Annotated in this window: 59 protein-coding genes and 1 tRNA gene; 42 read left to right on the top strand and 18 right to left on the bottom strand. The window is 66.4% G+C overall.

The window, feature by feature from the left end; genetic code table 11:
- Positions 1 to 93: 93 nt before the first annotated feature.
- From AX672_RS12340 to AX672_RS12315, 8 genes are all read right to left on the bottom strand, one after another.
- A complete protein-coding gene (locus tag AX672_RS12340) occupies positions 94 to 279 on the bottom strand; it encodes a hypothetical protein (RefSeq protein WP_066651788.1) in 186 nt (61 codons plus the stop codon).
- Positions 276 to 476 (bottom strand): hypothetical protein, encoded by a 201-nt coding sequence (locus AX672_RS12335; RefSeq protein ID WP_066651786.1) that lies wholly within the window; start codon positions 474 to 476, stop codon positions 276 to 278. Before AX672_RS12335 ends, AX672_RS12340 begins: the two co-directional genes overlap by 4 nt.
- Positions 476 to 715: a DUF2312 domain-containing protein gene (locus AX672_RS12330; RefSeq protein ID WP_066651782.1), complete on the bottom strand. Its 240-nt coding sequence runs from the start codon at positions 713 to 715 to the stop codon at positions 476 to 478. Before AX672_RS12330 ends, AX672_RS12335 begins: the two co-directional genes overlap by 1 nt.
- Positions 712 to 987, bottom strand: coding sequence for a hypothetical protein (locus tag AX672_RS18645; protein ID WP_168727465.1), 276 nt, complete (start codon positions 985 to 987; stop codon positions 712 to 714). Before AX672_RS18645 ends, AX672_RS12330 begins: the two co-directional genes overlap by 4 nt.
- Positions 984 to 1,175 carry a hypothetical protein gene (locus AX672_RS12325; RefSeq protein ID WP_066651781.1) on the bottom strand — a complete coding sequence of 64 codons (192 nt, stop codon included), beginning with the start codon at positions 1,173 to 1,175 and terminating at the stop codon, positions 984 to 986. Before AX672_RS12325 ends, AX672_RS18645 begins: the two co-directional genes overlap by 4 nt.
- Positions 1,172 to 1,732, bottom strand: coding sequence for a helix-turn-helix domain-containing protein (locus tag AX672_RS12320; protein ID WP_168727464.1), 561 nt, complete (start codon positions 1,730 to 1,732; stop codon positions 1,172 to 1,174). Before AX672_RS12320 ends, AX672_RS12325 begins: the two co-directional genes overlap by 4 nt.
- Before the next feature lie 98 nt (positions 1,733 to 1,830).
- Positions 1,831 to 2,229 carry a hypothetical protein gene (locus AX672_RS18640; protein ID WP_168727463.1) on the bottom strand — a complete coding sequence of 133 codons (399 nt, stop codon included), beginning with the start codon at positions 2,227 to 2,229 and terminating at the stop codon, positions 1,831 to 1,833.
- Entirely contained in the window at positions 2,226 to 2,453 is a 228-nt protein-coding gene (locus tag AX672_RS12315; RefSeq protein ID WP_202189325.1) for a transcriptional regulator, read from the bottom strand. Before AX672_RS12315 ends, AX672_RS18640 begins: the two co-directional genes overlap by 4 nt.
- A 152-nt stretch (positions 2,454 to 2,605) precedes the next feature.
- Here AX672_RS12315 and AX672_RS18280 point away from each other — a divergent pair, with 152 nt between their 5' ends.
- The 24 genes from AX672_RS18280 to AX672_RS12205 all read left to right on the top strand — a co-directional run bounded on the left by AX672_RS18280 (position 2,606) and on the right by AX672_RS12205 (position 20,118).
- On the top strand, positions 2,606 to 2,989 hold the full coding sequence (locus AX672_RS18280; protein WP_202189324.1) for a helix-turn-helix domain-containing protein: 384 nt from the start codon (positions 2,606 to 2,608) through the stop codon (positions 2,987 to 2,989).
- Positions 2,989 to 3,609: a hypothetical protein gene (locus AX672_RS12305; RefSeq protein WP_066651775.1), complete on the top strand. Its 621-nt coding sequence runs from the start codon at positions 2,989 to 2,991 to the stop codon at positions 3,607 to 3,609. The genes AX672_RS18280 and AX672_RS12305 overlap by 1 nt, the downstream gene beginning before the upstream one ends.
- A gap of 81 nt (positions 3,610 to 3,690) precedes the next feature.
- On the top strand, positions 3,691 to 4,227 hold the full coding sequence (locus AX672_RS12300) for an Lrp/AsnC family transcriptional regulator (protein WP_066651773.1): 537 nt from the start codon (positions 3,691 to 3,693) through the stop codon (positions 4,225 to 4,227).
- Positions 4,124 to 4,906 (top strand): hypothetical protein, encoded by a 783-nt coding sequence (locus AX672_RS12295; RefSeq protein ID WP_066651771.1) that lies wholly within the window; start codon positions 4,124 to 4,126, stop codon positions 4,904 to 4,906. Before AX672_RS12300 ends, AX672_RS12295 begins: the two co-directional genes overlap by 104 nt.
- 236 nt (positions 4,907 to 5,142) lie before the next feature.
- Positions 5,143 to 5,274: a hypothetical protein gene (locus tag AX672_RS19205; RefSeq protein WP_269454049.1), complete on the top strand. Its 132-nt coding sequence runs from the start codon at positions 5,143 to 5,145 to the stop codon at positions 5,272 to 5,274.
- Positions 5,271 to 5,459 carry a hypothetical protein gene (locus AX672_RS12290; RefSeq protein WP_066651769.1) on the top strand — a complete coding sequence of 63 codons (189 nt, stop codon included), beginning with the start codon at positions 5,271 to 5,273 and terminating at the stop codon, positions 5,457 to 5,459. Before AX672_RS19205 ends, AX672_RS12290 begins: the two co-directional genes overlap by 4 nt.
- Positions 5,456 to 6,085, top strand: a complete 630-nt coding sequence (locus AX672_RS12285; protein ID WP_066651767.1) for a DUF3164 family protein — start codon at positions 5,456 to 5,458, stop codon at positions 6,083 to 6,085. The genes AX672_RS12290 and AX672_RS12285 overlap by 4 nt, the downstream gene beginning before the upstream one ends.
- On the top strand, positions 6,082 to 6,726 hold the full coding sequence (locus tag AX672_RS12280; RefSeq protein ID WP_066651766.1) for a hypothetical protein: 645 nt from the start codon (positions 6,082 to 6,084) through the stop codon (positions 6,724 to 6,726). The genes AX672_RS12285 and AX672_RS12280 overlap by 4 nt, the downstream gene beginning before the upstream one ends.
- A gap of 159 nt (positions 6,727 to 6,885) precedes the next feature.
- The gene (locus AX672_RS12275) at positions 6,886 to 7,527 is read left to right on the top strand and encodes a hypothetical protein (protein ID WP_066651765.1); all 642 of its coding nucleotides are present in this window, start codon (positions 6,886 to 6,888) and stop codon (positions 7,525 to 7,527) included.
- A complete protein-coding gene (locus tag AX672_RS12270) occupies positions 7,463 to 9,619 on the top strand; it encodes a phage terminase large subunit family protein (RefSeq protein ID WP_082730533.1) in 2,157 nt (718 codons plus the stop codon). Before AX672_RS12275 ends, AX672_RS12270 begins: the two co-directional genes overlap by 65 nt.
- Positions 9,616 to 9,861, top strand: coding sequence for a gpW family head-tail joining protein (gene gpW / locus AX672_RS12265; protein WP_066651764.1), 246 nt, complete (start codon positions 9,616 to 9,618; stop codon positions 9,859 to 9,861). Before AX672_RS12270 ends, gpW begins: the two co-directional genes overlap by 4 nt.
- Positions 9,858 to 11,528, top strand: coding sequence for a phage portal protein (locus AX672_RS12260; RefSeq protein WP_202189323.1), 1,671 nt, complete (start codon positions 9,858 to 9,860; stop codon positions 11,526 to 11,528). Before gpW ends, AX672_RS12260 begins: the two co-directional genes overlap by 4 nt.
- On the top strand, positions 11,525 to 12,415 hold the full coding sequence (locus AX672_RS12255) for a S49 family peptidase (protein WP_066651762.1): 891 nt from the start codon (positions 11,525 to 11,527) through the stop codon (positions 12,413 to 12,415). Before AX672_RS12260 ends, AX672_RS12255 begins: the two co-directional genes overlap by 4 nt.
- A gap of 18 nt (positions 12,416 to 12,433) precedes the next feature.
- On the top strand, positions 12,434 to 13,009 hold the full coding sequence (locus AX672_RS12250) for a hypothetical protein (RefSeq protein ID WP_066651759.1): 576 nt from the start codon (positions 12,434 to 12,436) through the stop codon (positions 13,007 to 13,009).
- 27 nt (positions 13,010 to 13,036) lie between these two features.
- The gene (locus AX672_RS18895; protein ID WP_066651758.1) at positions 13,037 to 13,708 is read left to right on the top strand and encodes a head decoration protein; all 672 of its coding nucleotides are present in this window, start codon (positions 13,037 to 13,039) and stop codon (positions 13,706 to 13,708) included.
- A gap of 68 nt (positions 13,709 to 13,776) precedes the next feature.
- Entirely contained in the window at positions 13,777 to 14,850 is a 1,074-nt protein-coding gene (locus AX672_RS12240) for a major capsid protein (protein ID WP_066651757.1), read from the top strand.
- Positions 14,850 to 15,116, top strand: a complete 267-nt coding sequence (locus AX672_RS12235; RefSeq protein ID WP_066651756.1) for a hypothetical protein — start codon at positions 14,850 to 14,852, stop codon at positions 15,114 to 15,116. The genes AX672_RS12240 and AX672_RS12235 overlap by 1 nt, the downstream gene beginning before the upstream one ends.
- 3 nt (positions 15,117 to 15,119) lie before the next feature.
- Positions 15,120 to 15,470 carry a head-tail joining protein gene (locus tag AX672_RS12230; RefSeq protein WP_066651754.1) on the top strand — a complete coding sequence of 117 codons (351 nt, stop codon included), beginning with the start codon at positions 15,120 to 15,122 and terminating at the stop codon, positions 15,468 to 15,470.
- A complete protein-coding gene (locus tag AX672_RS12225) occupies positions 15,467 to 15,997 on the top strand; it encodes a hypothetical protein (RefSeq protein ID WP_066651752.1) in 531 nt (176 codons plus the stop codon). Before AX672_RS12230 ends, AX672_RS12225 begins: the two co-directional genes overlap by 4 nt.
- An 8-nt stretch (positions 15,998 to 16,005) precedes the next feature.
- The gene (locus tag AX672_RS18630; protein WP_168727462.1) at positions 16,006 to 16,179 is read left to right on the top strand and encodes a DUF2635 domain-containing protein; all 174 of its coding nucleotides are present in this window, start codon (positions 16,006 to 16,008) and stop codon (positions 16,177 to 16,179) included.
- Between the two features lie 2 nt (positions 16,180 to 16,181).
- Positions 16,182 to 17,669, top strand: coding sequence for a phage tail sheath subtilisin-like domain-containing protein (locus AX672_RS12220; RefSeq protein ID WP_066651750.1), 1,488 nt, complete (start codon positions 16,182 to 16,184; stop codon positions 17,667 to 17,669).
- Positions 17,670 to 17,681: 12 nt separating this feature from the next.
- Complete coding sequence (locus AX672_RS12215) at positions 17,682 to 18,050, top strand: phage tail tube protein (protein ID WP_066651749.1); 369 nt, start codon at positions 17,682 to 17,684, stop codon at positions 18,048 to 18,050.
- Position 18,051: 1 nt separating this feature from the next.
- Positions 18,052 to 18,327: a phage tail assembly protein gene (locus AX672_RS12210; RefSeq protein ID WP_066651748.1), complete on the top strand. Its 276-nt coding sequence runs from the start codon at positions 18,052 to 18,054 to the stop codon at positions 18,325 to 18,327.
- A 126-nt stretch (positions 18,328 to 18,453) separates the two neighbouring features.
- A complete protein-coding gene (locus AX672_RS12205) occupies positions 18,454 to 20,118 on the top strand; it encodes a phage tail tip lysozyme (protein ID WP_066651747.1) in 1,665 nt (554 codons plus the stop codon).
- Here AX672_RS12205 and AX672_RS12200 read toward each other — a convergent pair.
- Positions 20,115 to 20,600 carry a WYL domain-containing protein gene (locus AX672_RS12200; protein ID WP_066651746.1) on the bottom strand — a complete coding sequence of 162 codons (486 nt, stop codon included), beginning with the start codon at positions 20,598 to 20,600 and terminating at the stop codon, positions 20,115 to 20,117. The genes AX672_RS12205 and AX672_RS12200 overlap by 4 nt on opposite strands.
- Before the next feature lie 80 nt (positions 20,601 to 20,680).
- Here AX672_RS12200 and AX672_RS12195 point away from each other — a divergent pair, with 80 nt between their 5' ends.
- From AX672_RS12195 to AX672_RS12130, 14 genes are all read left to right on the top strand, one after another.
- Positions 20,681 to 22,009 carry a DNA circularization protein gene (locus tag AX672_RS12195; protein WP_066651745.1) on the top strand — a complete coding sequence of 443 codons (1,329 nt, stop codon included), beginning with the start codon at positions 20,681 to 20,683 and terminating at the stop codon, positions 22,007 to 22,009.
- Positions 22,009 to 23,139 (top strand): phage baseplate assembly protein, encoded by a 1,131-nt coding sequence (locus AX672_RS12190; protein WP_066651744.1) that lies wholly within the window; start codon positions 22,009 to 22,011, stop codon positions 23,137 to 23,139. Before AX672_RS12195 ends, AX672_RS12190 begins: the two co-directional genes overlap by 1 nt.
- Positions 23,136 to 23,711: a phage baseplate assembly protein V gene (locus tag AX672_RS12185; RefSeq protein WP_066651742.1), complete on the top strand. Its 576-nt coding sequence runs from the start codon at positions 23,136 to 23,138 to the stop codon at positions 23,709 to 23,711. The genes AX672_RS12190 and AX672_RS12185 overlap by 4 nt, the downstream gene beginning before the upstream one ends.
- A gap of 136 nt (positions 23,712 to 23,847) precedes the next feature.
- The gene (locus AX672_RS12180) at positions 23,848 to 24,363 is read left to right on the top strand and encodes a phage GP46 family protein (protein WP_066651740.1); all 516 of its coding nucleotides are present in this window, start codon (positions 23,848 to 23,850) and stop codon (positions 24,361 to 24,363) included.
- Entirely contained in the window at positions 24,363 to 25,502 is a 1,140-nt protein-coding gene (locus AX672_RS12175; protein ID WP_066651738.1) for a baseplate J/gp47 family protein, read from the top strand. Before AX672_RS12180 ends, AX672_RS12175 begins: the two co-directional genes overlap by 1 nt.
- Positions 25,499 to 26,248 carry a YmfQ family protein gene (locus AX672_RS12170; protein WP_066651736.1) on the top strand — a complete coding sequence of 250 codons (750 nt, stop codon included), beginning with the start codon at positions 25,499 to 25,501 and terminating at the stop codon, positions 26,246 to 26,248. The genes AX672_RS12175 and AX672_RS12170 overlap by 4 nt, the downstream gene beginning before the upstream one ends.
- Before the next feature lie 13 nt (positions 26,249 to 26,261).
- The gene (locus AX672_RS12165; protein ID WP_066651734.1) at positions 26,262 to 26,831 is read left to right on the top strand and encodes a gp53-like domain-containing protein; all 570 of its coding nucleotides are present in this window, start codon (positions 26,262 to 26,264) and stop codon (positions 26,829 to 26,831) included.
- Positions 26,832 to 26,873: 42 nt separating this feature from the next.
- The gene (locus AX672_RS12160; protein WP_066651732.1) at positions 26,874 to 28,400 is read left to right on the top strand and encodes a sialate O-acetylesterase; all 1,527 of its coding nucleotides are present in this window, start codon (positions 26,874 to 26,876) and stop codon (positions 28,398 to 28,400) included.
- Between the two features lie 82 nt (positions 28,401 to 28,482).
- Complete coding sequence (locus AX672_RS12155; RefSeq protein ID WP_066651730.1) at positions 28,483 to 28,869, top strand: hypothetical protein; 387 nt, start codon at positions 28,483 to 28,485, stop codon at positions 28,867 to 28,869.
- A complete protein-coding gene (locus AX672_RS12150) occupies positions 28,866 to 29,084 on the top strand; it encodes a DUF7940 domain-containing protein (RefSeq protein ID WP_066651728.1) in 219 nt (72 codons plus the stop codon). The genes AX672_RS12155 and AX672_RS12150 overlap by 4 nt, the downstream gene beginning before the upstream one ends.
- Entirely contained in the window at positions 29,077 to 29,763 is a 687-nt protein-coding gene (locus tag AX672_RS12145; RefSeq protein WP_082730531.1) for a lysozyme, read from the top strand. The genes AX672_RS12150 and AX672_RS12145 overlap by 8 nt, the downstream gene beginning before the upstream one ends.
- Before the next feature lie 2 nt (positions 29,764 to 29,765).
- Positions 29,766 to 30,113: a DUF6527 family protein gene (locus AX672_RS12140; RefSeq protein ID WP_066651724.1), complete on the top strand. Its 348-nt coding sequence runs from the start codon at positions 29,766 to 29,768 to the stop codon at positions 30,111 to 30,113.
- Positions 30,113 to 30,574 (top strand): hypothetical protein, encoded by a 462-nt coding sequence (locus AX672_RS12135; protein ID WP_202189322.1) that lies wholly within the window; start codon positions 30,113 to 30,115, stop codon positions 30,572 to 30,574. Before AX672_RS12140 ends, AX672_RS12135 begins: the two co-directional genes overlap by 1 nt.
- Positions 30,528 to 30,806, top strand: coding sequence for a hypothetical protein (locus tag AX672_RS12130; RefSeq protein WP_066651721.1), 279 nt, complete (start codon positions 30,528 to 30,530; stop codon positions 30,804 to 30,806). Before AX672_RS12135 ends, AX672_RS12130 begins: the two co-directional genes overlap by 47 nt.
- On the opposite strand, the gene AX672_RS18625 is transcribed toward AX672_RS12130, so the two are convergent.
- Positions 30,803 to 31,174, bottom strand: coding sequence for a hypothetical protein (locus tag AX672_RS18625; protein WP_168727460.1), 372 nt, complete (start codon positions 31,172 to 31,174; stop codon positions 30,803 to 30,805). The two genes, AX672_RS12130 and AX672_RS18625, sit on opposite strands and share 4 nt — an antisense overlap.
- 309 nt (positions 31,175 to 31,483) lie before the next feature.
- Here AX672_RS18625 and AX672_RS12120 point away from each other — a divergent pair, with 309 nt between their 5' ends.
- A complete protein-coding gene (locus AX672_RS12120) occupies positions 31,484 to 32,683 on the top strand; it encodes a tyrosine-type recombinase/integrase (RefSeq protein ID WP_066651719.1) in 1,200 nt (399 codons plus the stop codon).
- Positions 32,684 to 32,919: 236 nt separating this feature from the next.
- Here the strand turns inward: AX672_RS12120 and AX672_RS12115 are convergent, their stop codons facing one another.
- The 6 genes from AX672_RS12115 to moaA form a co-directional block, all read right to left on the bottom strand.
- Positions 32,920 to 33,651, bottom strand: a complete 732-nt coding sequence (locus tag AX672_RS12115; protein ID WP_066651717.1) for a MarR family transcriptional regulator — start codon at positions 33,649 to 33,651, stop codon at positions 32,920 to 32,922.
- The gene (locus tag AX672_RS12110) at positions 33,648 to 33,980 is read right to left on the bottom strand and encodes a hypothetical protein (protein WP_168727459.1); all 333 of its coding nucleotides are present in this window, start codon (positions 33,978 to 33,980) and stop codon (positions 33,648 to 33,650) included. The genes AX672_RS12115 and AX672_RS12110 overlap by 4 nt, the downstream gene beginning before the upstream one ends.
- Positions 33,981 to 33,999: 19 nt before the next feature.
- The gene (locus tag AX672_RS12105; RefSeq protein WP_066651793.1) at positions 34,000 to 35,247 is read right to left on the bottom strand and encodes a tyrosine-type recombinase/integrase; all 1,248 of its coding nucleotides are present in this window, start codon (positions 35,245 to 35,247) and stop codon (positions 34,000 to 34,002) included.
- 158 nt (positions 35,248 to 35,405) lie between these two features.
- Positions 35,406 to 35,480, bottom strand: a tRNA-Asn gene (locus AX672_RS12100).
- A 50-nt stretch (positions 35,481 to 35,530) separates the two neighbouring features.
- Positions 35,531 to 36,310, bottom strand: coding sequence for an NAD kinase (locus AX672_RS12095; protein ID WP_066651715.1), 780 nt, complete (start codon positions 36,308 to 36,310; stop codon positions 35,531 to 35,533).
- Positions 36,307 to 37,305, bottom strand: coding sequence for a GTP 3',8-cyclase MoaA (gene moaA / locus AX672_RS12090; RefSeq protein WP_066651713.1), 999 nt, complete (start codon positions 37,303 to 37,305; stop codon positions 36,307 to 36,309). The genes AX672_RS12095 and moaA overlap by 4 nt, the downstream gene beginning before the upstream one ends.
- An 82-nt stretch (positions 37,306 to 37,387) precedes the next feature.
- Here moaA and AX672_RS12085 point away from each other — a divergent pair, with 82 nt between their 5' ends.
- The 3 genes from AX672_RS12085 to AX672_RS12075 all read left to right on the top strand — a co-directional run bounded on the left by AX672_RS12085 (position 37,388) and on the right by AX672_RS12075 (position 40,333).
- On the top strand, positions 37,388 to 37,804 hold the full coding sequence (locus tag AX672_RS12085; RefSeq protein ID WP_066651711.1) for a hypothetical protein: 417 nt from the start codon (positions 37,388 to 37,390) through the stop codon (positions 37,802 to 37,804).
- Between the two features lie 67 nt (positions 37,805 to 37,871).
- Complete coding sequence (locus tag AX672_RS12080; protein ID WP_066651709.1) at positions 37,872 to 39,890, top strand: putative bifunctional diguanylate cyclase/phosphodiesterase; 2,019 nt, start codon at positions 37,872 to 37,874, stop codon at positions 39,888 to 39,890.
- 2 nt (positions 39,891 to 39,892) lie between these two features.
- Positions 39,893 to 40,333 carry a YybH family protein gene (locus AX672_RS12075; protein WP_231731313.1) on the top strand — a complete coding sequence of 147 codons (441 nt, stop codon included), beginning with the start codon at positions 39,893 to 39,895 and terminating at the stop codon, positions 40,331 to 40,333.
- A gap of 7 nt (positions 40,334 to 40,340) precedes the next feature.
- On the opposite strand, the gene AX672_RS12070 is transcribed toward AX672_RS12075, so the two are convergent.
- Complete coding sequence (locus AX672_RS12070) at positions 40,341 to 40,862, bottom strand: GAF domain-containing protein (protein WP_066651708.1); 522 nt, start codon at positions 40,860 to 40,862, stop codon at positions 40,341 to 40,343.
- Positions 40,863 to 40,932: 70 nt separating this feature from the next.
- A complete protein-coding gene (gene mfd / locus AX672_RS12065; protein ID WP_066651706.1) occupies positions 40,933 to 44,382 on the bottom strand; it encodes a transcription-repair coupling factor in 3,450 nt (1,149 codons plus the stop codon).
- Positions 44,383 to 44,429: the final 47 nt, after the last annotated feature.

The following is a 44,429-nucleotide window of genomic DNA, read 5'->3' as shown; positions in this document are numbered from 1 at the left end:
GTTCCTCGATCTCGGCCAGCGTGACCTGTCGGCGACCGGCGAGCAGCCGCGCCACGGCGGCGTGGAGCTCGGCGACGTAGCGGCTGCGCGGGTTCACAGCGCTTGCTCCTCGACGAAGCCGATTCGTGTCTGCTGCCATCGCGATCGCGCGGTCTGGCGCGCAAGTGCCGCGTCGGCGGCCAGCACGCTGCCGTGCCAATAGGCGACGCCAAGGCGCGAGCCGACGAACACGTCCCAGCGCCTGTTGACGTCGATCACGTCGCGGACCCGCGCGCTCATGCTGCGTCTCCTGCACGCCGCGATAGCAGCGCGATCACTGCCGGCAGATAATCGTTCGTCAGGATGACATGCCCGTCCTTCTCGGCGCCCAGATCTGGCCGTATGACGAGCGTGATCTTTGGTTGCGTGAAGTGCCGGCCGATTACGTTGAGCGCCTCGGTCAGCTCCGTTTCGAGGGCGAGAGGGAGCGCGCCCATCACCTCATCCCCAGCGCGGCGAGATAGGTTTCGAGCAACATCTCGGCTTCCTCGCGGTGATGCTTTTCCATCTTCCGCAGCCGCATGATCTGACGCATCGTTTTGACGTCGTAACCGCGCGCCTTCGCTTCGGCGAAGACGTCCTTGATGTCGTCGTTGATACCCTTTTTTTCCTCCTCGAGGCGCTCGGCGCGCTCGAGCAACAGGCGCAGTTCGTCGGCTGCAACAGTGGCGCTCATGACAGGGTCTTTCCGAACAGGAGGGCGACCCAGGCGAAAGGCCCGGGCCCGCCGATGACGCGATCGATCGCGATCACCAGCAACTGGCCAACGACGAGGCCGGCGACGATCAGCGTGAGGCGGCGGCGCCAGCTGAGCCGCAATTCGCCAGAGGCAGTGCCACGGCATGCGTGGCAGGTGCACGAGGCGAAGCGGCGACGCGGGCGCCACTGGCGCGGGACGGCACGGTGGGGGAGCGCGATCGCGCTGCGGACAAGGGCGTGCTGTCTCATCGCACGCTCCGCCGGCTGTCCTGACGCGCAGCGCGCCAGGCACGGGCATAAGCCATGCCGCGCACGCGCTCGCTGCTCGGAAAGCGATGATCACCGTCGCTGCCGTAAAGCGCGTCGAAAAAGGGCTTGTTGGCGAGGCGCCAGGCGCGCGCGCGCGCCAGCTTGTGGCGAGTCGAGAGGCGCTTCATGCCGACGCACTCCCGCTCGCTGCCCTGACGACAGTGAAGCCATTGCCGCGATCAAGATCGACGCGGGTGTGGTGGCCGTTGAAGCGCTTCGCGCCCGGGTGCAGTGCGGCCTCGGTGATTTCGCACCGCGAACACAGGCCGTCGACAGCCCAGTGGCAGGCAACATGCGCGCCGTCGACTTCATGCACGCACGGATCAAACTCGCTGCAGCCGCAGGACTGGCAGAGCTTGGGCCAGGCAATGTCCATGCCCGCGGCAAGGTCGATCAGCCGCACCCAGACCACAGGGTCGATACGGAACGCATCGCCAAGCCGCAGGATCGCGGTCATCAGATCCTCGGTGACGGGCGAGGTGTCCTGCTCGACAGCGGCAAGCAGCTCGGCGCGGCTTCGCGCCGAAATGGCAGGATCGCTGTCAAGCATGAGCGCGAGCTCCTCGAGCTCGATCCCGGCCGCTTCGCGGCGTTTGCGCAAGTAAGTGCCGGGGGACATTGGCCCCGCCGGCGCGCTGCGCGTCGGCGGTTCTGGGGCCTGTTCTGGGGGTACGGAAATCGTCATTTCACGTCCTTTTTGGTTGCAGGAAATCGGCGCTGCCGATGGGGAGTTCGGCGCGTCGCAGGTGAAGCTGGGTGGAGAAGGGCGGCGCGTAGGCCGCGTCAGCCGGACAGGTCGAGCATGATTTCCCCCGGATTGAAGGCCTTACGCGCCATCCCGGCGCGGGACAGGCGGGACAGCGCGCCGCGCGATCGGCGCAAGACGTTACGGCAGCACTCGGCTAGGGCGTCGCGCGTTTGGCGGGCCGACATGAAGCCCGCGCGCGCCGGACCTTCGTCCAAGGACGAATGGGGCCAGGAGAGGAGCCGGTCGGCGCGCGCGGTACGGCCGACCGATGCGGGGCGGTCGGGTCCGATGGAGAATGCGGGTGCTGAAAATGGTGGCAGACTGTCGGGCTGACGCGCGCGAAGCGGAAACACAATCCCCGGTCCTGGGGTCCCCACGCGCGGGGATCGGCCGGTCTGCCAGCGGCCAATGGGGAAAAGCTGGAGCGCGATCATGCCGCCGCCCTTTCGGGAGCGCGGTTGTGATCGGGCGCGGGCTTGTCTCGCGGATGCAAGTCGGGGCGCAAATCGTGGCGCGAAATCCCCGTCAGATGCTCGACCTTGATGACGAGATCATGCGGGCATCCTTTGCCCTCTTTCAGTCGTCGCGAGATCTGACTTTGGCTCAGCCCGATCTGCGGCGCTGCGCGCGACTGATTGCCGAGCAACTCGATCGCCAAGCCAAACACCTCAGCAGGCGTCGAGCAGCGCGCAATTCGATCAGCGAGGTCAGGTGCGTTAAGCATGAGGTGGGTTCTATGCGTTTGTGCATAGGCGAGTCAACCCGAAAACTGGACGTGCAACTTATGCGCAAGCGCATAGGTTCGCGCGCGTGATCGTTGCCGACCGCCTTCGCTCGCGGATGGAAAGCCGCAAGATTAGCCAAGCTGAGTTGGCTCGTCGGCTAAGCATCTCGCAAAGTTCAATAAACCGGCTTGCCACCGGTGACGTTTACGCTTCAAAGCACATTTATCAAATTGCGCGAGAGCTGGGCACGTCGCCCGAATATCTGATGGGCGAAACTGACGATCCCGAGGAAGGCGCGCCGCCGCCGCCCGAGCTCGATTATACCGACCGCGAATTGCTTGAGTCGTTTCGCTGCCTCGCGATCGACGACCAGCGCGCGCTGCTGCAGATCGTGAGATCAATGGCGGGCAGGGGCAAAGCGCCGACGCTCCATGCGCCGGCGCTCAGCTATCGGGGAGAGGTTGATTGATGAAAGCGGCCATGGCGATCGCGCTGGCGTTTGCGCTTGCCGGGTGCGATTCGATACAGCGCGCGGTGTCGTCGGCAACAGGCGAAGCACCGGCCGCGACCTGCGCCTCGTCCTCGACCTATCGTGCGATCAACCAGGTCATCCTTGATCGCATCTGGCCGCCCGACATGCCTCGATCGCGGCGCATCGCCTATAGCGACATCGATGAGATGATGCGCACGGTCAAATTCGAGCAGCCGGTGCTTGAGGCAGTCGATGCGACGACGGGTTCGGTCAAATGCTCGGCGCAATTGGTGCTGCGGTCGACTCCGCTGTTGCAGTTCGGCGAATTCCCCGTCGATCTGCACGTGAAAGCTTTGCGCGATCGGCTGGTGCTGCCGATCACTTACGAGATCGTCCGCACGGCCGACGACGCCAAGCGCATCGTGCGGTTGGCGAACGAGGACGCAATCGCCGATTTCGTGCTGCGCTATGGCAAGGCCGCCGAGATCGGGAGGGATACGGCGCCGGTCGTCGACCGCGACGCCATCGCCGATGATGCGACACCGTCGCCGGTCATCAACGAGCAGGAAGCGCCGATCGACACGCGCGACGAACAGCTCGGCGACAATCACCTGTAAGCTGCGGCGCCTGCCGGTGAGCGCATTGGTAATGTGACAGTTTCACGCTATGTTCGGCAGCGGGAGGGCATGTGCTTGCCGATGACCGACGCCTCGCCATCCCATCTTCCGCCGTCCGACCTCGCCAGCGCGCCGCGGCTGCGCGCCGATATGGCGAGCCGCAAGCTGATCGTGCTCGGCTTCGTCACCCGCTATCTGTCGGATCATCCCGGATCGCCGAGCTATGGCGAGATCGCACGCGGCTGCGGCATCAGCCGAAGCGCTGCGAAGCGCATCGTGCGGCGGCTCGAAATCGATGAAAAGCTCGTGCGTGGCCATGGTGCACGGCGCGGGATCATGCTGCCGAGCACGCGCGACGCCGCGCTCGCGCAGTTGCGCGCGGCGGGGTACGTCGTCGACGAGGATGCGCGGCGCATCGCGATACCCGGCACAAAAACGACCCTGCCGCGCGTGCCCGAGCTGAGCGATAGCGCCAGGATGGGCCGCGACACCGGCGGCGCATCCGGGGGATTTGATGACCGACACCAATCCGGCCGAAGCGCGGGTCATGCGCGCGATCATCGACCGCTTTCACCGTCAGGCGCTCGCAGAACGCCGCGCCGCGCGGGCGGCGGCTGAGCCGGCGCCGTCACCTGCATCATCGGTCGGCTGGTCGACCAAGGCACCGCCAGCGCGCAAGCCATCGCCGATCGAGATCGAGCTGGCGCGCACGGCCCGCGCCAATCACGATGCCTGGGCGCAGCGCCATCCCGGGCGCGCCCGCGCCGAGCGGCAATTGCGCAAAGGCCGGATCGAGCGCGACAAGGCATTTGATCACAAGCGCGAAGGGACAGCGGCAACGCACGCGGCCGCCGCGACGCCGCGGCTCGGCGCACTGGCCCGGCTGTACGCGCAGGGCTCGATCGACGCCGAGCAGCTGGCCTGGGCGCATGAGATCGCGCTGGTCGCCGAACGCATCGGCGCCGATGTCACGGTAAAGACCAGCAGCGTCGAAACGCGCATCGATGCGCCGCGCTATGGCGATGGCGGCTTTCACGAGCGATTGGGGCAAGTGCGGCGCGAAGTCGCTTATGGCGCGTGGCGACGATCGCTCGGCAGCAATGCGGCGCCGGTGCTCGAGATGATCGTCGGCGACGCGTTCGGCTATAGCGTGATTGCCAAACGCTATCACATGCACAACCGCCGCGCGAAGGCGCTACTGATCGACGCGATCGACCGCTGGCCGGTGCATTATCTCGACGCGTGCCGCGCAATCGACGAAGCCGCGCTCGACCGCGCGCATGCAAGGCTTGCCTGAACGGCGCGATTAATTTCGAAGCGGCACAAAAAAGACCCTGCCAAAGTGGCCACGCAAGCGGCAAAAACGACCCCGCCACAATAGCGTCCGAAGCCCGCCCACGCCCGCCCCCGGCGTCTGGCGGGCTTCGTCGTCTGGAGGTGCTGCCCGTGCCATCCCCCCCGGTCCCACGGCCTGCCACGCCCTCCAGCGCCCAGCCGCAGCCTAGTCTCGCCGATCTGATTGAGCGGGAAGCGTTGACGCTTGAAGCGTTGGTACGCGAGCTGCGGCTGGGCAACCCGTTCAAGGCGCGGCCAGGTGCCGCCGCCGAGCTGATCGAAGAGATCGCGGCCAATCTGCGCAAGCTGGCGCGGGGCGCGCGGCGATGACGGTCGATCTCGGCGCGCTACGCGGCTTTCTGAACAGCAACGAAGCCAAGAGCGCGAAGGAAGCGACAATTTCCATCGCGAGCCTGACCGCGATCGAGCGCGAACTGAGCGAAGCGCGCGACGCGCTCAAGCGCCATGGCATCGATGTCCTCAATCGCGACGATTGCGAGGGTGTGCGGCAATGAGCGATTCTGAGATGATCGATGTCGGCGGTACGCCCTATCGCCGCGACGCCAAGGGCAATCTTGTGCCGCTCGCCTCGGTAAAGGCTTCGGATCTGTTGATGGACGAAACCGTCCGCGACATCCTCGCAAAGGCGCGCGAGATGTCGGCCGCGATCGGCGTGTTCAAGGCGGCGACCTTTGAAAAAGTTGGCGGCCTGCAGGCGCTGATCGCCCAGGAATATGGCGCCAGCATCGGCGGCAAGAAGGGCAACATCACGCTCGTGTCGTTCGACGGCTGCGAAAAGGTGACCGTGCAAGTCGCCGACCTGATCGAGTTCGGGCCCGAGCTGCAGGCCGCCAAGGCGCTGATCGACCAGTGCCTGACCGAATGGGCGGTGGGCAGCGCGGTCGAGCTGCGCGCGCTGGTCAACCGGGTGTTCTCGGTCGACAAGGAAGGGCAGATCAACCGCGCCGAGCTGTTCATGCTGCTGCGCGTCGAGATCGCCGATGAACGGTGGAAGCAGGCGATGCAGGCGATTCGTGACTCGATCCGGGTCATCGGGTCGCGGACCTACATCCGCTTCTATGACCGGCCCGCGCCCGACGCGGCATGGCGCGCGGTAACGATCGACATGGCAGCGGCGTGACGCCGTCAATCGATATCCGCGTCGACCTGAAGCCACTTCACAAGGCGATGGCAGCGCTGGGCGCGCGCCAGATACCGTTCGCGACCGCGCTGACGCTCAATGCGCTGGCCAAGGGTGTGGTGGTTGAGGAAAAGAAAGCGGTCGATCGAACCTTCGACACGCCGACGCCCTTCACCGAAAACGCGTTTCGCACCGAGGCGGCGACCAAGACCAGGCCGGTCGCTCATGTCGCGGTCAAGGACATCCAGGCCGACTATCTGCGGCCCTATGTCATTGGTGGGAAGCGGTCACTCGGCACCAAGAAGGGCATGCTGGCGCCGATCGGCGACAATGTGCAGCTCAATGCCTATGGCAACCTGACGAAGAACAAGCTGAAGACGCTCGCCGCCAAGCCCAATGTCTACATCGGGCCGATTGTGATGCGCGGCGGCAAGCGGATCAGCGGCGTGTGGCAGCGACCAACGCCCAAGCGCGGAAGGGCGGCGAAGGGGCCGCTCAAGCTGCTGATCAAATTCGCAGACACCACCCCCGTCAGAAAGCGGTTCGACTTCTACGGGGTGGCCCAGCGCTACGTACGCGCCAATGCCGCCTCGGAGTTTGCCACGGCCCTGCGCCGCGCCATGGCCACCCAGCGCCGCTAGCCCGGCCACCGATCAACTAGGCGCCCCGCCGCCGACCTCAAACCCTTTTGGGTCCTTCCCACCTTCTTTTGAAACGTGGGGAATTGCGCACTACGAAGCGTGCCCAGCTACAGGGTCAAAAAGTTGGTTGCGGTTGCGGTTGCGGGGTGGGGGAGTGCGATGCCGTTATCGCTCAGCGCCTATGCCGCGACGCACGGCGCTTCGCGTCAGGCGGCGGCGAAATGGCGGGATAGCGGCGTTCTTGTCCTTGTCGGCAAGCTCGTCGACGTCGAGAAATCCGACGCCGCGATGCGCGAGCACGGGCTCGGCCGGTTCAAGCGCGATGCCGCAACTGCCGCCCCGCAACCGCGCAGCGCAACCCGCAACCGCAACCCGGCCAAGCGCGACATCGAGGCCGAAGTCGACGAGGTTGTTACCGACCTGACGGCCGCCGTTGCGGACGGCGAAATCGACGACGAGATTGCGGGCGGCTTCATCGAGGAGCTGCTGCGGGGCGAGTTCCGCAACAAGGCCGGCGCCGTCGCCGTCAAGGAAAACGCGCTCGCGCTGAAGCATCTGCTCGCCGCGCAAAAGGCTGCCGGCCTGCTGATCGAAATCGAGGTCGCCGAGCGTGTCCTGTTCGACGATCGCCGCAAGGCGCGCGACGCCTGGATGAATTGGCCCGGCCGCTTCGGCCCGCTGCTTGCCGCCGATCTGGGGATCGATTCGGCGCAGCTGGTGGAGGCGCTGAAGCCCTATGTCCACGAGCAGCTCGACGAGCTCGGCGAGCCGGACCTCGACTTCGACGAACGAGAAGGCTGAACGGCTCGCGCGCGCCGTCCGTCGGGGATGGACGCCACCGCCGCGCATCAGCGTGCCCGAATGGGCCGACAAGTGCCGGGTCCAGGCAAAGGAATCGGGCAACAGCTCGGGCAAGTGGCGCACGAGCCGGGTGGAGATTGCCCGCGGGCCGATGCTCGCGGTCACCGAACCCGGGGTACGCAAGATCTCGGCGATGGTCGCCACGCAGCTGCTGAAGACGTCGCTGATCGAAAACGTTACCGGCTACCACATTCACCTCGATCCTTGCCCGATGCTGATCGTCCAGCCCAAGGACGCAGCAGCGCAGCAGTTTTCGAAAGAGCGCATCACTCCGTTCATCTATGCTACGCCGAAACTGCGCAGACTGGTCGGCAGGTCGAGCAGCCGTGATGCCGGTGACACGCTCGACTACAAGGCATTTCCCGGCGGGTTTCTGGGCATGGTCGGCGCGGGCTCGCCGGACAACCTTGCCCGTCGGCCAATCCGAATCGTCATGTATGACGAAGTCGACAAATATCTGCCGATCAAGGAAGGCGACCCGATCGCGATCGGCGACGAACGCCTTGCCTCGTTCGATTCGAATTCGCTGTCGATCCGCGTGTGCTCGCCGACGGTCACCGGCGAGAGCAAGATCGAGAAAAGCCACGAGCAGTCCGACCAGCGCCGCGCCTCGGTGTCCTGCCCCGATTGCGGGCACCGCCAGTTTCTCGAGTTTTTCAAACACGTCGAATGGCCGGGTGGCAAGGACGGTATCCCGCACCGGCCCGACAAGGCGGCGATCTATTGCGAGGCCTGCGGCACCGGTTGGACCGAGGGCCAAAGGCTGCGCGCACTTGGGACGATCCGCTGGCATCAGACGCGCCAGTTCGAATGCTGCGACGAGTTGCAGACCCCGCTCGACGCCTATGACGCGGCGTGGCGCGCCGACGACAAGGCGGCGGTCGACCAGGTCTGGGATTGGTGGGCGAGCAATCGTTGGGCGGTCTTCCGGGCCAAGTGCCGTCACTGCGGCACCTGGGCCGTACCGAACGAACATGCGGGCTTTCAGGCAAGCAAGCTCTACAGCCCCTGGGCAAATGACGCGCCGCCGAAGATCGCAGCCAAATGGCTCGCGGCCGAGAAGGACGAAGACACCAAGCTCACTTTCTTCAACACCCAGCTTGCCCTCACCTATCGCAAGAATACCGGCAAGGAACTTAACACCGACGCGCTGCTCGCGCGCTGCGAAACCTGGGCGGCGCAGGTGCCTGATGGTGTCGCGATCATCGTCGCCGGCATCGACGTCCAGGACTATCGCGTCGAGGTCGAAATCGTCGGCTTCGGCCGCAACGAGGAAAGCTGGTCGATCGCCTATGAAGTGATCGACGGCGAGTTCGACGACCCCAAGCTGCAGGCCCGGCTCGACGCCTATCTGCAGCAGCGCTGGCACCGCGCCGATGGACGCCCGTTCGCGGTGACGGCGGCGTGCATCGATTCGGGCGGTCACCACACCAACGCGGTCTATGATTTCGCCAAGGCGCGCCTCGGCCGCCAGATCTGGGCGATCAAGGGCGAAAGTGCGCGCACCGGCCAGCGCAACCCGGTGTGGCCGATCAAGCGACCGACGTCGCGATCAAAGAAAAGCTTCCGGCCGGTCATCATCGGCGTCAACGCCGCCAAGGATACGATCCGCAACTATCTCGCGAAGGACGTGCACGGCCCCGGCTACATGCACTTCCCGGCCGATCGCGATCTCAATTACTTCAAGCAGCTCACGGCCGAGCGCATCGAAGTCAAGCAGTCGGGCGGGCATAAATACCGCGTCTGGGTGCTACCTGATGGCCGCGCCAACGAAGCGATCGACTGCCGCGTCTATGCCTATGCCGCGCTCCACGGCCTGATGCACATGGGGCTGAAGCTCAACGCGCTGGCCGACAAGGTCGGCGCGATCGACGTCGGGCACGCGCCGTCCACATTAAATCATGTGGACGGTGGTGACGCCGACGCGACAGCGCCGGCGGCCGAGCCGCAAGTGAAGATCACCACCGTCGCCGATCCGGCGACGTCGAAAAAGTCGCTGGGCAGCCTGCTCGCGCGGAAAGGTCGGCCATGAGCATCTTCGCCGGCATGTCGCCCGATCAGCTGCAGGCGGCGCTGACGGCGGCTCAGGCCGCGCTTATCGAGCTGCAGAGCGGCAAGGCCATGGCAAGCCTGTCCTACACGCAGGGTGATGGCGCCAAATCGGTTACCCGCCGCGTCACCACGGTCGCCGAAGCCACAGCTCTGATCATGCAGTTGCAACAGGCGTTGGGGCTGCGCGGCCCCCGCCACACCCGTCGACTGGTCTATCTGTGACCGGCCAGGTACAGATCCTCGACGTCCATGGTCGGCCGATGGAGCGGCAGCCGTCGCGCCGTCGTGCGATGGCGCTGGGCGGCACCAACGCCAATTTGCCGTGGGATGCCGCTGATCGCGACGGCGCGCACATGGCAGCATGGCAACCCTATCTCTGGTCGAGCGACGGCGAGCTCAATCCCTATCGCGACACCATCGTCGCGCGCATCCGCGATCTCACCCGTAACGACGGCTGGGCGTCGGGCACGATCACGCGGATCCTCGACAATGCGGTCGGCGCCAATTTCCGGCCGATCGCCAAGCCCGACTGGCGGGCGCTCGCCGCGCACACCGGCATCAAGGCGTTCGACGCGAGCTGGGCCTATGAATATTCGAAGGCGCTCGATGCGAGCTATCGCACCTGGGCCAACGGGCGCGGGCGCTGGTGCGACGTCCAGCGATCGATGACGATCGGGCAGCAGCTACGCGTCGGCTTTCGGCACAAGCTGGTCGACGGTGACGCGCTGGCGCAATTGCAATGGCGACCCGAACGCTGCCGCCCCGGCAAGGCGCGTTATGCGACCTGTGTCCAGCTGATCGACCCTGATCGCATGTCGAATCCGCAAATGGCGTTCGACAGCCATATTCTGCGCGGCGGCGTCGAGGTCGATGACGATGGTGTCGCCGTCGCCTATCACATCCGCCGCGCGCATCAGGGCGACTGGTGGTCAGCGGGCGACAGCGCGCGCTGGGATCGTATCGAGCGCGAAACCGACGACGGCCGACCGATCATCGTTCATGATTATGATCGCGATCGCGCCGGGCAACATCGTGGCGGCAGCGGGATTCTCGCGCCGGTCGTCACCCGGCTGAAGATGCTGTTCCGCTACGACGTCGCCGAGCTCGACGCGTCGATCCTCAATGCGGTGTTCGGGGCCTGGCTCGAAAGCCCGTTCGACCCGGAATTTGCCGAAAGCGTGTTCGACGCGGGCGAAAAGATCGGCGGCTATCAGACTGCACGGCAGGATTTTCACGCCGAAGCGCCAGTGCGCATTCCCGGCGCCGGCGGCGCGATGCCCACGCTGTTTCCCGGCGAGCGCGTCGGCCAGCTCGACGCCAAGCGCCCAAGCGGCAACTTCATCGCCTTCGAAAAGGCAGCGCTGCGCAATATCGCTTCGGCCGCGGGACTGTCGGCGCAGCAGGTGTCGAACGACTGGTCGGACGTCAATTATTCATCGGCGCGCGGCGCCATGCTGGAATTCTGGAAAACCATGACGCGCCGCCGCGACGACTTCGCGATCGGCTTTGCGCAGCCGATCTTTACTGCCTTCGTCGAGGAAGCGCATGAGATCGACCAGTTGCCCCTGCCGGCAGGCGCTCCCGAGTTTCTCGAATTCCCCGATGCCTATTCGCGCGCCAAGTGGATCGGGCCGGGGCGCGGCTGGATCGACCCGGTCAACGAAGTAAAGGGCGCGATCCTCGGCATGGATTCGGCGCTGATGGATTATGACGAGCTGTGCGCCGAACAGGGCATCGACGGCGACGACATGATCCAGGCCCGCGCGCAGACGCTGCAGCGGTTCAAGGATGCAGGCCTTGAACCACCGACCTGGGCAGGCATCGCGCCGGGTGAATCGTCGGCGCGACCGCCGGCGTCGAAATCGATTACCGATCCGGAGGCGACATGATCCACGACCTGGGCTTTGTCGCCCAACGCCTGTTCAACACGCCGATCGCGGTGCACCCGCGCAAGGGCGAGATTGCGCTCGCCAGCCTGATGGCGCGTCTGGGCATCGACGAGATGGTGCGCGCCGATGGTCGCCCGGTGCCGCTTGCGTTCGATCAGGAAGACGAAGCTTTCGAGGCCTCGGGCCGATCGCACGATCCCGGCTATGACATGGTCGGCGGCATCGCGGTCATCCCGATCGAAGGGACGCTGTTTCAAAAGCGGTCCTCGCTGCGGCCCTATTCGGGTGCGACCGGCTATAACGGCATTCGCCAGGCCTTTCTGACCGCGCTGGGCGACCCCGGTGTCGACGCGATCGCGTTCGATATCCGCTCGGGCGGCGGCGAAGTGGCGGGCTGTTTCGACCTGGTCGACACCATTTTTGGCGCGCGCGGCGAAAAGCCGATGGCGGCGATCCTCAGTGAATATGCCTATTCGGCGGCCTATGCGATTGCCTCGGCCGTCGATCCGGGGCGCGTCTATGTCCCGCGCACCGGCGGCACCGGCTCGATCGGCGTGATCTGCATGCACGCCGATATTTCGCAAGGCCTGGGCAAGGCCGGGATCAAGGTCACTTTCATCACGTCGGAAGACGCCGATCGCAAGGCCGATGGCCGCAGCGAGTTGCCGCTTAGCGACGACGCCTTCGCCGCGATCAAGGCGGAGATCGACGCGATGGGCGTCATCTTCTGCGACACGGTCGCCCGCAATCGCGGGCTGACCAGCGACACGGTGCGCGGTCTGAAGGCCGGCACGTTCATGGGCGCCGCCGGCGTCACGGCCGGCCTCGCCGATGCCGTGATGGCGCCCGACGCGGCCTTTGCCGCGCTGCTCGCCGATCTCACCTGAAGCCAAACGGAGACCCACATGGCCAAGACAACCACTGCGGCGGAGACGTCTTCGTTCGCGCATCTGGTGAGCGCCGCGCTCACCCTCGGTCGCGGCAATCGCGCCTCGACCACCGACGACAACGAGAACAATCCCGGCGCCGATGACGACGAGGACAAGGACATGGAGTCCGACGATCCCGACAAGGATTGCGAGGATGACGCCGACGCCGACGCCGACGCCGAAGATGACGACATGGGCGGCGACGACGACATGGACGACAAGGAAAAGGCAGCGTTCCGCAAGGGTCGCGTGGCGGCCAACAAGCGCGCGCGCGCGATCTTTGCCTCGCCTGCCGCTGCCGGCCGTCCCGATCTCGCCGCCCAGCTCGCGTTCGATTCGCCGAAGTTGAGCGCCAAGGAAGCAATCGGCATCCTGACCGCTGCCGGACCTGCGCCGAAGGGTCGCGGCTCGCTCGACGACCGCATGGGCGCGCGTCGCGATCCGCGCCCCGGTAGCGACGGTGCGGCGTCCAGCACTGGCAAGGGCGGCACGGCGTTGTCGCGCCAGATGATCGCGATCGGCCAGAAGCTCGGTCAGGTCGTCAAGGACTGATCGCCCCCTTTTTTCGGAGATTTTTCCATGAGCACTTTCAATGATAATCCGTTCGCACCGCGAGCGGTGTCGGACGAATACGTTCCCGATCAGCTGATCGCCGGTCACCTCAATCTGATCACATCGACCGAGACGATCACCGGCGGCGCGCTTTACAAGCGCGGCACCGTGCTCGGCCAGATCACCGCGGGTGCGGCCGTCGCCGCCGCCAAGGCCGGCGGCAACACCGGCAACGGCACCATCTCTGCCGTGACGCTGCAGGGCGGTGCCAAGCCCGGCGTCTACGCCGTCCGCTTCACCGCAGCGACCGTGTTCAAGGTTGAGGATCCTGACGGCTATGTCATCGAGACGGCGGGCGCCACTGGCGCCGCCTTCGCCGATGATATCGGCTTCACGATCACGGCGGGCGGCACTGCCTTCGTCGCCGGCGACGGCTTCGACATCACCGTCGCGGCCGGCACCGGCTACACGATCGCCACGGCGGCCGCGACCGATGGCTCGAAGTTCCCGGTCGCGATCCTTGCCGACGACGTCGACACGACCGGCGGCGCCAAGCTCGGCCCGGTCTATCTGATGGGCGAGTTCAACGGCCGCGCGCTGACGCTCGGCGCCGGCACCACGCTCGCTTTTGCGACCGCCGAGCTGCGCAGGCGGAACATCTTCGTAAAGACCTCGGTCTCCGCTGCGGATCCGAGCTGACCTTCGACCCCTTTTCGCCAATCTGCGAGCCCGCCTTCACCGGCGGGCTCTTTTTTTAGGAGCCCGTCATGGCTGGCATTCTTTCCTACGACACGGCGTCGCTCGTCGCCGTGGTCCCCAATCTCAAGCTGTCGCAGAACTGGCTGCTCGACCGCTTCTTCCCCAACATCGTCGAGAGCACCACTGAGGAAGTCGCGATCGACGTCGACATCGGCAAGCGCCGCATGGCGCCGTTCGTGTCGCCGCTGGTCGCCGGCAAGCTCGTCGAGCAGCGCCGGTACCAGACCAACAGCTTCAAGCCCGCCTACATCAAGGACAAGCGCGCGCCCGATCTGCGCAAGCCGGTGCGGCGCCAGATTGGTGAGCGCATTGGCGGCGAGATGACCGGCGCCGAACGCGAGATGGCGAATCTGAACGCCGAAATGGCCGATCAGGTCGACATTCTCAACCGCCGCCTCGAATGGATGGCGTCGTCGGCGCTCGTGACTGGCTCGGTCACTATCCAGGGCGAAGGCTTCGATACCGTCGTCATCAACTTCGGTCGCCACGCCTCGCTGTCGGTTGCCCTTACAGGCGCGAATCGTTGGGGCCAGGGCCTCAACAATCAGGGCCGCGACCCCAAAATCGTCGGCCAGATCGAAGCCTGGGGCACCCGCATCCTGCAGCAGTCGGGTGCGGTATCGACCGACATCGTCTTCACCCCGTCGGCCTGGTCGTGGTTCCTGCTCGCCGAAGGTGTTCAGGGTGCGATCCAGTACCCGACGCTGGCGATGTCGGGCAACATGGTCGATCCGGGCCCACGGCCCCAGGTCGGCGCGGTCTACAAGGGTCGCTGGGGCAATTACGACCTGTGGCTCTACAACGACTGGTTCGTCAACGACCTCGACAACGTCGAATATCCGATGATCCCCGACGGGACGATCGTGATGACCGGGCCCGCGCTCATGGGCACCCGCGCGTTCGGGATGATCCTCGATCCCGAATTCAATTATCAGCCGATGGCCTATGCGCCCAAGACCTGGGTTGAAAAGGACCCGGCCCAGCGCATTCTGCTGATGCAGTCGGCGCCGATCGTCATTCCGAGCCGGGTCAACGCCTGCCTCGCTGCGACTGTGTGCGATCCGATCGTGGTGGCCGGCTAATGGCCGTCGCCGCCAAGCCGACCGCTCCGGCGGAGGCAATCGCGCCCACCGTGCTTGAGGAGCCGGGTCTGGACGGCACGTTAGCGGCCGAAGTCGCGCGCGGTCGATCGGTCGTGACCGACGACGGCCTGCAGCTGGCGGGCGCGACGGTGACGCTGCCCGAAGCCGAAGCGCGCAAGCTGATGGCGCTCGGTTATCTGGTCGATCCCAACGCGCCGGCTGCCGCCGAAAGCAACGGCCCAACCTTCGAACGCCGACGCGGTTGACCAATGGGCATCGACTGGGACCGCGAACTGCTCGCCCCGATCATGAATGTGTTCGGTGAAGGGCAGAGCGCGGTCCCGGCGAGCTGGCCGCTGTACATGCCCGCCAGTGGCGCGCCGTTCCGCGTCGAGGGTGCGGTTTATGACGATGCCTATCAGCTCGTCACGCTCGGCGACGATGGCGCGGAAAACACGACGACGGCGCCATGCCTGGGCGTGCGTCGCGCTTTGTTTGCCGCCGAGCCGAAACAGCGCGATCGCGTCGAGATCGCCGGCCGCGGGCTGTTCGTGGTCAAGGACGTGCGGCCCGATGGCCATGGCCATATCCGGCTCATTTTGATGGGGCCGCTGACATGACGACCGCTGCCGACATCGTCGACCTGGTTGAGGCGACTTTGCTCAAGACCGGCGCGACCGACGCGGGCAATCGCGTCTATCGTCCCGGTGACTGGCCCGCCCAGCCCGACAGCTATCCGCTGATCAAGCTGCGCGTCGTCAGCGAAACCAAGCAATCGATCACGCGAAGCGGATCGGTGCAGTTCACAACGACGCTGATGTTGCGCATTCTGGGCGAAGTATCGGCGCCGGTGTCGCTCGACGATCCGGCGGGCACGTCGGCGGCCGAAGCGGCACTGCTGGAGCTGTCGCGCCAGATCGAGGTCGCGGTGATCGGTTCCTATCCGCTTCAGCAGCGAGTCCAGCAGATCGCCAGCGTCTCCACCCGATTCGCTTTCGACGCCGAAGGCGCAACGCACCTGGCGGGCATTCAAAAGGATCTCGCGATCGAATTTTATCAGGGCGCCGAAGATTTTGCGCAGCCCGACACAGACGATCTCGATCGCGCGACCATCGGCGATCACCTCGACCTCGATCTCGCTCAATAGGAGCCGCCATGCAGATTGTTGCCGTTCCCGGACGCCTCGTCCGGGATCCCGAGACGCGTCGCGTCGTCGGGGATGATCCGATTTCCATCAACCCCGCCGATCCGCACTGGGTGCGCATGCTCGCCGATGGCGATGTCGCGCCGGCGCCCGCAGTCTCGGCCAAGTCCGGCAAGGGAGCCTGACCATGACGATTCAGTTCAAGAATGTGCCCGGCAATCTTCGGCTCCCGCTGTTCTACGCCGAACTCGATGCAAGCCGCGCCAACACCGCCTCGCGCGCGCAGCGCTCGCTGCTGATCGGGCAAAAGACCGGTGCAGGCACGCTCACCGCCGACTTGCCGGTCATCGCGCGGTCGCAATCGGAGTCGCGCGCGGCCGCAGGCGCCGGGTCGATTCTCGCCGCCATGATCGATGCCTATCGTGCCGCTGACAGCTTTGGCGAGCTGTGGCTGTTGCCGCTCGCCGATGACGGTTCGGGCACGGCGGCGACCGGCACCATCACCTTTTCGGGCACCACCACCGCGACCGGCACGCTGTCGCTCTACATCGCCGGACAGCGGCTGCAGCTCGTCATCGCGAGCGGCCAGACCGCCGCGCAGGTCGCGTCCACGGTCAACACCGCGATCGCCGCAGCGATCGACTTGCCGGTGACGTCCGTCGTCAACACCGCCGTCGTCACGCTCACCGCCAAGAACAAGGGCGATTGTGGCAACGACATCGATGTCCGCGTCAATTATCGCGGCACCGCCGGCGGCGAAGCGCTGCCGGCTGGCCTCGGTGTCGCGATCGTCGCGATGGCCAATGGCGCGACCAACCCGTCGCTCACCGCCGGCCTTGCCAATCTGCTCGACAAGGAATTCGATTTCATCGCGTGTTCGCTCACCGATGCAACGTCGCTCGCCGCGATCGCCGCGTTGCTCAACGACACCACCGGTCGCTGGTCGTGGTCGGTGCAGGTCTATGGCCATTGCTGGATTGCCAGGCGCGGCACGGCCGGCGCGGTCGCCAGCTTTGCGACCGCGCTCAACAACCAGCATCTGACGGTGATCCCGTACAATGACGCGCCGTCGCCGCCCTGGGCGTGGAGTTCGGCGTTCATGGGCGCCTCGGCGGTCGCGCTGCGCGCCGATGCAGGCCTGACGCTCCAATCGCTGACGGTGCCCGGTCTGCTGCCGCCGCCGCTCGCATCGCGGTACGCTGCCTCGGCCCGCAACAACACCTTGCTCTATGGCGGCTGCAGCTCGTGGGATGTCGATGCGACCGGCACCGTCGTGATCGAAAACATCGTCACGACCTATGTCACCAATGCGCAGGGGCAGGCCGACGACAGCTATCTCGAAGTCGAGGACATGTACCTGCTGCCGTTCGTGCTGCGGCGCATGCGCGACGTGGTCAACACGAAGTATGCGCGCGTCAAGCTCGCCGATGTCGGCGTGCGGCTGCTGCCGGGGCGCCCCGTCGTCACCACCGACACGATCCGCGGCGATTTGATCGCTGCCTATCGCCAGCTCGAGGCCGAAGGCTTTGTCCAGGATGCCGATGCTTTTGCGCGCGACCTGATCGTCGAACGCAACGCGACCAATCGCAACCGCGTCGACGTGCTGTGGCCCGCCATTCTCATCAACAATCTTCGGGTGTTCGCACTGCTCGCGCAGTTCCGGCACGCCGCATAAGGAGCGCTTCCCATGGCAGACGACAATCGCCTTGCCGGTTTCCTCTCGCTCACGATCGACGGCCGCAGCTATGCGGTCGCGGGCGAGGGGGCGTACCGGCTCAGCGCCAACAAGCGCGAGACGCTGACGGGGCAGGACGGCGTCCACGGCTATTCCGAAATGCCGCAGCCCGGCAAGATCGGGTGGAAAGGCCGCGACGGCGGCAGCACCCTCATCAAGGCGATCAACGAAGCGACCGATGCGACGCTGGTGATGAGCCTTGCCAACGGCAAGGTCATCGTCGGCCGCAACATGTGGCGCGCGGGCGACCCCATCGAAGTCAACACCGAGGATGCGACCTTCGCGGTCGAATTCGAAGGTGAAGATGTCACGGAGAATTGATGTGAGCGACGCCGACAACACCTGGACCGATGACCTGCCCGCCGAGCTCGTCGTCACCTTCAGCAAGCCCTATTCGATCGGCGGCGTCGACTATGTCGAGATGCGGCTGCGCGAACCGACCGCCGGCGAGATGATCCAGTGCGACGGCGTCAGCGGCTGGGCGATGGACGTCAAGCTCGCCGCGCTGGTTTCGGGCATTCCCGAAGTCGTCGTGCGCCAGCTCGCCGTGCGCGACCTCCTGCCCGGCACGAGGTACCTCGGCCGTTTTTTGAACTGACGCCACCGGATGCAGGCCCGCGTCTGGTGACGCTGGCGCGCATGTTCGGCAAGCTGCCCGATGAGGTCGCGACGCGACCCTGGTCGGTGCTGAACCGGTGGCTGGCCTGGGCAGGCGAGGTCTGACATGAGCGACAATGCCCAGGTTGGCGTCGATATTGTCGGCCACGACAAGACCGGCAAGGCGATCAGCTCGGCGCAGAAGCGCGCGAGCGAGCTGCAGAACAAAAACGCCAGGGCAAATGCCAAGGCTGCGCGCGATCAGCAACGCACGATCGGCCAATCGACGCGCGGCGTCGTGCGCGCCTTTGCGGATGTCGAGCGTGCGGGTGCACGCGCCTTTGGCAACCGGTCGGTGCTGAGCGGCGCCGCTGGGCGCCTCGGCGGCATCAGCGAAGCAGCGGCCGGCCTCGGCTCCGGCCTGGGCGAAGCGGCCGCCGCTGGCGGGGTGCTGCAGGGTGCCATTGCTGGCGTCGGCGTTGCCGTCGGCGCCACGATCGGCCTGATCGCGGCAGCGGCCTATGGCGCCTTCAAGCTCGCCGATGGCTGGGCCAAGGGGGCTGCCTCGATCGGTCGCACGGCCGAGACGATCGGCGTCGGCACCAAGGCGATGCAGGAATTCAGCGCGGCAGCCGAACGCGCGGGCGTCGATCGCGACAAGGCCACCGGCTCGCTCGGCGGCCTGTCACAGACGCTCAACGATGCGCGCTACGGTCGCAACAACGCGGCGATCGCGATGCTGTCGCGGCTCGGCGTCGCGCTCAAGACCAACGCCGATGGCACGGTCAATGTCGAGGCGATGCTGCCTGCGATCGCCGACGCGCTCGCGCGGCAGAACAGCTCGGGCCGCCGCACGGCCGCGCAGGCGCTCGGCATCTCGCTTGACGCGCTGCCCGCCTTCACCCAGGGCGGAAAAGCATTGGCGTCGGACATGGCCGACGCCGCGACCAACGCTCCCGTGCTGTCGGATGAAGATATTGCACTCGGCAAGAAATTGCGTCGGCGTCATGTCATCGTTGGCCAGAAGGTCGAGCGCGAAACGCTGAGCGCTGCGGGCCGCGCAGCGGCACAGGTAACCGACTCGGTGGAGACGGCCGCGATCAACCAGTTCAGCGGGGCAATCCGCGATGATTTCAAGCCGAGCGCGCAAACCAACAGGCGCGCGGCCGACAAGATGGAACGCGCCGCCGGCCAGATCGATCGCGCGATCAATCGGGCGGCGGGCGGGGCGGGTCGGCTCTCGGCGAGTCAGGTGGCGGCCAAGGCACGGCAAGGAATGCCGCTGCGAAAGAAGCTGATCGCCGCAGGTTTTTCGCCCGACGATGCAACGGCACTCGCCTCCAATTCGGTGCTCGAGAGCAACGCGAACTATAGGCAGCGCGAGCGCGGCGGTGGCTCAGGTTTTGGCTTGTTCCAATGGACCAACAAGAAGCGAAAGCAGGATTTCCAACGCCTGTTCGGCAAGTCGATCTACGATTCAACAGAAGACGAACAGATCAGGTTCCTTCAATGGGAACTCGCTAACACCGAAAAGGCGGGTTGGCGTAAAGCGCATGCCAATGGCAGCGATGCCGCAAGCGTCGCGGCCGGTTTCGCGCGGCACGTCGAGCGCCCGCTCAATGCCGATCGTGACGCCGCCGAGCGTGCTGCCGTTGCGAGCGCAATGGACGCGGGTGCCGTGACCCACAAACACGAGATCAAGATTTACGACCATCGCACCGAGGTGCGCAGCGCAACCGGTGTCGGCAAGCCATCGACGTCCTATGCCTTCGAACCGGTGCGTGGCGGCTAAAGCCACAATCCCCAATGCTGCCCCGCTGCGCGCAGCGCCCAGCGGATCAATCGATAACGACCGATCACATAGCCGATCATGAGCAGGATGATCAGCCATCGCCAGCGCGGGCCGCGCCGGACCTGAACATATTCAACCTGCGGCGTGACGGGCGCCTCAACAGCACGGTCTAGGGTGATGGCAACCGGGTCTTTGATCTGAACGGCTTTTAGCCAGTCATCGAGCGAGAGCATCTCGCCCGTGCGCGCGTCGGCGATCGATCGCAAGCGGTCGACGCGAAACGTGCGGTTGGCTTTGGCGGTCAGGCAGCGCGCCTCAATGTACAGGATCTTGAACTTTTGGGCGGTGTTGATCGTGCCGCGCAGCTTGAACGGCACGATCTCGCGGGTCGAGGCAACACCCTCGCCGTCGACATAATCGACGATGATGTTGCGGACGCCGCCGATCACGGTGGCTTCATACTCCCCCGCCTGAACGCCCATTGCCCGATCCGATCACAACCTCAGCCCGCTCGCAAGTTGGCCGAGGACTCCATTCGAGTCGATAGACTGAAGGGACCGAAATGGCGCTTTTGGCGAAAGGATTGCTGCCCGCGTCCTTTCGCGGGGCGCCCTTTGCCGTCATCAACGACGATGTCGGCGGCGGTCGCCGCGTCGTCGTCCATCAATATCCGGGACGCGACACGCCCTGGACCGAGGACATGGGGCGCGAGGCGCGGCGCTTCCGTTTTCGCGGCTTCATCGTCGATGGCGACGTCGTCTTTGCCGGCGGGCCAATCCAGTTGCAGCGGCTGCTGCTGCTCGCCGCGCTTGAGAAGGGAGGCGAGGGAACGCTCACCCATCCGACGCTCGGTATCCTCAACGTACGGGTGTCGCGCTTCAGCATTGGTGCCGATCTCGGCGCAGGGCGGGTGTCGGACCTCGACATCGAATTTGTCGAAAGCGGCAAGCGCCAGTTTCCCTCCGCGCTCAGCCAGGACAGCGGCTTGCTGTCGGCGAAGAACCTCGCGATCGCCGCGCTCGTCGTCGACGGCGTGCGCGCCATTGCCGTCGCGGCCAAGCTGGCCGCTGGCGGCGGGCGCAAGGCACTCAATTCCACCGGCGCGAGCTGGGCCACGCGCACTTTGTCGCTGGGTCGCGATGCGACGGCCCTGTCCGGCCTTGCGACGCAACTGCCGGGCAATTACGGGCGCTTCGCAGGGCGCGGCAATGTCGGCCGCGACGGGCGCGCGCGGAGCATCTACAGCGACGCCACGACGGTTGCCGATCTGGCGACGGCCGCGACGATCGCGCGCGCGGCGATGCTCGAGGCATCGATGGCGCTCGGCAAGGCAATCGCGACGACGGCGCTGGCCGATACGACCGATATTGCTTCGGCTGCGGCGGCACTGGTCGCATCGCTGGTAGCCGCCTGCGCCGATCCGGGTGATGCCGTCCGGCTGCTCGTCAGACTTGCTCGATTCGAATCGGAGCGTGCCGAGGCAAAGACGCAGATCGGTCGCGCGCTGGTTGCCATCCTGCAGCGCGCGATTGCGGCCGAGCTCGCGAGCGCCGTGGCTGATTATCAATTGTCGAGCACCGACGACGCGATCGCGCTGATCAACCTGATCGCCCCGCTGCTCGACGATCTTGCGACCCATGCCGCCGATGCCGGCGAGGATGACAGTTTTCGCGCGCTTCGCGCCATTCGCGCGGCGCTCGTCACCGAGCTGCGCCGCCGCGCCGGCCCCTTGCCGAGCCTGCGCAAGTTCCGCCCCGACGCGCCGCGCCCGTCGCTCATGCTCGCGCAGCGCTATTATCGCGACGCGACGCGCAGCGCCGAGCTCGAGGCGGAAACACTTGCGATCCATCCGCTGTTCATGCCGACCGAATTTCAGGGGCTTGCCCGCTGATGCCCGACCCGATCGCTAACGATGCACCAACCGAAGTCACGGTGACGGCGAAGGCTGACAAGCGTGACCCCAACGACGTCACCCTGTTCGTCAACGGGCAGGAACTGAGCGGCTGGGAAAATGTCGAAATCACGCTGCGCGTCGAAGGCTTCCCCAACAGCTTTGCCGTATCGGTATCGGCCAAGCCGGGACTGAACGCGAAGGCCGGTGATGAATGCCGCGTGCTGATGGGCAATGACCCTGTCATCACCGGCTATGTCGACCGCGACAGCGAGACTGCCGATGCGCGGTCGCACATGATTTCGCTGCTCGGTCGCGGCAAGACGCAGGACCTGGTCGATTGCTCGGCCGAGTGGGAGGGCGGCCAGATCGCCGACAGCGACGCGCTGCAGATCGCGACCAAACTGGCCCAGCCCTATGGGATTGCCGTCGAGCTGGGCGAGGGCGCCAGCGCGGGGCCGAAAGTGCCGCAGTTCAACGTCAATTACAGCGAAACGCCCGCCGAAATCATTCAGCGCGTCGCGCGCAATGCTGGGCTGATCGCTTTTGAGGATGGTGACGGCAAGCTGATCCTGAGCAGCGTCGGCAGCAAGACGGCCATGAGCGGCATTGCCTATGGCAAGAATGTGCTGCGCTTCAATGTAGAGAACAGCATCGACGGGCGGTTCAGCAACTATGTCTGCATGTATTTCAGCGTTGATCCGTTTCAGGATATCCCGGGATCGAACTTCTTCTATCAGGTGAACGATCTGAACGTGAAGCGGCACCGCCAGCTCGACATCTTCGTCGAAAGCGGCGCGGTCGACATCAAGGCCTTCACCGAAAAGCGCGCCCGCTGGGAGGCCAACCGGCGCGCAGGGCGTGGCAATCTCGTGCGCGCCACGGTCGACTCGTGGCGCGACAGCGGCGGGAAACTGTGGACGCCCAACACCTTGATCCCGGTCGAACTGCCGCGCAATCGTGGCGGCACCCCACTCATTTTGACCGAAGTCACGTTCCGGCGATCGAACGACAATGGCACGACAGCCGACCTGGTATTGATGCCCAAGGAAGGTCTGTCGATCGAACCGATCTCGCTGCAGCCGATCGCCGCGGTCGACGTGGCACCGGCACCGGCACCGGCGCAATGATCAAGGATTTTCTGCTCAACCTGTTCGGCGTCGGCCATGTCACGATGGTCGACGACGACGGCGAGCTGCAGCTCGTGCAGCTGACCGAGCGCGCGGCCGGCAGCGGCTTCAAGGATCGCATCACCGACAAGGTGCGCCGCGTGATGGAATTCGGCTTTACCAGCGTGCCCCCGGTCGACAGCGAAATATTGGTGATCGGCTTGCTCGGCGATCGCTCGGGCCGGGTCGCGATCGCGACCAGTCACCGGCCTTCGCGGATCAAGGGGCTGAAGCCCGGCGACGTCGCGATCTACGACGTGCGCGGCGCCAAGATCGTGCTGACCGAGGATGGCCTCCAGATCGACTGCGCGGGGCTTGCGGCCTCGATCGAGAATTGCACCACGCTCACGATCAAGGCGAGCGAGAAGGTACGGATCGAAGCCGATACGCTCGAGGTGACCGGCGACGTCGTCAGCCGCGCCGATGGCACCAACGTCAGCCTCAATGGCCTGCGCGACGCCTATCACGCGCACAAGCACACCGGCGTCCAGACAGGCAGCGGCTCGACCGGCCTGACCGACCACGACGTTTGATTGCCGTTTCGCTGCGGCGAAACAGGTGCGGTACCGGCCCGCTCCCCCACCCGGCCACCCAACGGAAGTATCATCTGGGTGGCCGGGTGGGGGAGCGGGCCGGCGCCGCGAACCGAAGCCGAAGGGTTCGCAAAACATGCCTGATCTCATCACGCGCTGGGACACCGGTCGCGGCGTCGGCGACTGGGTGCCGACTGCCGCCAATCAGGTGATCTGGACCGACGAGGACGGCAACAGCGTCACCGACCAGAACGGGCTGCCGATCAATTCCATCTTCACCGCTGGCGGCGATCTGCTCGGCGGCGACGATCTGATGACGGCAGTCGTGATCAGCCTGTTCACCGATGCCGTCGCCTCGGCCGACGACGTGATTGCCGATGGTTCCGACGATCCGCGCGGTTGGTGGGGCGGCCCGATCGGATCGAAGCTGTGGCTGCGCCTGCGTGCCAAGCAGGTGCCGGTCACGCTCGCGCTGGTCAAGCGCGACATCGAGGACGCGCTGGCGTGGCTGGTCGAAGACGATGTCGCCGCCGCAGTCGATGTCACCACCGAATGGACGCGCCCCGGCATGCTGGGTGCCCTGGTCATTATCCGGCGCGCCGATGGTACCCGCCGCGCGCTTGCCTTTTCCGCTGCCTGGAGCGCCACCTGATGCCTTTCCCGCGCCCTTCACTCACCGAACAGCGCGCGCAGGTCGCCGCCGATATCGACGCGGCGCTGCCCGGCCTCGAGGCGCGCTTCCGCTATTCGAACATCGGCATCATCGGCGACGTGCAGGCAGCGGCCGCGCACGGGCTCTATGGCTATCTTGACTGGATCGCGCGTCAGAGCGTGCCGTTCACGGCGACCGACGAATATCTCGAAGGCTGGGCCGCACTGGCCAAAGTGACGCGCAAGCCTGCCACAAAAGCCTATGGCACCGCGCGTTTTGCCGCGACGGCGGGCAAGTCGATCGCGGCGGGGCAGCCGGTGACGCGCAGCGACGGCGTGGCTTATGTGACCACGGCGTTGGCGAACGAAAGCGGTGGTCACATCGATGCACCGATTCGCGCCATGACCGGCGGCGCCGATGGCAATGCGCCCGACGCAACCGTGTTGTCGCTTGGCATCGCGATCAGCGGCGTCACCGGTACAGGTGCCGCTTATGGCGCGATCGGCGGCGGCATCGATGTCGAGCGCGACAACGAGCTGCGCAGCCGCATGATGGAGGCCTTTGCCAATCCCGAACAGGGCGGCTCGATCACCGACTATGCCCGTTGGGCACGCGAAATCCCCGGTGTCACGCGCGCGTGGATCCAACCGTCGATCCAGGGGCCGGGTACGATCGGCATCTTCTTCATGATGGACGCAGCCCAGGCAGCGCATGCCGGCTTTCCGCAAGGCACCAATGGCTGTGCGACTTACGAAACGCGCGACACGACCGCGACGGGCGATCAGCTCACCGTCGCCAACGCCATTTTTCCGCGCCAGACCGTCCAGTCGGTAGTCTACGCGGTTGCGCCCGTCGCCAACACGCTCGACTTCACCATTGCGGGGCTGACGGGCGCGAGCGATGCCACCAAGGCCGCGATCGCCGCGGCGATCGACGCAGCGCTCTATGCCGGCGCTGCACCGGGGGGCATTGCCTATATCGGTGACATTGAGGCGGCGATCGCCGGCGTGACCGCTGCGGCCGGGTTCGTTATCACCGCTGTGACGGGGTCGGCCGGAACGGTCGAGCATGGCGGTACCGGCAACATCATTTCCAACGCCGGCGCGCTACCGGTGCGTGGCACGGTGACTTACGCGTGACGCTGACGGCGCCCAAATTCGACGGTGACGACGGGTTCGACGGCAATCCCGTCTATACGCCGATCACGCCTGGCCAGCCGACGCCCGATCCAATCCCGGTCGTACCGACGCCGCCGGCGGCGCCGATCGCACTGCCGGTGGCGCCGCCGATCCCCGATCGCGCGCCAACCGCATTGCCGACGCCCGAGCTTGACGGCAATGCGCGCTTTACCGTCGAAGATTATACGGCGGCGCTGGCGGCACTGCTGCCCCGCGGCCGCGCCTGGTCCGAGGACCCCGACAGCACCCAGCGTAAGGTGCTGGCGGGTCTCGCTGCCAGTCTCGAGCGTCTCGATGCCGATGCATCGGGCTTGCTCGACACATCGTTGCCCGGGTCGATCTCGCCGATGCTGCCCGAATGGGAAGCGACGCTCGGGCTGCCCGACGCCTGTCTCGGCGGCACGCCGAGCTTTGCCGACAGGGCGGCGCAGGTCGCTTCGCGCTTCACCCGCAAGGGCGGGCTGTCGCGCCAGCGCTATATCGACTTCGCCGCGACGCTCGGCTTCGAGATCACCATTGCGACCTATTCGCCATTCCGCATCGGCCGCACGCCGATTGACGGGGTGAACGGGATCGGGGCGCCCGACTGGTATTTCGTCTGGGGTGTCACCGTCGTCACCAATCACGGCGGCCTCTCGCCATCGGTGCTGATGTGCGAGCTCGAACGGATCAAGCCCGCCGAGACCAAAGTCATTCTTCTCAGCTGATCAGGAAACACTCATGCAATTGATCGACGGGCCGACGCGCGCGGCCACGCGGCCGACGCCGCTCGCCACCGGTACCGGCGCCGCGTCGCCCGGCTGGTTCGCCCAGCCTGACCTCGCGGCAGGCATCGCACCGACGATCCCGACGCCCGATTGGTGCAACGGCATCCAGGGCGAGCTGATGAGCGTGATCACCGCCGGCAGCGTTACACCCGACAAGGCATCGATCACGAACCTGCTCACCGCACTGCAGACTTTGTTCGTGCCGGCGGGCGGCAGCAGCGGCGTGGTGACGGGTACCGATCAGGCGAGCATTCCGCTCGCAGGTGGTTTCATTCTCAAGGTCGGTCAGACGCTCGGCACGTCGAGCGAAGGTGCGCTGACGGTGACCTTCACCACAGCTTTCCCCAACAAATGTTGGGCGCTTGTCCCGGTGTCGGTCAACACGAGCGGCACGAACACCAAGGATATCTGGCCGCAGCGTCAGACGCGAACGGCAGCCTCAGTGACCCTGTTCATGAACCTGGGCGGCGGCGGCACCACCAATTCGATCGATGGCGTCGACTGGATCGCCGTCGGCAACTGATCGACCGCGTCCGACAACTCCATCAACCTTGCGAGTAAACCCATGCCCACTATCCCGGATTACGGGCCGCCGACGCGCGCCCTGTCGACTGCCGATCAGTTTGCCGCCTGGCAGGATGGCAAGCAGGTTGCTGCTACCGGTGCCGATGTTCAGGCATTCACTGCAGCAGCGTCGCAACAGGCAGCCGACGCGGCCGAGGCCGCGCTCGAAGAAATCAGGTCGCTAACAGCCGTCCTTGACGACATCACCAATTATGATGGCAGCTTCGTCGGCAAATATCCGGCAACGCGCGGCGGGATCGACTTCGTCCCCGACAGCAGTGCGCTGATCCTTCCGGCCGAGCGACGTCGCAGGATCGGGCGGATCGCGGTCGGCATTTCGTCGGTCGGCGATGGTCGGGCCGCGCTGACGATCGCCGAGGGCACGCTGCCCAATCTGACGTTCGTGCGCGCTATCCAGCTTCCCAATGCAACGGCGACCGGCCCCAAAATCTACGCGACCGATGCATCCGGCACGCCGTTGAACAACCTGATCGAGGAAACGCAGCATGTGCTGTTCAGCGCGCCTGCGGGCGGGGTGGGCATCAGCACCGATCTTGCCGATGCGACCTGCCATTTCACCTATCCGGGCGTGCTATCCAGCGGGACCGCCGCGCTGACGCCCAGTGTTGGCCAGCGGTTTGCGGCGGCCGTCGAAGTGCTGGAGCCGCGTGCCGAGATCCGCTCGTCGGTCCTGAGCGCGGAGCTGAACGATCGTATCGACAATGCCGGAGCCGGCGGCCTGCCCGACGCGCCGACCGAATGGCAGATCGAGTTCAGCTGCGGCCAGTCGAACGAGGCGGGCTATAACGAGGATCAGAACCCCCTCGTGCTGCCCGCCGGGTGGGTCAAACAGTATCACAACGGGGCGTTGAGCGAGGTGCTCGGCGATCCGATCGGTGATCCGAAGCCGGGCTACACGACGGGCAGCTCGATGCTGCCGGCGACGGCGCTCGAAATCATCAAGGCCCGCAAGGTCGGCGTGATCATCGTCCCGGCGGCGGCGCCGGGCTCGTCGCTGCTCGCGTCGTCGGACGCGGGGCAAGGCTTCGGGGATTGGTCGGCGACCGGGCCCAACAAATACACCGCCGCGATCGCCAAATTGAACGCCGCGAAGGCGGCAGCGACGGCCGCTGGCCTTTCGTGGTTCATGGGCGCCGTTCACTGGTGTCAGGGCGAAGGCGATGCCGAGGCGATCACCGCGGGGCGCAGCACGATCGAGGCATATACGGCGGCGTTGCCGGATCTGGTCGACCGGTTCGTTGCCGACTGCGACGGTGGCGAAGACCTGCCGTTCATCATAACGATCACCGGCCGCCCGGCCGCTTCCGATCCTGCCAGCTATGCCGCCGTGCGCGCGGCGCAGCGCGCTTTCATCAAGTCGAGGTCGAACGTCCACCTGGGCTTCGGCGGCGCAGTGAAGTTCTTCGCCTCGATGAAGGACTACATCCACTGGTCGACGGCGCAATACAACCTCGCCGGTACTGCCCGAGGCCGTGTCTCTGCGATCGTGACGGCGGGGCGGGCATGAGCGGCAAGCGAAGGTTGCCTCGCGCCGCTGGCACAATTGCGCTTTTCCGCGCGGCGCAAAATCCATTTCCGGAGCTTTGGCGATGACCGATCCCACGCCGCCACGCACACGTCGGTCGCGCGCGGCGACGCCGCCACCTGTCGCGTCCTCCGACCCCAACAGCCTGTTGCTCGGCAGGATGAGCGGTGAGTTGGAACAGGTGATGGGGGCGCTGACAAGTCTGTCGACCAAGGTCGATTCATTGTCGCGCGAAGTCTTTGCCCTCGGGCCGCTCGCGGCCGACATCCGTGAAATCAAGACGAACATTGTCGCGATCGAGGGGCGCATCCGCCAGCTCGAGGAAAAGCAGATGCAGCGCGATGGGCGCGACGGCCTGGTCGCGCTGGTCATGAAGTCGCCCGCGCTGGGCTGGTTTGCGAGCGCTGGCGCCGTGATCTGGGCCATTCTTTCCGGAAAGGTACACCCATGAAACTGATCGAAGGTTGGCGGCAGTTCCACCGTTTCTGGAGCATCCGCCTCGCGGCCCTTGCCGCTGCGCTCCCACCGCTGTGGAGCGCGATTCCGGACGACATCAAACACCGGCTGCCGGGCCCGACCGCGACGATCGGCGCGAGCGTCATCGCCGTCGCCATCATCGTCGCGCGCCTCATTCCGCAGGACACGGGGAGCAAGACCAATGCGTAGCATTCTACCGTCGCCGCCGCGCCCTGGCGCACCCCGCATTCAGCCGATGGACGATCCCAAGCCGTCAGGCACCGGCAAAACGCTGGCGGCGCTGCTCGGTATTCCGATCGCCGCCGTCGCCAGCCTGTTCGTCACAATCCCCGCCGACGAAAGCGGGCGCACCGTGAAGGCGACGGTGCAAGCCGATGGTTCGATCGCGATGCAGCACGTCGCGGGGAAGCAGTATCTGCGCGCCTACTTGGACATGGTGGGAGTTGCGACGGCGTGCGATGGCATCACCAAGGGCATTCGCCTCGGCATGACGTTTACCGAGGCGCAGTGTGCGGCGATGCTTGAGCGCGAGCTGATGGCGCATGCCGTGCCGATCCTGAAGTGCGTGCCGAAGCTTTACGGTCGTGAGCATCAGGTACTTCCGGCGATCGGGCTCACCTACAACATCGGCACCGCGGGATTCTGCAAGTCGTCGATCGCCAAGCTGTGGAACGCGGGCCAGTGGCGCGCAGGCTGCGATCGGTTCCCGCTGTTCAACAAAGCGACCGGCAATGCGGCGTGGGCGCGCAAGCAACAGGCGGTTGGCGAACGCTGTGAACCAATTTCGGGCGGGCGCTTTCGCTGTTCCGTCAAGGGGTTGACCAACCGCCGCGCCCGCGAGCGGGCCGAATGCCTGAAGGGGTTGTGACGATGGGCTATTTGCTGGTCGTCAACGCGCGCGCTTCGGTGCCCGCTGTCCTGGTCGAGAATCTCGACGATGCTCCCGCAGGCGCGTTCGAATTTTATACGATGGGGCGTGGCGAAAGGACCATCGGTGGCATCATCCTGAAATGCCCGTGCGGCTGCGGCACAGCGACGGCGATGCCGTTCCGGCGCGCGTCGGACGAAGATGCGTGGCCCGTCTGGTCGTGGGACGGCAACGAACAAACCCCGACCGCGACGCCGTCGCTGCTGATCTATCAACTCAACGAAGCTGGCCAGATTGTCGGGGAGCATTGGCACGGCTTCCTGACGGCCGGCGAATGGAGGTCATGCTGATGCCACTGATCATGTTCTTCACCCGGCTCGCGCTCGGCTGGGGGTTGCCCTCATGGGCGTCGAAGGCTTTCGGGTACATCGTCCCCATCCTCGGCGCGATTGCCGTCGTGCTGGGCGCCTGGGCGTTCTTTGCAAGCCATTATGAGCATAATGGCGCCGCCAAAAATCAGGCGAAGGTCGAAAAGGCCCACACTGCCCGCGTCATCGAAGCGCGCGCCGACGAACGTGCCGCCCAGGCGACCAGCGACGCGATCGGCCGCGGCGTCGCGCGAGACAATGCCGCCAGCACCGAATTCACCCGCACCAAGGTTTCGGAGATCCACGATGTCATCGCCAAGCTTCCGCCTGCGCCTGCTGGCGCTTTGCCTCCCGCTGCTCCCGTTGGTGAGCTGCGCGACCACGTCAACGCCGTCGTTGATCGCGCGAACCGAGCGGCCGAAGCTGCCGACGCTCGACCCTGAACTGGTCAGGACCGAACGGCTCAACCCGCTGATGGCAGCGCCGATCGGCAAGCCGCTGTTGATCGATGCCGCGCAGCTCGACGAGCTCTACACCCGCCTCGCCGAATATGGCGCGGCCGTCGAACGCGCCAACAAGCGCGCCGGCGGAGTGAAAGAGCGCGACCGCTGCGTCGCGGCGCTGTTCGCGACCGGCAAACCCGCGCCGGGATGCCCGGCGCTGCCGGCGCCCTAGGCGAGCGTTGTCATGAACTGGAGGTACTGATCGCCCCTGACCGGGTGCCAATGCGCCAGCGCGGCGTCAGCGGCGGCGCGCAGCGCCTCGGGAGCGCTTGCGCCGTTGCCACCCCAGCGCGGAAAAGCGCCGATCCGCTGCCACTGCGCATCGGCCTGCCCGCATTGCACTTCGGCTTGCCAGCCGACCCGGGCCGGCCGGGTAAACCAGCGCCAGCGCAGGTGTGCGCCGGCGCAATAGGCCGCCAGATCGGCGAGCGCTTCGGCTAGCGCAGGCTCGAGAGCATCCAGGCCGTCAGCATCAGTCCCACGATGACCAGCGCTTCGACCTGCGCCGCGCTCGGCCGACGCATCAGAGATCGAGGCCACGGCGCTCGATCTCCGCGAGCAGTGCCTCGACGCGTTCTTCACCGGGCGTGCCGTCCGTCGCCTGATAGGCTTCGATCAGTGCACGGTCGGTCATCTCGCTTGGAAGGGTGTCGGCCATGACGGCGTGATATCAGCCGCCGTTCGCCGCGCCAAGCTGGGGTATCGATGGGGGTATCGTGGCGCGTGGCGCCGCACGCAACTCAAGTATTTCCGGGATTTTCGGAAAGCGCGACGCGGAGGGATTGTCCGCGTCGCGCGTGCCCCGCCGCCTGACCTGCGCGACCACTCTCTCTAGCATGGAAGCGTTAGATGCTCACCAATGCCGTGGTCAAGGCCGCGCGCCCGGCTGCGCGTGCCTATAAGCGCGCCGACACCGGCGGCTTGTTCCTCTATGTCGCGCCGACCGGCCTGAAGTCGTGGCGCTATCGCTATCGCCTCAAGGGGCGCGAGCAGCTGCTCGTGCTTGGCCGCTATCCCGAGCTCGACGTGGGTGCAGCGCGTGAAAAGCGCGACGACGCCAAAGCGATGCTCGAGCGGGGCGAGGATCCGCGCGCCGCGCCCAGTGACGAGTCGACTCGATTCGAGACGATCGCGCGCGCCTGGGTGGCGCAGCAGCGCGAGCGATGGACGCCACGCCATGCGCTCGATGTGATCACCAGCCTCGAGCGCGACGCCTTTCCGGCGATCGGCGCGCTGGCGGTCATCTCGATCGATGCGCCGATGGTGCTCAAGCTGCTGCGCGACGTCGAGGCGCGCGGCTCGATCGAAAGCGCGCGCCGCCTGCGTCAGCGGATCGCCAAGGTTTTTGCCTTTGCCATGTCGCAGGGCATCGCCGCGACCAACCCGGCGGCGATCGTCGCCGGCGCGCTCCAGTCGGCCGCCGAGCCGCGCGAGCAGCCCGCCTTGCTGGATATTGCCGCAGCACGCCAGCTGATCGCCGACGTCGAGCAGCTGGACGCACCGGCGGTGCTGAAGCTCGCTTCCCGCTTTCTGGCGCTGACGGCCGTGCGACGCGCAGCCTTGCTCGGCATGCGATGGAACGAACTGGAAGGTGTAGACTGGTCGACCGGTGGGGTGACCGAGCCCATGTGGCGCGTACCCGCCGGACGCATGAAGCTGCGCGCCGGCAAGAAGGCACTGGCCAAATATGACCACGTCGTGCCGCTTGCGCCGGCGGCGATCGACGTGCTGCGCGCAGCGCGCACGATATCTGGATCGGCCGAGCTGGTTTTTCCGCGCCCGGGGGAAAACCTCCCGCTGCGCGGCGGCGCGCTGCGCGATCTCTATGTCGCGGCCGGTTATGCCGGGCGCCATGTGCCGCACGGCTGGCGCGCGACCTTTTCGACGATCATGAACGAGGCGATGCCCGTGGCGCGCGCCACGATCGACCAAGCGCTGGCGCACAGTCCGAAGGACAAGGTCGAGGCGGCGTATAATCGCAGCGCCCAGCTCGGCCGACGTCGCGAGATCTTCGACGCCTGGAGCAAGCTGCTCTTTCCTGACGACTGATGGCGCCTGTCGGCGCATGGGCGCATGCACGCATGCACGAAGAACGGGCATCATACCCGTTCTCGCCGGGCGAGCCGCAAGCGACGGCGTGGCACGGTTCGTGCTCTCCCCATCCCGGCAGCAGAAAATCCCGCCCGCCATGCTTGGCGGTCGGTCAACGGGGCATCCGGCATTCTCACCGGGCGATGGGGACAATCAATCAGCGCATCGGATCGCCTTATGCGATCCGATTCCTTTTATTCTTCATCTGGAGCGGGATTCTGACGCGATCCTTGACTCGCGTTCTCGGCAGAAGCGACACGGTCGCTGAGCGAAGAAAGCGCGGCGGCTAGAGCGGGGTCGTCGACCTGAAAGCCGATGCGCTCGGCCGTGCTGACGCGCGCCAGCATCGCCTGCGTTTCAGCCTTGTCGTTCATGACCGCCCAGGCGGCGTCAGCCGGAACCGGCGCCGGTGCCAGCATCCAGCCGAGCGTCTTGCGCAGCCAGTCGGGCAGCGGCAACAGATAGGCGTTCGAGATTTGTTCTACCTGCGGCCCAAACGGCTCGGGATTGTCGATCGGCCGCGATCGTCGCAGCCAGTCGACCAGGCCGGCCGTCTTCAGCCGCCGCAGTGCCGCATGCACCGTCTGGCGGCTGATGCGCAGCGCGCGCGCGATCGTCGCTGCCGCCTGGTCAAACCGGCCAGTCTTATAGTCGCGCGACTTCAGGATGTATTTATACACCCGCAAGCCATTGGGCCCGAGCGCGCCCCAGGGCTTGCCGGGTTGTTTGGAGTCGTCGTCATAACGCGCCGCCGCCTTGAGCCGGGCGCGCCGCTCCTGGGCGCCAAAGACGTTGTGCTGTTTCCACAAGCGCAGCTCGCGCTCGCCGGCATAGCGGCTGCCGCCGCGCACCGGCTGAAACGTACGCTTCTGGACTTTTCGCCCCGCGACGCCGGCGGCGACCGCACCAAAGCTGCGCGCGCTCATGCGGCACCCCCGGTCGCTTTGGCGACCAGTTCGCGTGCGCGTCGCAAAAGGTCCGCGAGCGGATCGTCGTCGGCATCGCCGGTGCCCGGCGCTTGATCGCACAACAGATCAGCCAGACAGGCCTCAACATCGCGTGCAAATTCGATCGCCTCGGGCGCGGTGGCGATCAGGCGCGCGTTGGTGATCGTTTCATCTTCGCTTCGCTCACCAGTCGGCCAAAGCATTTGGCAGGCCGGCAGCAAGTCACCGATACTGCTTACAGTGTCACAAACAACCCGTGCGCTGAACGGATCAACTGCCCATGGTGGAGGGGTGTGCTTCGCGCTCACGCTGCACCGCCTGACCGGCCTAGCCGAGTAAATCGCGGGCGGGCGCCATGTCCTTCATCAGCAGATCGGCCCAGGCTTGCGCGATCTCGCGCCGCCGCGGCATGTAGAGCGCGCGATTGTACGCCGCCTCGACGCCCTCCTGCACATGCGCCAGCATCAGGTCGATGATCGCACGATCGCCCGGGCGGTCTTCGATCGCGGCGCGTTCGTTCATCACCGTCGAAAAGGTCGCGCGCCAGCCGTGCGGCACATGGACGCCGCGAAAACCGCTTGCCAGATACAGCCCGCTCAGCGTCGAATCGCTGATCGGCACGCTGCGCTTGGTCGCGGCCGGGAATAGCCACGGCGACGTCGGCCCCGACAGCGCCAGCACGGCGCGCACCACATCGACGGCCTGCGTGCTCAAGGGGATCGCGAATTCGAACGCCGCGTCGCGCTTGCGTTCGCGCGTCAGCTTCATCTTCTCGGCCGAGATGCGCCACACCGGGGCGGGGCTGTCGAGGTCCTCGAACTCGTGCCGCTCCGCCAGCCGGATTACCCCCGGGCGCGCCGCCGTCAGCGCCAGCAGCCGCGAGGCGAGTTTGGTCAGCCGGTAAGCGGGCTGCAGCTCGACCTTGCGCAGGATCTGGCGCGCATGCTCGATCCGGGTCGCTGCAGGCCGGAGCTGGCGCGAGACGGGCGCGAGTGCGCGCTGGATCGTCGCCGCCGGGTCGTGCGTCGCCCGGCCCGTCGCGATCGCGTGCACGAACACATCCGACAGATGCTGCCGCACCCGGTGCGCCATTTCGCGCGCGCCCGTCGCTTCGATCGCGCGGATCGCCTGCAACACTTGCGGCGCGGTGATGTCGGCGATCGGCATCGATCCGATCAGCGGAAAGAGATGATTCTCGAATCGATCGAGGATCTGATCGGCATAGCGCGGCGCCCAGTTGGGTTTCCTCATCGCGTGCCATTCCTCGGTCACGGCGCGCAGCGACGTCCCCTGCGCCAGCGCCATGTGCGCGCGGCCGATCCGCTTCAGTACGCCCGGATCGCGCCCCTCGCGCAGCACCGCCCGCGCCGAATCCCGCAGCGCCCGCGCCTGCGCCAGCGATACTTCGGGATAGGGACCGTGGGTGAGCTGCTTTTCCTTGCCGTCGAATCGGTATTTCTGGCGCCAGGACTTCGACCCCGTGGGCAGCACCAACAAATGCAGCCCCTTCTCGTCGGCGAGCTTGTAAGCCTTGTCCCGCGGCTTCGCCTGACGACAGGCTAGGTCGTTGAGCACGTGATGCCCCCATCGGCGTGGCAGCATGCCCCCCCGGTGCCCCCAAATCGCTTGCGCTGCGATGATCCTTTATGATCCGCCATGCACCTGTGGTTTGCCGGTTTTCCGCGCCTAAGCAAGCAAATTGCGCCGCTATGACCCCTCGTGATCCTGTGGGGTGGCTCCCTGAGTAGGATTCGAACCTACGGCCGCTCGATTAACAGTCGAGTGCTCTACCGCTGAGCTATCAGGGAATGCGGTGCGAAGCGCGCTCTATAACTGGCGATTCAGCCTTTGCAAGCGTTCACGCGATGAATTGCTCCATCGTGATGCGGTCGTCGAGCGCATGTTCGGGATCGAACAGCAGCGTCAGCTCGCGCGTGCGGTCGATCGCGATCTCGACGCTGGCGACATCGCGGACTTCGCGCTGGTCGGCAACCGCGCTCACCGGGCGTTTGTGCGGTTCGAGCACGCGCAGCCGGATGCGCGCCTTGTCGGGCAGGATCGCGCCACGCCAGCGCCGGGGGCGGAACGGGCTGATCGGGGTGAGCGCGATCAGCGCCGAGCCGAGCGGCAGGATCGGTCCCTGCGCCGAGAAGTTGTAGGCGGTCGATCCCGCCGGCGTCGCCGCGAGGATGCCGTCGCAGGCGAGCTCGGGAATGACGATGCGGTCGTTGAGCGTCACTTCGAGCTTGGCCGTCTCGCGCGTTTCGCGCAGCAGCGACACCTCGTTGATCGCGGGCAGCGAGACCCGCTCGCCGCTCATCGTCGTTGCAACCATCCGCAGCGGCGTGACCTTGAACGCCTTGCTGCCCGCCAGCCGTGCGTCGAGGCCGTAAGCCTGCCAATCGTTCATCAGAAAGCCGACCGTGCCCAGGTTCATCCCGAACACCGGCAGCGGCGCGCCCGTGCGCTCGAGCTGACGGTGCAGCGTCTGCAGCATGAAGCCGTCACCGCCAAGCGCGACGATCAGCTCGGCTTGATCCTCCGGCAGCCATTCATAGCCATCGGCAAGCGCCCTTGCGGCTTCCTGAGCCTGCGGGGTCGGCGATGCGGCCAGCGCGCGCCGGGTGAAGGCGGTCATCCGCCGGTCACGCTCATGTGCCGCGCGACCGCAGGCGCGCTGCCGGGGGCGATGGCGAAGTCGTGGCGTTCGGGCTTGCGGTCCATCGCCATGTCGAGCACCGCGTCAAGCCCGGCAAGGCCCTGTTCGCGGATCACGCTTTTCAGATCGACCTGATCGTCATGGCCGAGGCACATGAACAGCCGCCCGTCGGTTGTCAGCCGCACCCGGTTGCAGGTCGCGCAGAAATTCTCGGTCAGCGGCGAAATGAGGCCCAGCCGCGTGCCCCAGGGACTGACCCGCCAATAGCGCGCCGGACCGCCGCTGCGGTGGTCGCTGGCGCTGAGCGTGAACCGTGCGGAGAGATCGGCGAATACCTGTGTCAGCGGCAGGAAGCGATCGGCGCGATCCTCATCGATGAAGCCGAGCGGCATCGTCTCGATCAGCGATAGGTCGAAGCCATTGGCACCGCACCATGCAAGCATGTCGGGAATCTCGGCCTCGTTCAGACCCTTCAGCGCGACCATGTTGATCTTGACGTTGAGCCCCGCGTCGCGCGCGGCAAAAATGCCGCCGAGCACCTGCGTGACGTCGCCGTGGCGGGTAATGTGGCGAAAGGTCGCAGGGTCGCGGCTGTCGAGGCTGACGTTGATGCGCCGCATGCCCGCGGCGTAGAGCGCGTCGGCATGATCGGCGAGCCGGGTTGCGTTGGTCGTCATCGTCAGCTCGTCTAGCCCTTGGCCGAGCGATCGACCCAGCCGCCTTGCCAGCTCGGTTACGTCGCGCCGCACCAGTGGCTCGCCGCCCGACAGGCGGATCTTGGTGACGCCGCGCGCAATGAAACGCTCGGCGATCAGCGCGATTTCCTCGAGGCTCAGCACTTCGCTGCGCGGCAGGAAGGTCATTTCCTCGGCCATGCAATAGCGGCAGCGCAGGTCGCAGCGATCGGTCACCGAAATCCGCAGATAGCTGATCGTGCGACCATGGCGGTCGATAAGGGCAGAGCCGCAAGCCATGGCGCAGAGCTAGGCTTTCGTGCGGGTGGCGGCAAGGGCATCCGCGTGGCACAATCCGACCAGACATATTCGGGAGAGAGCGATGCCCACCGACATCGAAGCGCAACTGGCGGATGCGCGCACACTGCGCACCGAGGGGCAGGCCGATCGCGCAGCCGCCGCCTATCGCGAGGCAGCCGATCTGGCCCGCCGTGGCGAGCAGCCGCAACTGCGCGCGCATGCCCTGCGGCATTTATCGGATCTGGCGCGGGAAGCGGGCGATATCGAAACAGCGCTCGCCAGCGGCCGCGAGGCGCTGTCGCTCTATCGCGCCGACCCTGCCGCGCTCCCACTCGATGTGGCGAATGCGCTGCGCGTGACCGCGCTCGCGCTCGGTCTGCGTGGGCAGACGAACGAAGCGGTGCCGCTGTGGCGCGAAGCGCGCGGCCTTTATGCCGGGCTGGGCATTGAGGCAGGCGTGGCCGAATGCGACCAGCATTTGCCGCGACGAGGGAATTGAAGCCCCGGCCCGCGGCGGCAGGGCAGACAGTGGCGCCAATCAACGGGCGCTGCTACGCTTACCCGAAATGACCGAAGCGTCCGCGCCCGATCCGAATTGCCAGGCGGTTCCAGACCCAGCGCCGCTGTTCATCCTGTCCTTTCGTCAGCGTGACGAATTGGCAGCGCTTGCCGGTCGTCACGGCTGGCTGGCGATCGCGGCACGGCGCGGCGACGGCGCTGTCGAGCGTTACCGGGCGAGCGGCGCGGCGCTCGCGGTGGTCGATGCGCGCGGCGCGCTCGGCGAAGGGCTGGCGGCGACCGCGGCACTCGGCAATGCCGTCGCCCAGCGCGGCGGCGCGCTGCTGGTGCTGGTGTCGCGCGGCGACGTCGGCGCGCTGGCGGCGCTGTATGAAGCGGGTGCTACCCATTTCCTGTCGAGCCCGCATAGCGAGGCCGAGTTCGTCGAGGCGCTGCGCTATGCCGCGCGCCATGCGGCTCGGGTCGCGGCGGATTGGCGCGGTGGCGAGATACCGGCGCCGCTCGGCTGGCGGATCGATGGCGCAGGCGTGGTACGGCTGACGCCGGCGCTCGCGCGGCTGCTCGATGTGCCCGCTGCGCCGACGCCGCGCGCGCTGCTGCGCCAATTGACGCCCGCAGACCGCGCGACGGCGCTCGCCGCCTGGCGCCGGTTGCGCGCCGGGGCGACGCCGACCGCCTTTGCGCATGATCTCGGCGCCTTGGGGCGCGTTGTCGAGCATCTCCATCATGATGCGGCGAGCGGCAGTACCGAAGCCGTCATCGAACGGCTCGGCGCTGTACCCGAGGCAGCGACGATCCTGCGCGATGCCTTGTCGGGGGTGCGTGACGCTGCTGGCGCGCGGCGCTGGCTCGACCGGCAATTGGGCGAGGGGCGGGCAGTGCAGGCCGCACTGATCGCGCTCAATCGCTTCGACATCGTCAACACGGCCTATGGCCGCACGGCGGGGGATGCGCTGCTCCGCGCGGCGCAGCGCCGGATCGAGGAAGTCGCGGCCGATCTTTTCGGGCGCGGCGCGGTGGTCGCGCGGATGGGCGGCTCCGAATTCCTGCTCGCCGCCGACGACAGCCCGCAGCGGATCGAGTTCGCCGCCGGACGCGTCGCGGAGGCACTGCTGCGCCCCTTTGTCGCGGGCAGCGCAGTGACGGTGCTGGGCTGCCGCATCGGCATCGCGCCCGCGCAGCTGCCCGGCGAGACGGCGGCCGACCTGCTGCGCCGGGCGGGCGAAGCGCTCGCGATCGCGCGTGCTTCCGACAGCCTGACGATCCATGTCGCGCGCGACGGCGATGCGGGGCCATCGCTCGATACGCTCGCGGTCGACCTGCGCAATGCGATCGAACGCGGCGAGATCGACATCCTGTTCCAGCCGCAAGTGGCGATCGGCAGCGGCGCCATCGTCGGCGTCGAAGCGCTCGCGCGGTGGGAGCATCCGCAGCGCGGCGCGCTCGGTGCGGAGACTCTGTTCGCGGCTGCCGACCGCGCCGATGTCGCGATCGCGCTATCGGACCATATCCAGCGCACCGCGCTCGCGCGTGCCGCCGACTGGCCGCCAGCGCTCGGCAAGCTGCGGCTGGCGATCAACCTGACCGCCGCCGACATCGCCCGGCCGGGCTTTGCCGATATCTTCCTCGACCGCATCGACGCGAGCGGCTTTCCGCGCGCGCGGCTGACGGTCGAGATCACCGAAAGCGGGCTGATCGAGGATCTGGGGATTGCCGCTGCGCTGCTCAGCGAATTGCGCAGCGCCGGATGTCGCGTCGCGATCGACGATTTCGGCACGGGCTATTCGAGTCTTGCCTATCTCAAGGCATTGCCGCTCGATTACCTCAAGATCGACAAGAAGCTCGCGCAGGACATAGCCGGGTCGACGCGCGACCGCATCGTGGTGCGCGGCGTGATCGACATGGCGCGCTCGCTGGGGCTGTCGGTGATCGCCGAAGGGGTGGAGACGCCCGAGCAACTCGATCTGCTCGCGAAGGAAGGCTGCCAATATTATCAGGGCTATCTCTGCGCCGAACCGCTCGATGTGACGGCGCTGGCAGCGCTGATCGCGGCACGAAAGGAATGACGATGGCGAAACTCGCTTGGGGCATGGCATCCGCAACAATTGCGCTGGCTGTGCCCGCGGTCGCGCAACCGGCCGAAAAGCATCAGGTCGAAGCAGCGATGACCGCCAGTGCCGCGGGATGGAACAAGGGCGATGTGAATACCTTCATGGCGGTTTACTCGGATTACCCCACCACCAGCTTCGTCACCAAGGAGGGGTTGCTGCGCGGCAAGGCGGCGATGACCGCGCGGTACAAGGCGCGCTACAGCTTCGACGATCCGGCCAAGCGCGGGGTGCTGAGTTTCAAGACGCTCGACTTCCGGCTCCTGGACGCGAAGCACGCGCTCTACATCGGCCAGTATCTGCTGACTTATCCGGGCGGAAAGACCGCGACCGGCCCGACGACGCTGGTGTTCGCAAAGGAAGCGGACGGCTGGAAGATCATCGCCGACCATAGCAGCTGAGGCGCCGCTAGGCCGCCCCGCCGTTGCGGGCAGCGAGGTCGGCGATCTCGACCAGGGCGAATCCCGCGCCGATGCCGCGCGCCAGCGCCTCGAACAGCGCAACCGCATTGGGATCGATCGGCCCCGTTTCACGCCAGTAAGCGCAGATGGCGTGGGTCGGCGGGTGGTCGCCGATCGGCACCGCGACCAGGCTGCGGATGAAGGTCGCGAGATAGACGTTGAGCGGAATGTCTTCGACATGGGTGATGTCGGGAACGACGATCGTCCGTTCCTCGGTCATCGCGCGGCCGGCAAGGCATTTGTCGATCGGGAATTGCAGCCCGGTCCACAGCGGCTCGACCGTGTCTTCGGCGAGATAATCGGTTTCCTCGCCGATGCGCTTGACGATGGTGATGCCATCGGCGCGGGCGATGCGGCGGGCAGCGGCATGGGCGAGCGCGACGACCTCGGCGGCGGTGGCGGCCTGCGCCATCGCGCGTACAGTGTCGGCAAGCAACGCCCAGCGTGCGGCAACCGTCATCTCGGTCATCCGTACAAGCCCCCGTCAGATTTCTTCGGCTGTGTGCGTAACATATTCCGTGACTGAAACAAAAAAGCGCTCATCCCGCCGCCTTGGCAAGCCCCCTTGCGAGTTGCAGCGCGCCGTTGAGCCGCGCCTTGGGATCGCCCCAGGCGCGGGTCAGCACGAGCTTCGAATCGGGTCGCAGTTTGGCGATGCCGCCGAGCCGTTCGACATAGGCCAGCAAGCCGGGGACGTTGGGCGGGTTGTCGTCGTGGAACGCAACCAGCGCACCGCGCGGGCCGACGTCGATCTTGGCGACGCAGGCCTTTTTCGCGTGCAGCTTGATTTCGATCAGGCGGACCAGATTCTCGGTCGCGTCGGGCAGTGGGCCGAAGCGGTCGATCAGCTCGGCGGCAAACGCCTCGATCCCCTGCGGCTCGTCGATGTCGTTCAGGCGGCGGTAGAGGCCCATGCGCAGGTCGAGATCGGGGACATAGTCCTCGGGGATCAGGATCGGCGCATCGATGGTGATCTGGGGCGAGAAGTCGCGCGGGCGCTGGGCGAGGCCACCCGCCTTCGCGTCCATGATCGCTTCCTCGAGCATCGACTGGTAGAGTTCGTAACCGACTTCGCGGATGTGCCCCGATTGCTCGTCGCCGAGCAGATTGCCCGCGCCGCGAATATCGAGATCGTGGCTCGCGAGCTGGAACCCGGCGCCGAGCGATTCGAGATCGGACAGCACTTTCAGCCGCTTTTCGGCGGTCTCGGTGACGATTCGGTCGGCGGGCGTCGTGAGGTACGCATAGGCGCGCGTCTTGGCGCGACCGACGCGCCCGCGCAGCTGGTAGAGCTGGGCGAGGCCGAAGCGGTCGGCGCGGTGGATGATCATCGTGTTCGCGCTCGGGATGTCGAGTCCGGACTCGACGATGGTGGTCGACACCAGCACTTCGAACTTCTTGTCGTAGAAGGCGCTCATCCGCTCTTCGACTTCGGTCGGTGCCATCTGGCCGTGCGCGACGACGTAGCGGATTTCGGGGACATGCTCGCGCAGGAATTCCTCGATTTCGGGCAGGTCGGCGATGCGCGGGGTGACGAAAAAGCTCTGCCCGCCGCGATAATGTTCGCGCAGCAACGCCTCGCGCAACACCACCGGGTCCCACGGCATCACGTACGTCCGCACCGCGAGCCGGTCGACCGGCGGCGTCTGGATCACCGACAGTTCGCGCAGGCCCGACATCGCCATTTGCAAGGTGCGCGGGATCGGCGTGGCGGTCAGCGTCAGGACATGGACGTCGCTCTTGAGCGCTTTCAGCCGCTCCTTGTGGGTGACGCCGAAGCGCTGTTCCTCATCGACCACCACCAGCCCGAGCCGCTTGAAGTCGACGCTCTTCGCAAGGATTGCGTGGGTGCCGACGACGATGTCGATCGTGCCGTCCGCCAGCCCCTCGCGGGTCGCCTTGGCTTCGGCGGCGGTGACGAGGCGCGACAGCCGCCCGATCCTGAGCGGAAAGCCTTCGAAGCGTGCCGCGAAGTTGTTGTAATGCTGGCGCGCAAGCAGCGTCGTCGGGCACACCACCGCGACTTGCAGCCCCGCCATTGCCGCGACGAATGCTGCCCGCAGTGCGACTTCGGTCTTGCCGAAGCCGACATCGCCGACGATGAGGCGATCCATCGGCTTGCCCGCCGCCAGATCGTCGAGCACATCACCGATCGCGCGGTCCTGATCGTCGGTTTCTTGATAGGGAAAGCGATCGACGAAGCTCGGATAGCCGCTCGCATCGGGCTCGGCGACTTCGCCGGGGCGCAAAGCCCGCTCGGCGGCAATTGCGATCAGCTCACCCGCGATTTCGCGGATGCGCTCCTTCATCTTCGACTTGCGGCGCTGCCACGCCTCGCCGCCGAGCCGGTCGAGCGTGCCCGCTTCGTCGCTACCGTAGCGGCTGAGCACGTCGATATTCTCGACCGGCACGTAGAGCTTGTCGCCGCCCGCATATTCGAGCGCGACGCAGTCGTGCGGGCTCTGGCCGACCGGGATCGAGGTGAGGCCGGTGTAGCGGCCGATGCCGTGATCGACGTGAACGACGAGATCGCCGGGCGAAAGCGTCGCCAGCTCGGCGAGAAAGGCGTCGGCCGACTTGCGCCGCTTGGTGCGGCGGACGAGCCGGTCGCCGAGCATGTCCTGCTCGGTCAGCACCGCGACATCGGGCGCGGTGAAGCCATGGTCGAGCGGGAGGACGATCAGCGCGACATTCCCGCTCGCGGCGAGGCCAAGCGCGTCCTGCCAGGTCTCGGCCTTCATCAACCGCTTAAGCCCATGATCGGCAAGCAGCCCCGACAGCCGATCGCGCGCACCAATCGAATAGCTGGCGAGCACGAGCTTGCGCTTTTTCATCACCTTGGCGGCGTGATCGGTCACAGCTTCGTAGATATTGGCGCCCGATGCGCGTTCGGGGGCGAAATCGCGTGGGCCGTCGACATCGAATTCGAGGACGCGGTCGCTCGCGGGTTCGTGGAACGGCGTGACGAGGTGGACCTTGGCCGCGCTCAACCGCTCCTGCCATTCGGTGGGCGCGAGATAGAGCTGGTCGGCAGGTAGCGGGCGATAGCTGCCGGGATCGCTCGACTGCGCACGCACGCGATTGGCGTGATAGTCGCTGATCGCCTCGAACCGGCTTTCGACCGCGCTGGCGACGCCCGAATCGCGCACGATCACCGCATCGTCGCCGAGATGATCGAACAGCGTTGCGAGCTTCTCCTCGAACAGCGGCAGCCAATGCTCCATGCCCGCCAGCCGCCGCCCGTCGCTGATCGCCTGATAAAGCGGATCGCCCGTCGCCGTCGCGCCAAAGCGGTCGCGGTAGCGCGTGCGGAAACGCTTGACGCTGTCGTCGTCGAGCAGGGCTTCGGACGCGGGCAGCAGCGTGAAGCCCTCGACGCGGCCCGTGGTGCGCTGGTCGCCGGGATCGAAGGTGCGGACCGATTCGATCTCGTCGCCGAAGAAATCGAGCCGCAAGCCTGCCTCGGCGCCGCTCGGGAACAAGTCGACCAGGCCACCGCGCACCGCGAATTCGCCCGAGTCGGTCACCGTCTCGACGCGCATATAGCCGTTCGCCTGCAGCAGGCTGGCGACGCGGTCGCGCCCGATCCGCTCGCCGGGGGCAAGGGTGGCGACGAGCTGGCGGATGCGGAAAGGGGTGAGCGTGCGCTGCGCGGCGGCGTTGGCGGTGGTGAGGATCAGCTGCGGCCTGGACCGCTTGGCCTGCAGCTTGTGGAGTGCCGCGACGCGCTCGGCCATGACGCGCAGGGTCGGCGAGGCGCGGTCATAGGGCAGGCAGTCCCATGCCGGATAGGCGATCGTCTCGATCTCGGGCGCGAAATAGGGCGCGGCGCCCTCGATCGCGCGCATTGCGGCTTCGTCCGGCGCGATGAACACGGTGCGCCCACCCGCGCGCGCGAGATCGGCGAGCAGCCACGGGAGGAAGCCGTTGGGCACGCCGCTGAGGGTGAGCGGGGCGGGGGCCGAGAGGAGAGTCGTCAAGTTGGGCATTGGAAGATCCGAAAGCCCTCTCCCCCTGCGGGGGAGAGGGTTGGGTG

It is taken from the genome of Sphingomonas sp. CCH10-B3, assembly GCF_001556185.1.
GTDB classification, from domain to species: domain Bacteria; phylum Pseudomonadota; class Alphaproteobacteria; order Sphingomonadales; family Sphingomonadaceae; genus Sphingomonas; species Sphingomonas aquatica.
The sequence above is the reverse complement of the archived record's forward strand: the minus strand, read 5'-3'. Positions and strand labels throughout refer to the sequence as shown.

Bases quoted from the DNA above. Each gene is read 5' to 3' on its own strand.
- AX672_RS12340 (WP_066651788.1), bottom strand. From the start codon at position 279: ATGAGCGCGCGGGTCCGCGACGTGATCGACGTCAACAGGCGCTGGGAC.
- AX672_RS12335 (WP_066651786.1), bottom strand. From the start codon at position 476: ATGGGCGCGCTCCCTCTCGCCCTCGAAACGGAGCTGACCGAGGCGCTC.
- AX672_RS12330 (WP_066651782.1), bottom strand. From the start codon at position 715: ATGAGCGCCACTGTTGCAGCCGACGAACTGCGCCTGTTGCTCGAGCGC.
- AX672_RS18645 (WP_168727465.1), bottom strand. From the start codon at position 987: ATGAGACAGCACGCCCTTGTCCGCAGCGCGATCGCGCTCCCCCACCGT.
- AX672_RS12325 (WP_066651781.1), bottom strand. From the start codon at position 1,175: ATGAAGCGCCTCTCGACTCGCCACAAGCTGGCGCGCGCGCGCGCCTGG.
- AX672_RS12320 (WP_168727464.1), bottom strand. From the start codon at position 1,732: ATGACGATTTCCGTACCCCCAGAACAGGCCCCAGAACCGCCGACGCGC.
- AX672_RS18640 (WP_168727463.1), bottom strand. From the start codon at position 2,229: ATGATCGCGCTCCAGCTTTTCCCCATTGGCCGCTGGCAGACCGGCCGA.
- AX672_RS12305 (WP_066651775.1), top strand. From the start codon at position 2,989: ATGAAAGCGGCCATGGCGATCGCGCTGGCGTTTGCGCTTGCCGGGTGC.
- AX672_RS12300 (WP_066651773.1), top strand. From the start codon at position 3,691: ATGACCGACGCCTCGCCATCCCATCTTCCGCCGTCCGACCTCGCCAGC.
- AX672_RS12295 (WP_066651771.1), top strand. From the start codon at position 4,124: ATGACCGACACCAATCCGGCCGAAGCGCGGGTCATGCGCGCGATCATC.
- AX672_RS12290 (WP_066651769.1), top strand. From the start codon at position 5,271: ATGACGGTCGATCTCGGCGCGCTACGCGGCTTTCTGAACAGCAACGAA.
- AX672_RS12285 (WP_066651767.1), top strand. From the start codon at position 5,456: ATGAGCGATTCTGAGATGATCGATGTCGGCGGTACGCCCTATCGCCGC.
- AX672_RS12275 (WP_066651765.1), top strand. From the start codon at position 6,886: ATGCCGTTATCGCTCAGCGCCTATGCCGCGACGCACGGCGCTTCGCGT.
- AX672_RS12270 (WP_082730533.1), top strand. From the start codon at position 7,463: ATGTCCACGAGCAGCTCGACGAGCTCGGCGAGCCGGACCTCGACTTCG.
- gpW (WP_066651764.1), top strand. From the start codon at position 9,616: ATGAGCATCTTCGCCGGCATGTCGCCCGATCAGCTGCAGGCGGCGCTG.
- AX672_RS12255 (WP_066651762.1), top strand. From the start codon at position 11,525: ATGATCCACGACCTGGGCTTTGTCGCCCAACGCCTGTTCAACACGCCG.
- AX672_RS12250 (WP_066651759.1), top strand. From the start codon at position 12,434: ATGGCCAAGACAACCACTGCGGCGGAGACGTCTTCGTTCGCGCATCTG.
- AX672_RS18895 (WP_066651758.1), top strand. From the start codon at position 13,037: ATGAGCACTTTCAATGATAATCCGTTCGCACCGCGAGCGGTGTCGGAC.
- AX672_RS12240 (WP_066651757.1), top strand. From the start codon at position 13,777: ATGGCTGGCATTCTTTCCTACGACACGGCGTCGCTCGTCGCCGTGGTC.
- AX672_RS12235 (WP_066651756.1), top strand. From the start codon at position 14,850: ATGGCCGTCGCCGCCAAGCCGACCGCTCCGGCGGAGGCAATCGCGCCC.
- AX672_RS12230 (WP_066651754.1), top strand. From the start codon at position 15,120: ATGGGCATCGACTGGGACCGCGAACTGCTCGCCCCGATCATGAATGTG.
- AX672_RS12225 (WP_066651752.1), top strand. From the start codon at position 15,467: ATGACGACCGCTGCCGACATCGTCGACCTGGTTGAGGCGACTTTGCTC.
- AX672_RS18630 (WP_168727462.1), top strand. From the start codon at position 16,006: ATGCAGATTGTTGCCGTTCCCGGACGCCTCGTCCGGGATCCCGAGACG.
- AX672_RS12220 (WP_066651750.1), top strand. From the start codon at position 16,182: ATGACGATTCAGTTCAAGAATGTGCCCGGCAATCTTCGGCTCCCGCTG.
- AX672_RS12215 (WP_066651749.1), top strand. From the start codon at position 17,682: ATGGCAGACGACAATCGCCTTGCCGGTTTCCTCTCGCTCACGATCGAC.
- AX672_RS12205 (WP_066651747.1), top strand. From the start codon at position 18,454: ATGAGCGACAATGCCCAGGTTGGCGTCGATATTGTCGGCCACGACAAG.
- AX672_RS12200 (WP_066651746.1), bottom strand. From the start codon at position 20,600: ATGGGCGTTCAGGCGGGGGAGTATGAAGCCACCGTGATCGGCGGCGTC.
- AX672_RS12195 (WP_066651745.1), top strand. From the start codon at position 20,681: ATGGCGCTTTTGGCGAAAGGATTGCTGCCCGCGTCCTTTCGCGGGGCG.
- AX672_RS12190 (WP_066651744.1), top strand. From the start codon at position 22,009: ATGCCCGACCCGATCGCTAACGATGCACCAACCGAAGTCACGGTGACG.
- AX672_RS12185 (WP_066651742.1), top strand. From the start codon at position 23,136: ATGATCAAGGATTTTCTGCTCAACCTGTTCGGCGTCGGCCATGTCACG.
- AX672_RS12180 (WP_066651740.1), top strand. From the start codon at position 23,848: ATGCCTGATCTCATCACGCGCTGGGACACCGGTCGCGGCGTCGGCGAC.
- AX672_RS12175 (WP_066651738.1), top strand. From the start codon at position 24,363: ATGCCTTTCCCGCGCCCTTCACTCACCGAACAGCGCGCGCAGGTCGCC.
- AX672_RS12165 (WP_066651734.1), top strand. From the start codon at position 26,262: ATGCAATTGATCGACGGGCCGACGCGCGCGGCCACGCGGCCGACGCCG.
- AX672_RS12160 (WP_066651732.1), top strand. From the start codon at position 26,874: ATGCCCACTATCCCGGATTACGGGCCGCCGACGCGCGCCCTGTCGACT.
- AX672_RS12155 (WP_066651730.1), top strand. From the start codon at position 28,483: ATGACCGATCCCACGCCGCCACGCACACGTCGGTCGCGCGCGGCGACG.
- AX672_RS12150 (WP_066651728.1), top strand. From the start codon at position 28,866: ATGAAACTGATCGAAGGTTGGCGGCAGTTCCACCGTTTCTGGAGCATC.
- AX672_RS12145 (WP_082730531.1), top strand. From the start codon at position 29,077: ATGCGTAGCATTCTACCGTCGCCGCCGCGCCCTGGCGCACCCCGCATT.
- AX672_RS12140 (WP_066651724.1), top strand. From the start codon at position 29,766: ATGGGCTATTTGCTGGTCGTCAACGCGCGCGCTTCGGTGCCCGCTGTC.
- AX672_RS12135 (WP_202189322.1), top strand. From the start codon at position 30,113: ATGCCACTGATCATGTTCTTCACCCGGCTCGCGCTCGGCTGGGGGTTG.
- AX672_RS12120 (WP_066651719.1), top strand. From the start codon at position 31,484: ATGCTCACCAATGCCGTGGTCAAGGCCGCGCGCCCGGCTGCGCGTGCC.
- AX672_RS12115 (WP_066651717.1), bottom strand. From the start codon at position 33,651: ATGAGCGCGCGCAGCTTTGGTGCGGTCGCCGCCGGCGTCGCGGGGCGA.
- AX672_RS12095 (WP_066651715.1), bottom strand. From the start codon at position 36,310: ATGACCGCCTTCACCCGGCGCGCGCTGGCCGCATCGCCGACCCCGCAG.
- moaA (WP_066651713.1), bottom strand. From the start codon at position 37,305: ATGGCTTGCGGCTCTGCCCTTATCGACCGCCATGGTCGCACGATCAGC.
- AX672_RS12085 (WP_066651711.1), top strand. From the start codon at position 37,388: ATGCCCACCGACATCGAAGCGCAACTGGCGGATGCGCGCACACTGCGC.
- AX672_RS12080 (WP_066651709.1), top strand. From the start codon at position 37,872: ATGACCGAAGCGTCCGCGCCCGATCCGAATTGCCAGGCGGTTCCAGAC.
- AX672_RS12075 (WP_231731313.1), top strand. From the start codon at position 39,893: ATGGCGAAACTCGCTTGGGGCATGGCATCCGCAACAATTGCGCTGGCT.
- AX672_RS12070 (WP_066651708.1), bottom strand. From the start codon at position 40,862: ATGACCGAGATGACGGTTGCCGCACGCTGGGCGTTGCTTGCCGACACT.
- mfd (WP_066651706.1), bottom strand. From the start codon at position 44,382: ATGCCCAACTTGACGACTCTCCTCTCGGCCCCCGCCCCGCTCACCCTC.